Genomic DNA, 57,671 nt, shown 5'->3' with positions numbered 1-57,671 from the left:
AAGATTCCAAACACACCTAATCCATCTGTCCCAATAGGAAAATCTGATGCAGATAATTTAGAAATTAGAAAATGGGGAGATCTTACAAGCTTTAACTTTGATACTAAGGCACATTGGGATATAGGAACAAAACTTAATATCTTGGATTTTGACAGAGCAGGAAAGATAACAGGCTCTAGATTTACTGTTTATAAAGCTCAAGGAGCAAGGCTTGAAAGGGCAATAATAAATTACTTCTTAAATACTCATGTTGACATAGCTGGCTACACAGAAGTCTTACCTCCTTTTATGGTAAACAGAAAAAGCATGACTGGAACAGGTCAATTGCCAAAATTTGAAGAGGATGCCTTTAAGGTAACTAATACTGATTACTTCTTAATACCTACAGCTGAAGTGCCAGTAACTAATCTATACAGTGATGAAATATTAAATGGTGAAGAACTTCCATTGAAACATGCAGCTTATAGTGCCTGCTTTAGATCAGAGGCTGGATCTGCAGGTAGAGATACAAGAGGCCTTATAAGGCAGCATCAATTTAATAAAGTAGAATTAGTTAAATTCACAAAACCAGAAGACTCCTATGAAGAACTTGAAAAGCTTACTAAGGATGCTGAAAGAGTTTTACAGGGGTTAGGACTTCCATACAGAGTAGTTAGGCTTTGCAGCGGAGACTTAGGCTTCTCCTCAGCATGTACCTATGATATAGAAGTTTGGATGCCAAGCTACAATAGATATGTAGAAATATCCAGCTGCAGCAACTTTGAGGATTTCCAAGCAAGGCGTGCAAATATAAGATATAGAGAAACCATTAAGGATAAGCCTCAATATGTTCATACCTTAAATGGTTCTGGAGTGGCTATAGGAAGAACAGTAGCAGCCATTTTAGAAAATTATCAAAATGAGGATGGAACTGTAACAATTCCAGAGGCCCTTAGACCTTATATGGGCGGCAAAGAAATTATAAAATAGTGAGGCATGGGGACGTTTCTCATGGCAATTTAGGTGGCAAAAGTAGGTTTCTTTTGCCACTTAATTTAAATAAGTACAGTTTATTTAGTTTAAAGTTTATATAAAATACTAGATTATACTTTGTAGTTTATTTCTTAATTAAAACAATAATAAATTTATTAAAAATAAAAATTGTAATATTTAAAATTAAAGCTGTTGACACATTAAAAAAGGTTTGCTATAATAGTCATTGTCGTTAGTTCATGGAAAGATGGTCGAGTTGGTTTAAGGCACCGGTCTTGAAAACCGGCGTACGGGTGACCGTACCTAGGGTTCGAATCCCTATCTTTCCGCCATTTTAATATTTTTGGAGATGTACTCAAGTGGCTGAAGAGGACGGTTTGCTAAACCGTTAGTAGGGGTTTACTCTAGCCCGGGTTCGAATCCCGGCGTCTCCGCCAAAAGCATCTACCAATTAGGTAGATGCTTTTTAATTCATAGACTTAGTAACATTTGATTTTTACTAAGCTATATGCTAATATAATTTTATATCTATGCGATAGTAGCTCAGTTGGATAGAGTAGCTGGCTACGAACCAGTTGGTCGGGGGTTCGAATCCTCTCTGTCGCACCAAAGTGCCTTTAAAGCTAGTAAAATCAATGCTTTAAGGGCATTTTTATTTTCAATAAAAAACAGCTTAAAAGTAACTCAAAATATAAAAACCAGTTTGACAACATCTTAGGACAATAATAGCAAACTCAAAAAACATTTGCAATAGTTATGTAATAAGAGGAAATAATATTCCTCTTTGTTTTATAAGCCTAAACTTCTTAATATTTCATTTTCAACATTATAATATTTAAAATCTTTAGTATTAAAAACTTTTACTGCACTTGCACAAGAAGAATATACTTCTTGCTCCAATGCTCCAAGAGGAATTATTAAATTCTCTTTGCCATTATCTGATTTTATTACTTTATACATAAACTTTAAAATTTCTAAATTTGCTGTTAGATACTCTCTTAAAGCCTTATACTGTATTAATATTATCTTATTGGAGTAATAGAGTAATAATACATCTGTTAAATACTTCTCATTCAATGCCCACCCTTGCTTTACTCCGTTTGTTAGTTCAAGAAATATATTTCCCTTAAAATCTTTTGTCGTTACTTTCTCGTCAATATATAGGCTTGCACCATTTTGATAAAGTATTACATCAACACCTTTAAATTGTAGGTGTCTACTATTATAGTCTTTGTCAAAGTCAACTCTTTCAAAAGTAAAGCCTTGCTCCTTATAGAAATTGTCTAAAATCCTCCTTGTTTTTGAATTTTCTTCAATCCTCTTGCAAGAGTTAAAATCGGAAAATCTGTTTACCATTATAAATCCTTCTTTCATTTTATTAATTTCCTTCCGACCTTTCTTGCCTTTCTTCCTTTCAACCTTGCTTTGTCAATCATTAGATTAACTGCCTTTAAATATTTAGGAGAGGGAGTAGATGTACTCTAACACTCTCTCAAAATAAAACCTTGCTCCAGATTTTTACATACTCCCCCTTTCTTAATCTTTGACAAAGAAAAAACTAGGCTTTATTTGCCTAGTTCATTTTCTCTTTTTTTCTTGCTCTCTCTTTTCAATGTTGCTATTGATATATTAGTCTTTTCAGCAACCTTACTAAAGCTGTATTCATCTAATAAACTCATAGCATAATCAAGTTGTGTTTGCGTAAACTTCTTTGGTCTGCCCTCTGTGAAGCCTTCTTTACTCTTTGCTATTGCTTTTCCTTCTTGAGTTCTCTCAACTATCATATCTCTTTCAAACTCTGCAAAAGAGAAGAATATATTTCTTATTAGCTTACTTGATGGTGTAATATCCATAATCCCTATATTGAGTATATGAACTTTTACACCTTTATTAATTAATTCATTTACTAACTCGCTTCCTTGTGTCATACTCCTAGCAATTCTATCTAGCTTTGTTACTATAAGAGTATCATTACTCTGTAATTTATTTAGAAGCCTATCAAAGTTAGGTCTTTCAATTTTAGTGCCAGTGAAGCTATCACTGTAAATTTCCATTGCTCCATTTTCTTTTAATTGTTGTTCTTGTGCTTCTAAACTGTTTCCATCTTTTGCTTGACATCTTGTCGACACTCTTGCATATCCATACACCATATTAACACCTCATTTTTATATTTTGTTTTGATACTAAGTTTTGATACCGTTATATAGCTTGATTTTACTACATTGATTTTTCGGTGTCAATACTCAAAAGTTATGATACTAACATTTCTTTCGACAATTATTGCTCTAGCATTGAAAACACTTGTATTCATCGTATTTCATAACACTATAACACTTCATCATAAATCATAACAGTGCAATGTCATAAAATATAACAGTGTTTAAAGAGAGAATGTAAAACATCTCAAAAACGCTCTTTTTCTCTTCAAATATGCTCTACACACTCTCAACTATACTTCTACTATATCTCTAGCACTGCTCTAGCTATTCTCTTATATAGTTCTAATATCTCTTAATGCTTCTCTTGTATATCTTGAACATACATCAATACTAATAATTGTTTCCTCTGCAATTTGCTCTAGTTCTTTTTTAAAGCCTTCTAAATTGATGTTAAACTCTTTATTCCTTGCCAATGCTTTATTAACCTTTATAAATGCTTTTTTCATAATCCATTACACTCCTTAATAATTTGAATTATACTGGTGATATACTTTAAATAGCTTTATCCCTCCATTTCCCATAAAAGTTTTACTTCTTGTTCTTTGCTTTTTTCTTCAAACACTGAACTCATATCTATTATCTTTTTATTATTTGGCTGTTGAGTTTCATTTTCAATGTTATCCATATAATCAGTAAATTGTTGCAGTTCTGTATCTGAATGTTTAGCAGATATAATTTCTTTTTCCCTACTTTTTATTTCTGCTATTCCTTTTTCTAACTCATTTTTAATTACACAACTTACAAAGATATTTGCTCTTTCTTTAGGATTTTTACTCTGGTCATTCAATACATTAGGATATTTGCTTATGCAATTCTTTAAGATACTTATAAAGTTATCCTCGCCAACATCTTTAATTTTTGTTAATTGTTTAGGAAATATATTAATATCATTTGCGTTTGCTTCAATAGCTTCTGCAATTCTTGATTTTAAATCATTTTTGTTAAAGCTATTATTGCTTACTTTCAGTGTGTCAATTTCTTTGACAATGCTTGAATTGTCTTTTGATTTTGCTTCTGCTGTTTTAGCCTTATCCTTTAAGGATTGTTTATAATCTTCTGCAATAGTAACTCTTTTAATAGTGTTTATATCATTGCAGTTATTATTGATTTTCTTTCCTTTAATTACTTCAATAAGATTTAGCTTTTGCAATTCATCATTGTATTTTATAATTGTTGGCTTTGATATAAATTCATTTCCTAATAACTCTTTATATCCATTTTGAATAAAAGAATTTGACATTTTGTGTTCTTGAGTTTCATTGTTAAGGCAAGATAGCAAGAAACAAAAGTATTTTAATAGCTTACTTTTCTTGTCTTTTAAGGCTTCAAATTCATTATGATATAAAACAAAGTATGCTTTTGATATTTTTGTTTCATCGATGATATAAACATCATTAGCAACATTTAAAATTAAATCTTTTGCTATTAATCCATTAAGAGCAGTTTTAATTTCATTCTGTTGTTTTCTTGTATTTGCATTAAGATAATAATTTAATATACTGCTAGAGAAAATAAATTCTTCATTCCTTTTTGTTTGAAATGCTCCATAGCAATAGATTAATAGTTCATCATCTGTCAATTGTTTAAAAACGTCCTTATTGATAAAAATATAATTGTTCATTAAAATTCTCCTTTAAAATTAAAATTTAGTATTCATTGAAAAAGAAAAGCAAAAAAATAATAAAACGCCCTTGGGCGTTTCCGTAGTTTTATTATTATAGTTATTAGTTTTATTATTATAGTTATTAGTTTGTGTCAAATTTCAGTACATTTTTTGCACCTTTTTTTTACTACACTAGTAAAAAATTAGTACACTTTTTGACCTATTTTTTTACTACCCTAGTAAAAATAATGGTCATTTTTTGTATCATTTTTTTACTACTAAACGCCTAAAGTTACGCCCTTATTCTTTCTCAATTCATTATATAAAGTTACTTCCTTCATAACTTCCTCTGTAAAAGGAAAATAAAATACATTCTTATTTGTATCCTTTTCACTAGCTTGTATCTTTAGCAGTTTAAAGCCTTTTAACATTAAAAATCCAGCTTGCCTTTGACTAAGGCACAAGTAATATTTTTTTCCCATTTTGTAATTACTCCTTTCTATTTCTAAATTTGCTTCGCTCCTATTCATTACTATTATTGATTAAGAACTTTCTAGGCTTTTCAATGCTTTAAGCCTATACTATTTGACGAGTATATGGGAGAGGGATTAAGATAACTTATAATCTATCCTCATAGGATAAAGAAAAAGAGAGAAATTAAATCCTCTCTTGATTTTCTAACTCTTTAACTTTTGCTCTAATTAGTTCTTCTATTCTTTTTGCTTCTTCTTCTCTTACAAGTGCTTCTGCTTCTTCTCCTATTCTTTCTTGCTCTCTTACTCTCTCTTCCTCTTCTAATTCTCTTCTTAATTCCTCTTCTCTTTCTCTGCAATCTTCTTCATATTCTTTTGTATCAATATATTTTGTTGTATAATCCATTATTCCTTCTGCAATAACTCTAATTGAAGGGTTATCATTATTAAAGTCATAATTTTTAAATACGACTAATTCCTCTCTTGTTTTGTTGTCTATGATTGCTAAATCGTACACCCTTCTATTATAAACTGTATCTTTTGCTCGGTTATAAAAATCACGTTGCTCTCCAGTGTCTAAGTTCTTATAACTTATATCCTCTCTTCTTGTTACTTCTTCCCTCAACTTCTTTGCTGATTTATTAGAAGCATATTTGTTAAAGCCGTATCTTTGTAATATTTTAATTACTTCTGTTAATGTTGTATCACACCCTAGTCCTATATTATATTCAGTATAGGCTAATCCAATAAATGAAAAAGGCTTTTTTTCATTGTCAAATAGCACTATTGCAAACTCTGTTCCAAAATCATATTGCTTTGTGCCATATTCATCAATAATAGTAACTTTATTTTCATCTTTTAAATAGAATAATTGATAATACATATTAAATTCACTCCTTTAATAATTTCATATTTGCTGTTGCTCCTTGCTTGCTCTTTGTTATAGCCTTAAATGTTCTTTAAATGTTCCTTAATGAATTGTAGATAACGTTTAATAATAAAGTCTGATGTTTCTATTAGTCCTCTTTCCCATCTTGATAGAGTGCTTATAGAGCAACCAATATAATCAGCTATTGTTTTTAACTTAATGTTGTACTTTCTTCTCATTAGTGTGCAATAGTCTTTATCATTTAGAATTAAATTCATAATATCATTCTCCTTTCTTGCAATTATTTGCATAGGCAGTATAAAAAAAAGAGAGTAGACGGCTAATATCTACTCTTGAGCCTTTCATAAAATGGTTTATGAAAGAAGCATTTATTTTAAAAACGAGGAGCATTAGTTGCAAATATGTATTGTATATAAAATCGAAATTTTATTACACTGCCCTCATATATATAAATAGAGTTTTAGGGGTAAAATTAACCTATTCTGCACAAAGTTACTTCACTCTTCGACATTCTTTGCATATAGAGTTTAATCCATCTTTTGATGTCTTATTTTTGCTAAAGTAATGTTCATTTGCTAACTTTACTTGTCCACATTTTGGACATTTTTTATAATCACCTTTTGCTTTATTTAAATAAAACCAATCTTCAATATATGCTCTCATATATATAAATAGAAAAGTAAGCAGTTAATCCACCTATTTTGACACACTACTCATATATATAAATAGAGTTTTGGGAGTGAAATTAACCTTTTTTTTCGAAATTACTTTCTCATATATATAAATAGCTTTGCAGAGGAAAAATTAACTTGTTTTCTCCCCTCACTATATAAATAGAAAACTAGGGTTAAAATTAACCTATTTTCCGCACTGATTTAATTTCCTTTTGCAAAAGAAAAAAGCAAGCTGTTTTTGCTTGCTTTATAATGATAAAATTCTAATTTTATTAAGTTTTAAAAGTTATCTCATTTTAATGCTTTTCTTAACTATTACTAAGTTTTCAAGAGGATTATATTTATCCCAGTTCTGTTTTAATTCATTGTTATAGATGTTATAGTATTTCTTTGTCATAGATACATCACTATGACCTAAAGCACTCATAACGTTAAATAGGGGCATATCATTATTAATTGCCATTTTCGTAAAGGTGTGCCTTAGCAAATGAATTGATTTTTTATTAACTCCCTTTCTTTTGTTATATCTTGCTATAGAAGTTTCAAGAGCGTTAGTAGTCAGCTTTGACCCGTACTGATTGCAGAATAAATAATCTTCACTGCTTCCGCTCCTAATAGGCAAATACTCTCTTAATATCTTAATAATACTATTGCTCAAGACTACTATTTGTTGTTTTTTATTTTTTGTGTGTCTTAGATAGATAATCTGGCTATCTAGGTCAACATCTTTAATCTGAATATTAATAACGCTACTTAATCTATTTCCAGTGGCTATAATATAGGCTATTATAGTCCAGTCTCTATACTCTGGAAAACTGCACTTTTTCAAATTAGGCTTTTGCAAGAGAAGTTTTAATTCTTCCTCTGTATATGTTTCTTTTATTGTTTCTACTGCCTTAATTAAGCTGATTTTAAATTCTTCAATATAATTTTCTTTCATTGCAAAATATAAGAAAGTTCTTAAAGCTGATAACCTTGTATTTATGCTTCTGTCATTGTTTCCAGTGTTATTTTTAAGATGTAGTATATAACTTTCTACTGTCTCTTTTGTGATAGAGTTAATTAAGTTTTCATCATCATAGAATTTTGCAAACTCATAATAATTGTCCTCATAGTAAGTTAATGTTTTTTCAGATAAATTTTTAACTCTGCAAGAGTTTAAAAACTCCCTAAAAACTTCCTTCATTGTTTTACATTTGTTTTTCACGTTGATAATTTTAATTCTGTTCATTTTCTTTCTTCCTCCTAACCAGTTTGACTAATTGATGTTGTCAAGTGGCTAGAGTTGGCTCTACAAGCCAGTTTAAATGACTTTTAGGTGTTTTTGTGGCTACGAACCAGTTGGTCGGGGGTTCGAATCCTCTCTGTCGCACCAAGTAAAAGCCTTACAAATCTAGTATTTGTAAGGCTTTTATATTTTTGCGGCTTTAGGTTTTTCTACATTATTAGATGGATTTACGTTTTGTTTGCTATTCTTGGTCGACTTTATTATATATGTTATAAAATCCATAAGGCTCCACGTTTTTTTATTTATAAGCTTTCTACTAAATTGTTCGTTGCCTTAACACAGCTCTGGAAGATTACCTTTCGCTAATGCTTAAGTAAAAGGTGGGGGTACTGCATTCAATTATATTTCTTTACAGTATATAGAATATCCTCCACGAGCCAATTCTACCGTAACACAATATAAAATACCATCTAACTTTATAGTAACCGGAGTACTAGTGTTTACAAAGTCAAATTCTTGTTTGTTATGAATAAAATATTTTTTAATAGTTTTACAGACTACTTGAGAAGATGGATGTGTTAGAGCATCCTCAAGATCGATATAAATAGTTTTTTAAATAGTTTTTTAAAAATTCTTTCAATTCCCAGCACTCTCCTTTATTTTATTATGATTATATAATTTTTATTAAAAAAACATTGAGTAAGGGTATCATATGTGGTGAAATGCAATGTTTTACACCGCAAATAGCATAATAATCACTCTCTTTTATTGACAAAACAAGTGTAAAATTATAAGTGTATATGATTTAACAAGTAAGGGAGAGAATTATAAGGAGAGATTTATTATGAAATTATTCATAAAAAGATTAAGTATAGTATTAGTAATCTATACTGTAATTATCTCTGTAGCCATTTTAAACCCTAATCAAAAAGAATTTAATAAAACATTTAACAATTCATTTGTAACAACTGATTTTAAAACTATGTCGAAAAATTCAACTATTGAAATAAATGCTAAACTATATAAGCGTTTCTCACTTAAACATTTTAATAGTGATAAAATATTAGATGGATATATAACCATAGATAATAAAAAATACGCTTTATTTGGGTATGACCTTGGTACTTCTACAAATAATCTTCTATTTGGAGATGTAAAAGAAAAATCAACAGATATTACACCAATATATATTCTTTATATGTTTGATAACTTAAATTCAATATATTTATCTGGCTTTGATAATAAACAACATATAGCTGCACCTGCAAACACAATAGATGACTTTGAAATTTTACACAGAAAAATAAATAGAAAATAACTTTTAGCTATGAGTAAATTCACCTTGGTTCTAATCCTCTCTGCCGCAACAAAAGAAACCTAGCAACTGCAAGGGCGCTAGGTTTATAGCTTTTTAAGGTAGAACATGTCAAGATTATCTAAAAAATTAGCTCTCCTGGTTTATAGCCATTAGGCAATTCCTCTTCACTTAAAAATTTGAAACTGTCATCACGTAGTATTGGTAAAAATACTTCATATGGTATCCTTGAGAATTCACAAGCATAATTACTTGCTCCGAACCATTTGCCTTCTTTGCTGCTCAAATTTAAATCTCTAGCAAATTTTGTATGGTTTGAACAATCATGAACTGCTAAATTCCACTTTTCTTCATCAGCTATTTTCATGAATTTCAGAGTTAATTCTCTGCTCCAAATAGGAGATATATAGCCTTGTCTTGTAATATACATGTTTTCCCCATAGTAATTGTCTATATTATTTTCATTTAGATGTAATTCTGCACAATTGATAAAATCAAGGTTTGTCTCTAAGATCGCATCCTTTTTCTTAAAAAAAGCTTCGAAAAATTCAGGAGTCATTGGAGTTTCAATACCTACATTTTTAATATATTCTTTCGCTATTTTAATATTTTCTATAACCTTGTCTGAACAATTAGAGGCACCTAGGTTGAAACGTATCTCATCAAGGCCAGCTTCACCTAATGCTTTCAATGTCTCTTCTGTAGCTAAGGTGCCATTTGTATATAGATGTTGATAAATTCCTGCATCTCTGAATTTCTTTATTATGGAATAGTATTTTTCAATTTCCATAAAGGGCTCTAAATAAACGTAGGCAACGCCAGTGGGTTTCTGGTGGACGGAAAGAAGTAAGTCAATATCCTTCTCATAAAATTTTGTGCCTCCAATTTCCCACATACCTTCGCCAACTGGAGGAATATCATCTAGTTCTCCATAATTGTAACAGAACTTACACTCTATGTTACATTTGTTTGTTTTCCTAATTGCACCGAGTCCTGTGCCAAGCAAACAAGAACGGCATCCTTTGGCGAACTTGCTTTCATTTCCCACAAATAAAGTTCTGTTCTCCAAGGTTTTCAAACCTTTAATTTCTAACATTAGCACATCATTTCTATGATCAATGGCTTCCTCAATTTGTGCAAAGGTAGAGTACATAATCTCCTTTTGTTTGGTCATTAACTCCTCTTCCTCTGGTAATATTGAAAAAAACTCAAACCATGCCAAGGCATCTTTCTTTGAAATTTTCATAATGTATCCTCCTAGTATTCCTAATTCTGGATTAAAGCAAACTAAACTTGCTCATTTCCACTTCTATTCTGTTCTTAAAAGTCTATTTGGTACTTTACCATAAAGATTCAATTCAAATCTTTATACTATGCTTTTCACTTATTCTTCTTCAATAGAGATATTAACTCCACATTCTATTCTATATAAATATTGAACTAAAAACAATTCATAATTAACTCCAGATACAAGAATTATATTATTACATTTAGAATATCTCCTTAAGCTATATACTTGGAAGGATTGGAGAAGAAATATAGAATATATATCATATTTTATATTATAAGATTGATAGTATGTTGAAGATATTGCTCAAGAAACATTTTTGCAGTTCTATTTTAAATTTTTTAATTTTCTCTGTAACTTTTCCTAATGTTGGTAGTCTATATATATAGATGAACCAATATAAGGGAAGAAAGGGATATAAATGTTTTTAGATAAGTTAATAAATCACATTAATAATTATATGATTATCAGCAACATAACGCTGTACTTAATGAGTATTTCCATAATTATTATGAGTCTTGTATATATGGCTCATCTATTTTTTAAGAAACAACTCTTTGAATGTAATATGATATATGCAGGTATTGCTGCAAGAATTTTAATGTTCCTTGGGTTTACAATAGAATTTGCTCATCAGATGACAACCTATGATAAATATAGACCAATTTATAATGCTAAGTGGGATGCTGCAATACAATTAGTTCATTTTCTGTTTTGGGGATACATTGCAGTAGTAGGAATATATTCTTTACTTACTATAGGTTTAAAGAAATATAGAGGCTTTATTTATACCTTCGATATATCAATGATGAGCATTCCCTTAGTTTTGGGGCTAATTTTAGGGATATTTGAAGGCCTTTATAGTGGTGGTGTAGAGGCACTACTATTGATACCATTACCTGCAGCTTGTATTTTTTTGTTTTTTCAATGCTATTGGAGAAGAAAACTTACCTATTTTGCTGCTTTCTTCATAACTACTTTAATTACACTTGCTTGTGCCTATAAGTTTAAGTCACTAAAGCTAATGCTGCCTTTTGCAGCTTTCATGCTTATGCTTGGAATTTATGATTTAATTATGGCGGACCTTAAAATAAAGCTATACAGACCATTATTATTAATACTTCCTATCACCTTAATCTTTGCTACTAATCCTTTCTATAATTTATGGACCTTAATAGAAAATGAACAAGCCTATACAGTAAGTAATATTTTTTACAAAGATGTAAAGAATCTTTCAATGGTTGACATGGAAAAAAGAATTAGAGAAGCTCTTGATAATAAAAATGATAAACTGCTTATTAAGAAAGTATCCAATGCCTATATTAGCAAAGATTATGAACTTCAACTTGGAGAATATGACATTAGGGTTTTAGGTGTGGATGGAAGAAACCTAGGAATTATGCGAAAGGATTATAAAAAGGCTGGAAGCGGGAGCATAAGTAGTTTTAATAAAACAGAGCTTATGGGAAAGAGTTTAAAATTTCTAAAACAAATGGGATATAGTTATAATCCTGATATAGTTGATGTAAAGGATGGAATGGAGAATGGTGACTATTTTATAAGCTTTTATCATAAATATCCTGATGGAAAACTGGTTGATACCTTTCCAATGTGTGAATTTATTTGGGATAATGATTCAAAGTTAAAGTATTTAAGTGTAACTGGAGTCTTCAATATTAAAGATTATTCAGAGGTTAAGATCAATGAATCACAGATAAAGGTAATCTTAAATAATTTTTATAAAAAGCTTAACAAAAGTACTCCTAATTACGTCATAACTAGTATAAGAGAAATTTGGAGAAGTGGTGTGGATATAACTTGCGAAAATGGCGACAGCTTCGAAATTGATGCAGCAAGTGGTGAAATAATTAATTATAATAACTCAAAGGCTGATAACAAATATGATAAGACAATGGAAGGCACCATAAAAAATAGAGAAAAGGCTATTAACTATGCAAAAGAAATAACCTCATTTTGGGATAAAGCAGATTTTAAAGAAACACAGCTTGGAAAATCCTACGCCTATGGTCAATACAACTTTATTGGTAAAGTTCCAGGGTTAAAAATAACAATTGAAACACTTGTCAACATCAAGGGTGAAATAGTTAATTTTAGGCAGGATATTGTTCCTGATAATAGTAAATATTCAAATAATGCCTTCAAAATAAATAGCAGAGAAGCTATTAAATTAGTAGAGGAAAGGTTCAATTCTTTAAAAACTTATACAGCGAAAGCTGCATTGATATTAACAACAGATGATTATAATAATACAGAGCTTAAATGGAGAGTTGGAGTAGTGCAATTTATGAGTTCAGAAAAGCTATATTATTTAGTAGATGTAAATACAGGTATGGTAGAGCCTGTAAGTTATTAATGGGTAGGTGAAAAAGATGAGAGTGGGTAAGAGCCAATGTTCAATTTTTAAAGATTTATATGAAGCTTTTCTTCAGGGCGAAATTGAAGATGAGACTAGGACTTGGATGGAGGAGCACGTAAAAGAATGCAGTCACTGTAGTGAATGGTCTAAAAATCACGAGAAAGATGAAAAGGATAAAGTTATTGATACAAGTGTACAAAAGGATATGTTTGATGAGGCAAAAGATGTAATTAAAAAGACAAAGCTAATTGTATCTATTGGAATGGGATTGATAGTATTCATAGCCATTTGGATGTCTGTTTGGATTGGTACTTAGGTGAACTAGATGGAAGCTTTACAAAACATAGAAGAGCTTTATGAAAAGTATAGACCCTATATCTATACTTACTTATTCTATCAAACTGGAATTAAAGAAATTTCAGAGGAGCTTTGTCAGGAGGTTTTTCTTAGAGCCTTCAAGAATTTATCTACTTACAGGGGAGACTGCTCTGTTAAAACTTGGCTTTATACTATAGCCCATAATTTATATGTTACCTGGTACAAGAGGGAGACAAAATATGGTATGACCACTCTGGAAAATATAAATGAATCGGACTTTTTATCCAAAGAGGGTATACCAGAGGATTTTATGGAGAAGAGAGAAAGAAGAGAGAGGGTAAGAAAAGTACTGAATTTGCTTAAGGAAGAGTATCGAAATGCTTTAATTCTATGCGATGTAATGGAATTTTCTTACGCGGAGATTGCAGAGCTTTCTGGGTGGAATTTATCTAAGGTAAAGATAGTTATCTATAGAGCAAGAATTCAGTTTAAGCTCCTCTTTGAAAGTGAAGGTGAGAACATATGAAGTGTTTTCTTATAAGAGACTTGCTTCCTTTTTATGCAGAAGGCAAAGTATCAAACGATACAAAAGAAATAATAGAGAAGCACTTTCAAGAATGTGATGAGTGCCTAGAGCTTTATAACTCTATTTTAAACTGCAGTGAGGAAATAAAGGCTAGTGAAGAATTACTAGTAGATATTAAACCTCAATCTAAAGATAGAGAGTTTTGGAGAAAATATTATGGCGGCTTATATGTAAGAGGTATTTGTTTGTTTTTTGCTATACTTATACTTGTAATAGAAGTAATAAGACTAATTAGATATTTTAGATAGAACTAATTTAGGTATTCAGTATTATCATTTTAGTGAGAATATCTTTAAAGAAGTCTAGAAACCTGAAGAATATCCTTAATTAAAAGTAGGTTTTATAACATATCTTAATTAATTAACCTTAGAAAAAAGTCATACATCATTATAGGTTAAATCCTGTACTTTGATGTATGACTTAATTTGATTTAATTACAAATTAATTTATAAGATTCCTATAAATATTTATGAGCTTTGCTAATTTCAGCATAAGGGTCAGTTTCAAGTACTCCATGCATTTCATATATCATATTGTTAATGTCAATGTAACCATTAGCTGCCTTATGCTCATCTAGAGACTTGTGTATTTTTTTATTGTTATGTTGATGTTTATTTTTACCCATAAATTATCACCTCAATAATAGGATGTGCATTAATGCTAAATATATGAACTTTTATGGTATTTATATTATAATAGAGAGGTAACTTTAAAGAATATTTATGTAAAATATGTTTTGCTCGTAAAAATTTCTATTTGGAGCAGCACTTTAAAAAAAGAAAGCGATAAATCCATGAAAATAACAATTGAAAATAAAGAAGTAAATATTATAGTAATAAGAAAAAATCGTAAAACTATCAGTATCAAAATTTCAAGCCCAACAGAAATTATTATAAATGCTCCGCTTTTTATAAATGATGAAAAAATAAGAGAGGTAATAAATAATAAGGAAGCTTGGATTGCTGAAAAAATAAAATTAATAGAAGCTGAAATGAAGACAGATTTTAGAGAAGGTATATTGTTTTTGGGAAGAAGCTATAGAGTTATAATACATAATGTAAAACACAATTCTTTAAGATTAATATTTGATAAAAGTAATTTTAATGTCTATGTTCCCGAAAAGTTAACTGAAGAAGATAAGTTTTTAAATATTAGAGAGCTATTTATCAAATGGTATGTAGAGAAGGCAAGGGAAATTTTTAAAGAAAGGATAAACTTTTATTCTAATATACTTAAGGTAAGCCCTAATAGAATTGCAATAAAAGATCAAAAGTCCAGATGGGGCAGCTGTTCTTCAAAAGGTAACATAAACTTAAATTATAGGCTTATTATGGCTCCTATGGAAGTAATGGATTATGTGATAGTGCATGAGTTGTGTCATCTCATTCATTTAAACCATTCTAAGGAATTTTGGTCATTAGTAAAAGAAGTATTTCCAAATTATTTAAAATGTAAGGAATGGCTTAAATTAAAGGGAAATAGCTTGAAAATATAAGATTGATCTAAGTCTTATATTTTTGTAGATTGTAGGTGCATCCTTTGGGCATAGTAACAGATGGTTACTACAACAAGTAAAGAAAAACCTCAGGCTTGACCTGAGGATATTTATTATTTTTGAGTAAGTAACTAATTTAAAAGTATGTTATAATTTATGTTTCAACATTATTTTCCACTTATAATAACTTGATCTATAAGGGATACTAAGGCTTGTACACCGTTAGCCTTTAAATGTACACAATCAGATGAAAAGTAATCAGGATGATTTATTGCTAAGGAGTACCAATCAATCAATGTAATATTATTATTTTCCTTAGACTTTTTATTTAAAGCGTCATTTACTACCTTTTCCCATGGGCGCGGTACTCGGGTGTTTATTAAATAAATATGTGCTTTTGAGAAAGAATTAAGCAAAGTATCTATCTGTTTGTCAGTGAAATAACCATTTGTTCCAAGTTCAATAATAACTGCATTATCTGCATTATTAAAAGCAGCATAGGCAGGAGCTAATTCAACTGCTTGATTTAATTGCCTGCCAACCTTAGCATCAATTGTGAGATTAGTATGATTTTTGTTTAAGTCTGCAGCAATATCAAGCATAATAGAATCTCCAATAGCTAGCATTTTATTATAGGTCTTATCCTTTGACATAGAACTTGCTTTACTTTCGTCAATAGAGCTTGTCTTAGAGTTATCTGTAGAACTTGTTGTAGGATTATCAGCAGAGCTTGTCTTGGAATCTTCAATTTCAGAAGTCTGCTTTGAATTATTTATAGCCATTTTCATTGTAGACGATTCACTCTTTCCCGCCTGTACTTTATCCTTCTGAATACTTTTGATACAAGAGGTAAATAAAGCTAGTACTAAAGGTAGTATGATAATAACGGAAATTCTTCTAGCTAAAACTGGTTTTTCAAATTTAAAAATATTAATAGATAAGTACTTCATTAATATATTTTTAAACCCATATTTTCTAATAGGCATTTCGATGAAGCTATATGAAAGCTCAGCAATAATAAATATAATAGCTAGCTGTATAATTACACGCCAGTACACTGGATTTCCTAATTCATATACCGGAGTACTTAAAATAATAATAGGATAATGCCAAAGGTAAATTCCATAGGATCTTTTACCAAGCCAACTTAAGGGTTTTCTTGAAAGTAAGCGGCCTAAATAGCAGCTAGGATGAGAAATACAAGCTATTAGTATAGCTGCATCTATACTAATAAGCAGCATACCTCCTCTATATAGAAACGTTTTATATTCATTAGTGAAAATAACACTGAGAATAAAAACAGTAAGAGTAATAATACTTGCAATATTTATTGTATTTCTTAGTTTAATAGTTGTTTTTTTAGAGGATACTTTGTTAATTGGCCAAATAATTGCCAATAAGCCTCCTATTAGGAGTTCAAAGGCACGAGTATCTGTCCCATAATAGACACGGCTGGGATCCTCTCCAGGCTTATACATTAGGGCCATTAACATTGCGGAACATATAGTTATTATAAAAACAAAACCTGTAAGTTTTGACCGCTTTTTAAAAATCTTTTTACCTGCTAGCAGTACAATGGGCCAGACAATATAAAATTGCTCCTCTATTGCTAAGGACCATAGATTCTTTAAAGGTGAAGGTGAACCAAAGCTGTCGAAATACGAGAGTTTATGAAAAATAAACCACCAATTGCTTATATAAACAAGAGAGGAAGCTGCATCTCCCTTTAGTGTGTTCACTATTTCGGGATGTAATAGTGATGTCCATACAAAAATGATTATTATCATTACGTAAACAGCCGGCAGCAATCTTCGAATACGTTTAATCCAAAATTCACGTAAATTAAAATTATGATTCCGTTCTTGTGATGTCAAAATATTTGAGGTTATAAGATAACCAGATATAACAAAAAATATATCAACACCTAAAAATCCTCCTGCAGCCCAACTGAAACTAAAATGGTAAGCTACTACAGCTAATACTGCAAAGGCTCGAAGCCCATCTAAGCTAGCTATATAACTATGACTTTGCGTATTATCTAACATAAAAATCTCCTTTCATCAATAAAATCTTTAATTTTAAAAAGAAGTTTCAAGCAAATCTATAATAAAATATATAGGATTTTTACAGCCATTCTTAATAATAGACGCTAAAAAGATACTAAAAGTTTTAAAAATATTTATATTTCTACACAAGTTATAAGATATAAAATATAACAAAGACAGCAAAAAATATTTTAATTTTCTGCTGTCTTTATAATTACATCCCAATTTAATATGTATTTGAGATTTTTGTTTAAAATTACCTCAAAATGCATATTACTAAATTAATAATTATAAAGTATTGGGGTGATTATAATGGGATATGATGTGAAATACAGCCTTGAAAATTATATGGCATTAATAAAAGGAGAGATAGGAGAAAAAAGTCCTATTGTTATTAAACATATACTTTTGGGAACAGGCACTCCAGTAGAGGCAATATTAATATATGTTAACGGTCTTGCAGATAAGACAATAATAGACAGAGATGTTTTAAATCCTTTGTTATTATCTATTAATGAGAATTTAAGTGGCAAACCGGATCTAGTTGGCTATTTATCAAAAAAATATATAGCTATGAGTAACACCGATGTTCAAAACAATTTAAATGAAGCAATTATCAATATAAAAAGGGGAAATGCAGTTATATTTATCAATAATGTAAAGGAATTTCTCATTATTGATACTAGAGGAGGCATGTATAGACAAATAACCGACCCCTTTATAGAAAGTGCTTCTAGAGGCCCTAGAGAAAGCTTTGTTGAAAATTTAGAAGCCAATATGAGCATGGTAAGGAGATATATCAAGGACAAGAATTTAGTTTTTGAAAGATTTACCTTAGGTCAGAGGACTCAAACTGATGTTTTAGTTGTTTATCTAAAAGATGTAGCAGATGATAATGTGGTCAATGAAGTAAAAGAAAGGATAAGAGTAATAGACGCTGATCGAACTAATGCAGCAGGAATAATAGAGCAATATACAGAAGACAGCACATATTCCATATTTCCTCAAGTTAACATAACTGAAAGAGTTGATAAGACGTGCTCTCATATATTGGAGGGGAGAGTATGTCTGTTAATTGAAGGTGCACCGAATGTAATGACTGCGCCTGCCATTTTTACAGAGTTTTTTCACGCTGTAGAGGATTATTATGATAGGACAATTGTTGCCAACTTTGTACGTTTAATAAGGTTTTTGGCCATATTTATAATTATTACTGCTAGCCCCTTATATCTAGTATTCATTAAGTTTAATTCTGAACTTATCCCAGTAAATTTTATTTTACCTATCATAGAATCAAGGAGAGGCATCGCCTTAAGTCCACTATTAGAAATAATACTTATGGAAATAGTAATGGAGTTTTTAAGAGAGGGAGGACTTAGATTACCAAGCAAAATTGCGCAAACCTTAAGTGTTGTTGGAGGTATTATTGTTGGTGATACTGCTACAAAGTCAAAGTTTGTAAGTCCAACAACCCTATTTGTTATAGGGATATCCGTAGTGGCGACCTTTGTTATAGTAAATTATGAAATGTCCTTGGCCCTTAGATTTTTGAGATTCCCAATGTTAATTTTAGCAGATTTACTGGGAGTGTTTGGAATTACAATCGGATGGTTTATTTTGTTAGTACATTTGCTTTCCTTAGATAGCTTTGGGGTACCTTATTTAACTGTGAATACAGGATTTCAAGATAAATTTTTAAGAAGTCCACTGTGGAAGATGAATAATAGAGGTGAAGGGATTCCACATAAAGATAATATAAGACAAAAGGATTTTAGGGTTAAATGGAGGAAAAAGAAGAATGAAAAAGGTTGGAGTAAATGATATTACTGCTAATCAATTCATGTATATTTTAATAGGTACTATGATAGGAACGGGTGTGCTTAGTCTTCCGAATTATATGGCGAAGGGTGCAAAGCAAGATGGTTGGGTTTCTGTAGTTATTTCTCTATGGTATCCCTTATATATTGTAATCTTAGGCATATACTTCTCTAAAAAATATCCTAATGAAGATATATTAAAGGTAAACATAAAATATTTTGGAAAAGTTATAGGAAGCCTGCTGTCTCTTTTATTTACTATACAGTTTTTAGTTGGTCTTGTTTCAGTTTCAGCGGGTTTTTCCAATATTTCCAGAGTTTATATAGTAGATTTCTTAACTCCATCCAAGATAATTTCTCTAGTTTTACTTTTAGGGCTATATGGAACATTTCAAGGGCTAAAGGTAGTTGGCAAAATAAGTGAGATATCCTATTATTTTTTAATAGTATTACTTTTCGTACCTTTATTAGTATTAAGAGATGGAAGTTTTTTAAATATTTCTCCTATATTTGGATATGGAATAAAAAACATTTTAAAGACAAGTAATGATGCCATATTTTCTTACTCTGGCATAGAGATAATATTTTTCATATATCCTTATGTTACTGAAAAAAATGAGATAGCCAAAAGAGCTGTTAGAGGAGTCTTAGTCACTACAGCTATATACACTTATATTACCTTTATGACCATATTCTATATGGGACCAGATGTAATATTACAAGAATTTTGGTCTGTTATGGTAGTAAATGAAACTGTCAACCTTCCTTTTATAAACAGCTTTAGATTTATATTTATGTTCTTTTGGTCTTTAATGATATTTAAAACAATTGTAAATCAATATTATAGCTTTAGTTATGGCATAAGTAATTCTATTTTCAAATTTAGAGTTCAAAAGGTATGTTTCTTCATATATCCCTTTTTACTTTTTCTGGCAATAAAGTATGGTAATGAAATAAGCAGAAGGAACTTATTAGAAAAACTTAATCCTTTAATAATATATTTTAATTTAATCTATCTCACTTTATTAGGCATAGTTGTTCATTTTAAGAAGGTGAATAAAAATGAGATTTCATAGATATGTTTTAGTTAGCTTAGTAATCATTGCTTTAATTGCATATTTCCTCAGTGGAGTTTATAGAGTACCGGTAGAAAAGGTTTCTGTTGCCTCAGCCATTGGTTATGATTTGGATGAGACAATAGATGGAATTGTCATTCATAGCGTGCCAATAACCATTTATAATATAGATGAGAAGATGAATAGCTCCACAACTCACGTATCTAAGGGTTTAACTCTTGCACAAACTAGAGAATCAAGACAGACAAGGATAGACAAGAAATTCTTGCTTGGCTTTGAAAGGGTTTATATAGTTAGTGAAACTATGGGTACTCATGGAATAAAAGAAATAGTAGATGTATTGATACATCATCCTCAAGTTAATGACACGTCTTTATTTTGTTTATGCAAAGGAAAAGCTGAGGATATTATGAAAATGAAGATAGAGGGCTATCCAAGTTCTGGAGACTTTATTGAAGGCTTAATAAAGAGTTCTCGAGAATATAATTTTTATTCTAAAAATTATAAACTAATAGATATATCACTGAGGCTTCATGCTGAAGGAAGGAATGTAGTAATTCCATACATTGAAGCTAAGGATGGCAATATTATTATGTCAGGCCTTGCTATTTTTCAAAAGGAAAGATTAGTTAAGGTTATTAATATAAAGGAAACAAAGGAGCTAAATTTATTAAGAGAAAATAATGTGACTGGAATGATTACTACAGAAGACTTTGGAGAGAAATATGTAAACTTTTTTGGAAAAAGTAAAAGAAAGGTACAATGTTTGAGGGAAGGTAACAATTATAGATTTATTATTAACTTAAATATAATAGGCGATGTAACAGCAAATGAAAAATACGAAGATATTATAAATCACCCCGAAATTGAAAAAGAAATAGAAGAAGCACTTGCAAAAAAAATTAAGGGAAAATGTGAGAGGGAATTACAGAAAATAAAAAGTGAGTACAAGATAGATTGCTTGGAGCTTGGAAGAATAGCAGCTGCAAAATATGGAAGAAACACAGGAACTGATTGGGATAAAGTAATAACCAGTTCCCCAATAGAGGTTAATGTAAAAGTGAAAATTGATAAAGTGGGAAGAGCAGATGTTTAAGGTTTTTGCCCTATTTTTTCTCCCATAAGAACGGAGGTTTCAAAACCTAAGCTTGTTTGATTTAATATTTCATCATCAATTTTTATTAAGTTTGGCTCAAAAAATAATATTACTGTAGAGCCGCCAAATTTAAAATATCCTTTTTCTTCCCCCTTTTCTACCCTTTTATTAGGTTCATAGCTTTGAATTATTGAACCAACACAGGTTGCACCAACTTCTATATATAAAATTTCTTTAAAGTTATCAGAATGGAGTATGCTCCATTCTCTTTTATTTTCACAAAATAATTTTTGTACTTTATCTAGAGCTATTGGACTCACGGAGTAATAGGCACCTTTAATTTTAACTTCCTTACTGCATGTTCCTCCGTCTACAAAATGAAAGCGGTGATAATCAGTAGGACATAATCTTAAAATTAAACAGGTTCCACCATCATATTTTAAAGCAGTTTCATCATCTTTTATTAGTTCTTTCAAACTGTAAGTAAAGCCTTTAACTTGAATTAATTTTTCTAAATCTATATTTTCATAGGCTAATAACTTCCCATCTCCAAGGGAAATTAAAGCATTACTATCCATATCAATAGGTCGTGCTTCCTTCTTTAGTTTTCTATAGAAAAAGTCATTAAAGGATGCAAAATCCTCAGTAGCCTTTTCGAAGCTTGAAGGATCTAAGTTAAATCCTCTTATAAAGCTGTTTATTTTTTTTCTGCTGGAATTTCTATCTGCATATAAGCCATAGATACTTGAAAAAAGTTTCTTTTTTACTACCAATTCTAATAGTTTCATTCCAATTGGGGAAGAATATATCCAATTTAAATATTTATCCCCGGCTATCTTTTCAACTTCATAGCTTTTATTTTTTCGATTATAATATTTTATCATAGGTATTCCTCTCCAAAGTCATATACTTAATTTCATTCTATTATTATATAGTATTTTATTTTATCACAAAAAACATTTCTTAACTAGATTGTTTGACAAGTCATAGAAAATTACCTAAAATTAATCTTAACAAACAAAATTAATACTGACTGGTCAATAATATAATAACTAAGTAAAATCAAATTTGGAGTGATTAATTATGATGAGTAAAACCAAAAGAGATATATTTGAAGCTGCTATTAGAATATTTTCTATAAGCGGCTATGATAGTGCTACCATGGATGATATTGCTCAAGATGCTGGGGTGGCTAAGGGTACTCTCTACTATCATTTTAAAAGTAAAGAAGAGTTATTTAAATATATTATTACAGAAGGAATGGAGTTAATAAGTGAAGAATTAAATGAAGCTGCCTTAAAAGAAAGCAGCTCCTTGGATAAATTGAAGTCAATTTGCAATCTTCAATTAAAAATGATTTCAGAGAAAAGAGATTTTTTTAAAGTTGTTATGAGTCAGCTGTGGGGGCAAGAAGTAAGGCAGCTAGAACTTAGAGATTTTATAAAGAAATATATAAGCAAAATAGAAATATTTTTAAAGCAGGCTATGGAAGATGGTGTTATTAAAAAAGAGGACTCTAGTTTTATGGCCTATACCTTCTTTGGAACACTTTGTTCAACAGCAGTCTATGAATTAATTAATGACGGTAAAAGCAATATCGATGTTATTACTGAAAAGGTTATGGGTTATATACTTCATGGAATACAATCTTAAATTTATAGTTAATTAATTATATTAGGCTAAGATGATTTGTTAAAAGTTACAAGCTTTAATTATTTTATATAAGTTTTCAAATAGAAGATGCAATAGGCCATATGGCCTATTATCTTCTATTTTTTTATTATCTAATAATTTTACAAAACCTATTGACATATATAAAAAAATGAGATATAACTATAACTGACCAGTCGGTATATACTGGACAGTCAGTATAAAATGAAGGGATGATACTATGAATTTCATTAGAATCGCAAAAAGAGATATTGTTAGTATTTTTAAAAACAGATTCTTAAGAGTATCTGTAATCGCAATAATTATAGTACCTCTTTTATACAGCTTACTTTATCTCTATGCATTTTGGGATCCTTATAGCAAATTAGCTGATCTGCCTGTAGCAGTAGTTAATCTCGATAAGGGGAGTACCTTAGATGGAAAGGATGTAAACTATGGAAAAGACTTAGTTGATAACCTTAAAGATAACAAGAGTGTAGGCTGGAAATTTGTATCTAAAGAAGATGGTGAAGCAGGCGTTAAGGGAAGCAAATATTATGCAATGTTTGTAATTCCTGAAAACTTCTCAAAAAATGTGCTCAGCGCCAAAGATGGTACACCAAAACAATCAGAAATTTCCTACGTTGCAAATGAGAAAAGAAACTTTCTTGCGGCTCAAGTTAACAGCAAGGTAGTAGTAGAAATTAAATCTGAGCTAACCAAAAATATAGTTAATGAATACACAAAAGCAGCCTTTGATAATCTTTATGAGGTAAAGGATGGCATGCAAAAAGCAGCTGATGGCAGCAAAGATTTATATGATGGTACATCGCAGCTTAATGAGAAGGTTCCTCACCTTACAAATGGTGTAAGTAAGCTGTACAAGGGCTCAAGTGATTTAAGCAGCGGATTAAATCAGCTTGGAAATGGAACAAATACTTTAGCCTCAAGCTTAGCAGCAGCAAAGGATGGTGCAGCATCACTTGATACGGGAGCTAATCAATTGCAAGCTGGTTTATATCAGGTTGGTGCAGGCTTAACTCAATTAAATTCAGCTGTAAGTAAAGATACTAGAGAAAATATTAGCTTGTCTACTGGAGTAAAGTCTTTATATGATGGAATAACAAATAGTGATCCTACTAAAGGCCTTAGTTCAGCTGTAGCTCTTTTAAATACCAAGGTAAATACAAGCTCTGATCCATTTCATCCAAGCTTAGTAAATGGAATGAGTGGAGCTTATACAGCTTATAACAGTCAAATAGTAACTATGGTTAAACAGGCTCAAGTGCTTGCAGCTAATGGTGATGCAGCAAATGCAAACAAAATACTATTAGGTCTTGTTCAAACTATGAGTACAAGTGCAAATCCTTCAGCACCTAATTACATTTCTATTAATAAGGCACCTACGTTTTTTGATGCAATGTATTCCTTAAATGATGGGATTACAAACTCTGATCCAACGAAGGGTTTGGGAGCAGCAATAGGCGTATTGAACACAAAGGTAAATGTGGGAACAGATGCTATGCATCCAAGTTTAGTTGCTGGAGTAACGGCAATTAATAATGGAGTCAACGTTGGCAGCAGTACCAGCCCAAGCTTAGTAAGTGCCGTAGCTCAATTAGATAATGCTGTAAATGTAGGTTCAAAAGATCAGCCAAGCGTGCTTACAGGAATAAATCAAATAAAAAATGGCACAGCTCAGCTAATGTCAGGAATGACCGCAGCAGCAGCTGGTGCAAATGAGCTTTCAATTGGTGCAAAACAATTAAATGAGGGAGGAACTCAATTAAGAGATGGACTAAGTACTTTAAATAGTAATATTCCGGAGCTTAATAATGGAGTTTCTAAGCTTTACGATGGCTCAAAGGAATTAAAGGATAAGTTAAAGGATGGCTCTGATAAGATAAATAAGAATCTTATAAATAGCAGCAATACAATGGCAGAGTTTGTGTCACAGCCTTTAACAATTAAAGAAAGTCCAATAGATCCAGTTAAAAATTATGGAACTGGCTTTGCTCCATATTTCATCCCGTTATCTTTATGGGTTGGAGCTCTACTGATGTTCTTTGTTATTACTGACAAAGTAGATGATGATATAAATGCAAGTCCAGCCTCTATAGTATTAGGAAAATATTTATCCTACGGATATATTGGAATTATACAAGCGGTTCTTGCAAGTGCAATAGTTATAGTGCTTGGCCTAAGACCTAATAATGTACCGCTGTATTTCTTATTTAATATTATATTATCACTTGTATTTATTGCTATAATGCAAAGTTTAATATTCCTTTTAGGAATGGCTGGAAGACTGCTATCTATAGTTTTATTAATACTTCAGTTAACAGCTTGCGCTGGTACTTTCCCATTGGAAATTGTACCAAAATTCTTCAAGGTTATTAATCCATACATGCCATTTACCTATGCGGTATCTGGCTTAAGGGAAGTCATTGCTGGACTTAATTACGCTGTATTTACTAAGGATGTTTCGGTGCTTTTAGGCGTAATGGTAGCATTCTTGTTAATTTCAGTATTATTTAAAGGTCATGCTGATAAAGCACAAGAAAAGTTCAGAGAGGCAAATCAAGATATTAATATGGCATAAAATAAAAAATGACTGGGGTTGTTTAAAAATATATTTTAGACAACTCCAGTCATACTCAATTTATTTATTGCTTAAAATTTATATTGTGTAAAATATATAGGATTAATATAGGTTAATATATTTCCAATATATAGTTAATACTATTGACAATAAAAAAAAGATGTAATAGAATATGAGGGTAAATTAATAATCTGTGTGTATAGCTCAGCAGGATAGAGCGACGGTTTCCTAAACCGCAGGCCGGGGGTTCGAATCCCTTTACGCACACCAAAAAAGTGAGATGCATAAGTAGTATCTCACTTTTTTACATACCATTTTATTTGCAAATTGTTTAAAAGTAATTAACAGTTAATATTTAGTATCGTAATAAATTTGTAACAGATTACAGTTAATATATAAATGTAGCAGTTAAACAATTAAAGTTACCCCATCCTGTAGCAGTAGGTTTTTATTAAAACCTACTGCTATTTTATTTTGATATTTAGTAAGAAGATAAATAAGAATTTACATTTTCTTAATGTAAAATAACAATAATAGTGTTATAGTAATCTTGAGGTGATAATATTGGAAAATTCATTAAGTTTAGAAGAGTTCAAATTACTTGCACTTCAATATCAAAGAAATAAGAAAAGAGATAGGGAAAAATACAAGAAAAAAGCTGATGAGGACTTATATTGTTATCTAACAAAAAGGTCATTACAAATAAAAAAACGATGTGGATATTTTTGATAAACAAATGAGCCTATATGGCTCTTTTACTATTTAGTGTCATAATATTGAATTTATATTTCAAAGTCATTATGTTATACTAATTAGAATATATAAGTTTAGAGACTATTTAAGATATTAGAAGTAGAGGTAATTATTATGTCGCTGACAACAAAAAAGGCTCTTGAAGCCTCTTTAAAAAATCTTCTTTTGCAAAAACCTCTAGATAAAGTTACGGTTTCTGATATAGCAGCAGATTGTGGGATCAATCGCATGACTTTCTATTATCATTTTAAGGATATATATGACTTAATAGAGTGGGTTTGCGTGGAGAATGCAGCCAAAGTCATTGGTGGTAAAAAAACATATGACACTTGGCAGCAAGGTTTTTTACAAATTTTCAATGCTGTGCTCCAAAACAAAGCTTTTATTATAAATGTTTATCATTCTATGAGCCGTGAGCAAGTTGAAATCTATTTATATAAGCTCACATATGATCTTATGATAGGTGTTGTAGAGGAGCAATCTGCAGAGATGAGCGTACGGGAGGAAGATAAAAAATTTATAGCCGATTTCTATAAGTTTGCCTTTGTGGGAATAATGCTGGAATGGATACGAAACGGAATGAAAGAGGACCCTGTGTCCATTATTGATCGCCTGAGTGTATTGATACAAGGAGATATCATAAAGGCCCTAAATAAGTACCGTATAGACAAAAATTAATCAAAAGTGCTTATTTGATTAAAGTTTTTACAAATTTGCCCCTATGATGAAAGTTTCATCATAGGGGCAAATTTGTTTATTGTGGCCGCACTAAAGCAGCAGTATTCTATATTCAGAAACTAAAAATAATTTAATGGAGGTAAGGGTATGTATTATTCAAGTGGTAATTATGAAGCATTCGCACGTCCACTAAAGCCAGAAGGTGTTGATCAAAAGTCTGCCTACTTAATAGGATCTGGTTTAGCAGCACTGTCTGCGGCATGTTTTTTAGTTCGTGATGGGCAGATGAAAGGTGAGCACATTCATGTACTTGAGAAGGACCCCATTCCTGGAGGATCCTGTGACGGCTATCAATACGCCGACCGCGGTTTTGTAATGCGAGGCGGCCGAGAAATGGATAATCATTTTGAGTGCATGTGGGATATAATGCGTTCCATACCATCAATTGAAACAGAAGGAATCAGTGTTTTAGATGAGTATTATTGGCTCAATAAGGCAGATCCAAACTATTCACTCTGTCGTGCCACAGTAAAGCAAGGAGTGGATGCACATACAGATGGAAAATTTGGATTGTCTGATAAGGCTTCAATGGAAATTATGCATCTCTTTATGATGCCTAATGAAAAACTGTACGATGTCCGTATTGACCAAATCTTCAGTGAAGAAGTGCTGAACTCCAACTTCTGGATGTATTGGCGAACTATGTTTGCCTTTGAAAACTGGCATTCTGCATTGGAAATGAAGCTGTATCTGCAGCGTTTCGTACACCATGTAGGTGGTTTACCTGATTTCAAGGCACTCCGATTCACAAAATATAATCAGTATGAGTCACTAATCTTACCTATGGTAAAATACCTTAAGGATCATGGAGTTCAATTTCACTACGATACTAAAGTTGTCAATGTTGAATTTGATATACAACCGGATAAAAAGATAGCTAAGCGTATCATATGTCTCCACCAGGGTGAAGAAAATAACATTGATCTTACTGAGGATGATCTTGTGTTCATAACCAATGGAGGATGTACTGAGAATTCTTCTTTAGGTAATCAGAATCAACAGGCTCAGATGGATACAGAAATCAAGGACGGCAGCGGCTGGGATATGTGGTGCAAGATTGCTATGCAAGATCCATCTTTCGGACGTCCTGACAAGTTCTGTACTGCACCCGAGAAAACAAATTGGATGTCTGCTACAGTAACTACTTTGGATCAGCGTATTGTTCCTTATATCAAGAAAATCTGCAAGCGTGATCCTTTCAGCGGTAAGGTGGTTACAGGCGGTATCGTAACAGCAATGGACTCTAACTGGCTTCTAAGCTGGACCTTCAACCGTCAGCCTCAATTCCGTGCACAGCCAAAGGATCAGCTTGTAGGGTGGATATATGGTCTGTTTAGTGACAAGCCTGGTAACTTCGTTAAGAAGACCATGCTTGAATGCACAGGTAAGGAAATCTGCATGGAATGGCTGTATCATTTAGGTGTTCCAGTAGATCAGATTGAAGAACTTGCAGAAAACAGTGCCAACACAGTTCCCTGCATGATGCCTTATATCACAGCCTTTTTCATGCCTCGAAGAGAGGGCGATCGTCCGAAGGTTGTACCAGAAGGAAGCGTGAACTTTGCCTTTATTGGTCAATTCGCTGAGACCCTTCGAGATACTATTTTCACTACCGAGTATTCTGTTCGTACCGGTATGGAGGCAGTTTATACCCTGCTTAATGTTGATCGTGGAGTGCCTGAGGTTTGGGGCAGCGTATACGATGTGCGCTCACTTTTAGATGCCACAGTTAAGCTTTCTGATGGAAAGAAGCTTACAGATAAGGAGCTTCCCTTCAAAGCAAAAATTGCACTAAAGGAAGCTCTGAAAAAAGTAAAAGGTACTGAGATTGAAAAGCTTCTGAAAGACTATAAGGTTATTTAATGAGACCGTAAGGAAATAATGTATTATCTATAAAAAAGGGGTTATTGCAAAATTACCGTAGTTAGATTATATTTTGCAAAAACCTCTTTTTTAATTACTGTAAAGGGTATGTTACAATTCAACTTTTGAAGAGATTATTAACTATGCTATTTTTGAAAATTACTATTATATGCAAGAGTATTTGCTGCCAATTTACCACTATATAAGGCACCTTGCATCCAAGCATGTGTTGCAGAGGCATGCTCTCCTGCAAAAAATACTTTATTATCAAATTCAGGTTTTAAAATATCATGTAAGAAAATAGATTTCTGTCCTGGCATTGTCATTGAAAAGGCTCCTCTAAACCACTGTTCATTATTCCAATTTATAGTCCTATATTTTTCAACTATATGATCTAGATACCCCTTTGGAAGACCATGGACCTCTTCAATTTGATCTTTTATAATTTCCTTTCTGCGTTCCTTATTTGCATTTTCAAGTCTTACGGCATCTAAATTTAAATTGTAGGAGGCCACTATTACACCTGGCTCTTTAGATAAATATTTATTTGCTTCATCATATAAAGCATGATCAGAAGGATAAATTACATTTTGAATTGGTAAATCAGTATTAGAAACTCCACCATTAATTCTTCCATAATCAGTATCCTCTTCCCAAAATCTTTTATTACATAAAAGCAGCGTTCTTTGGGAATTTACATAATTAAATTCTCTAATGGCCTGCATCTTTCTATTACTAAACAGAGGCTTGATATCTACTAGTCTTAAGGTGGAAAAGGGAATGGCACAGATTATATAATCAAAGGATTCTATTAAATCCTGAGAAATTTGTCTAGTTCTATACTTAATAATAACTTTATTTTTATCTTGCCTATAAATTCCTTTAACATAGTGGCCTGATTTAATTATAACCTTTCCTAATAAGTGATTTGGTATATCTTCATATTCTGAAGGATGCGCAGAGGTTAATGACTTGTAAAAGGATAAAGGAAGATTTGAATTTCCACCGTCAACTCTGTATAGGGTTGAAAAATCAAGCGGGTACATTTCTGACAATAATTCTGCATGGCTGATATAAAGAAATGACCCTGTAAGTGAGTCAACACTAGAAATTAAATTTATTGCATCTTCACTTAAACCCAGCATTTCAAAAACTTGACGAAAGCTCATTTTAATAAGCTCTGAATAGGGGACAGAGTATTTAGGAAGTATTTTTAAAATTTCTTTTCTTATATTTTCAGGAAGTCTATTTAGTGGTTCATTAATGGCATAATTATATAAAGTAGGCCAGGAAATATTTTTTTCTCTCTCAGTCAAGTTATACTTTGGATAAAGCTTTTCAGTAACATTTTTTCCTGCTGAGTCATTTCTAATTCTTGTATTATGAACATAGACAAAGGCATTTGGATTATCCTGTATAAAGGGCATTGTATTAAGCTTAAATTTATTTATATAATGCCAGGTAGTCTCATGGGCTACTGGAATTCTTATGGGTCCTAGTTCTCCGTAATACTTTTTTTCCTTATCAAAATAGTGGGTATAAACTCTTCCACCGATTCTATCAGTTAATGCATCAAAAATAGTAATATCTGCGCCAAGTTTTCTAAGTTCAAAGGCACTTGAAAGTCCTGCAAGACCTCCTCCTATAATTCCTATTTTTACTCCTTTTAGTTTACCTGGCGGGCAATAATTTAAAATATCCTTAGGAGGGCTTAATAGCCCTATTATGTTATTAAAGTCCTCTGACCTTCCTGCTTTTTTTAAAGAGTTCTTTAACATTTCATGTCTCTCTAAATTAGTTGGATTAATTGGAACAGGTTGAATGCCATTAACAGCCATAAAACAGAAAACTCCTAATAATTATTACTAACATATTTATAATATTTAAATTTAAAAATTATGACTAATAACTATGTTCTGGAGGTTTTAAATGATCAATTATAAGATATATTTCAATGTAATCTTGAAATAATAAGGTGGTTATGCAAGAATAGGAATTATATTTAAACTTTGTTATGGTGGTATTTAATATGAAAGAATTTTTTATGGATGAAGCATTAGAAGAGGCTAGAAAAGCTCTATATATTAAAGAAGTTCCAGTGGGCGCTGTTATAGTTAGGAATAATGAAATAGTGGCAAGAGCACATAATCTTAAAGAAACATTAAAGGACCCCACAGCACATGCGGAAATATTGGCAATAAAAAGAGCTTGTGAGTCTCTTAATAAGTGGCGACTTACAAGCTGTGAAATGTACGTTACCTTAGAACCCTGTGCTATGTGTGCCTCTGCCATAGCCCAAGCTAGAGTAAATAGGCTCTATATCGGTACCTTTGATCCCACAGCAGGGGCCTGTGGATCCGTAATAAATGTATTAGAAAATCCAAATTTGAATTATAATATTCAATTAGACTGGATGTATAACACAGAGTGCAGCAAGCTGCTTAAGGAATTTTTTATGGCTAAGAGATAATAAAGCAAATTCCTACTGTTTCATGACAAAAGACGAGCCACGAAAAACCTCCCCGTGGCTCATAATTATTTTATTCAACCGATTCTAGTTTTCCTAGAACTATTTCCTTCATTGCAGTAATTTTCTCTTCTGCTGCTTTTTCCGTATCAGCCTTAGAGTATAGGTAAAGCTTAATTTTTGGTTCAGTGCCCGAAGGCCTTACAGAATACCAAGAGCCATCTGCCAGTACGAATTTTAAAACATTTGAAGCTGGAATATCAACTTCTAATTCGTCGCCAGTAACAAGGCTTATATTTTTACCTATTTTATAGTCAGTATATTCTACAACACTTGTATCCTTTATTTCAGTAGGATACTCAATTCTATAAACCTCCATCATTCTGCCTATTCTTCTGCTGCCCTCAATTCCCTCTAAAACTAATGAAATTTGAGCCTCCCTATAGTATCCCAATTCTTCATAGGTTTCTTCTAAAACATCGATAAGGCTCTTACCATGCTTCTTATAATAAGCAGCTGCTTCAACAAGCATCATAGAAGATATAACTCCATCCTTATCCTTTACGAAATCGCCAGTAACATAGCCAATACTTTCCTCATAGCCAAACACGAAGCTGTGATTTCCTGTACTTTCAAGTTCATTTGCCTTGCCGCAGATATTTTTAAAGCCTGTTAAGGATTCGTAGGTAGTAATGCCATATTTCTCAGCTATAGCTTTACCTAAATTGCCAGTAACTATTGATTTAACTATAAAACCATTAGAAGGCAATTTACTTAGTTCCTTTCTAGCTTCCACAATATATTTAACCAGCATTGCTCCTGTTTGATTACCATTAAAGGAAACATATTTTCCTTCCTTATTTCTTACCATTATCGCAAGTCTATCACAATCTGGGTCAGTTGCAATTAAGAGCTCAGCTCCAAGCTCTTGACCTAATTTTTCTGCATACTGGAAGGCCCTAGTATCCTCTGGGTTAGGAAATGGTGCTGTAGTAAAATTAGGATCTGGGTTCTCTTGTTCGGGAACTACAGATATGTTTGTAAAGCCCCTCTCCTTTAATACTCTTCTTACTAAAATATTACCAGTTCCATTTAGAGGAGTATAAACAACCTTAATATCCTTATCAATATTTTCTCTTAGTGCAAGAGACTTAACCTTAGAAACATATATATCATCAAGTTCTTTTCCTACAATATTTAAAAGACCTGCAGCTAGAGCCTCTTTTTCATCCATAACCTTGATATCTTCAAAGTTTTTAATATTTAATATCTTTTCAGTAATAGCGTCAGCTAAGTCCTGACCTATTTGTGCACCATCCTCCCAATACACCTTGTAGCCATTGTATTCTTTTGGGTTATGGCTTGCAGTAACAACAATTCCTGAAGCTGCATTTAGATGTCTTACAGTAAAGGATAAAAGTGGTGTTGGCCTAAGGCTTTCAAAAAGATAGGACTTTATATCATTTGCAGCTAATACTAGTGCAGCTCTTAAGGCAAATTCCTTTGAGAAATGCCTGCAGTCATATGCAATTGCAACGCCTCTGTCCATGTACTGCTTACCCTTATCTTTAATGTAGTCTGCTAGTCCTTGGGTTGCTCTGGAAATTATGTAGATATTCATTCGATTAGTCCCTGCTCCTAGTTTTCCTCTTAGTCCAGCAGTACCAAATTCCAAGTCTCTATAAAATCTATCTTCTATTTCTTTTTCATCTTTTTCAATGGATGTGAGTTCAGCTCTTGTTGCTTCATCAAAGTATGTATTTGATACCCAATTGTTATAGGCTTCCCTATAGTCCATATAGACATCTCCCTTTCTTATATAAAGTACTTTTTACTAAAGAATATATCTTTTGATAATTATTCTAATTATATAATTATATTACTTTTTTAGTGTTTATGTAAACCTGCAGTGTAAAATAATACTAATTATCTTTAGAATATATTATTTCACATATGCCTTATAGATATTTATAGAATATGAAAAATTGATTTATACATATATTTTTAGTATAATTGTAATGTAAATCATGTGGAGAGATGTCCGAGTGGTCTATGGTACCTGCCTCGAAAACAGGCGAACGGGTCATACCGTTCCGTGGGTTCAAATCCCACTCTCTCCGCCAAGTTTAAAGGCTCTAGCTGTTTGTGCTAGAGCCTTTTTTCTATAACCTGCTGCCGTTAAGGCTTGGCTTTGATTTTTTAATTTGTATTAAGCCATTGCTTTTGTGCATGCGTCCATCTTGAATAAAGCAGCCTTGTTATTATTTTTCTGGGAACTATATTCCCTAAAACACCTAAAATACTGTTTAGTAAACCAGGCACATATAATGCCTTATTAGATAATGAGCGTGAAATTGTATTATGAACAACCTTTTCCAAGGGGTTTGTAGTGATATCACCATAAAAGCCCTGTGCTGCAATTCCACTTATTGCTTCCTTTGTGGTTGCCATACCTCCCGGGCATAGTGACATTACAGAAACATTATCCGATTTTAATTCCTCTCTCAATGCATATGAAAAGTCAAGAAGGAACCGCTTCGAAGCTGCATAAGTGGCTTTAAGCGGCATAGGATACAAGGATGCAAGACTTGATACGAATATAATATAAAATCGATTTTTGTTAGTTCTTTTTTCAAGTACCCTATGAGTAATCCTCAAGGTAGCTTCAAGGTTTAATTTTAATATCTTGAGAACAGAATTTATGTCCCGCTGCATAAATCCACCCTCATAATCTACTCCTGCAATATTGAGAAGCATATGAAATTGAAGCTTTTCTTTCTGGGCAAATAACATAAACTCATCTACGCTGTTGTCTGAGGTGAGATCACAGCTCTTTATAGTTACAGAAGTATTATATTTTCTTTCAATACCAGATTTAATTGCATTTAAACCACTTTCATTTATATCGGTCAATATGAGGTTGTATCCTCGTTTTGCGCACTCATTTGCAAAGGCTCTGCCAAGTCCGCCAGCTGCACCAGTAATCAATACATTCATTTATATCACCCCAAATAATTGATATTGCAAAGTTTTTCCGAGAGTACAAATAATCTGTCAGAGTTTTCCTTGTTAACCTGTTTACTATACGTATGAGGCTTTAAAAATCTGAAATAGAGTTCACGAGGAGGTGTTTCTTCCATACAAAGCATTAGATAGGTTTTAGCAGCTTCCATAGAATCCACACCATGTTTTTTTCTCATACTCCATATAAAATTAACAAGCCAACCGGTATTTTTGTTGCCGATGTTTGTGCTTACAAGTCCGGGATCGACACCATAAGCTGCAATACCTTTATTTCGATACCTCTCATTTAAAGTATAGGCGGTAAGCATGTTGCATAGTTTCGACTGTTTATAAGCTAAAAGTGGATTATAACCCATTTCAAACATTAAGTCCTTCCAACGCATTTTCATCATTTTATGAGAATCGCTGGAGGTGAATAATATGCGTCCTTTCCCTAAAAGTAAGTTGGAAAACAGCTCATAAGTCAGCAAGAAACCTGCAAGATGATTAAGCGCAAACTGCTGCTCATAGCCTTCATTTGAAGTCATATACCAGCTTCTTACGCAGCCTGCATTATTAATAATGGCAAAAAGTTTATCATTGCAATTCTCATGCAAATATTTTTTAATGTCCTCTCCTATTCTTATTACTTCCTGCTGCTGTATCATATCACCGTAAAAAAAGATAATATCTGCATTTGAAAATTTAACATTTAGATCTTTATAAGCCTTCTCGCAATTTTCCTTACTGTGACCGACTCCAATTACTTTAAATCCATTTTGGAGCAGCAATTCACAGGTTGAAAAGCCTATACCTGAAGTTGCGCCGGTTACCACAATATTTTTCTTGCTATACTGCATAATTAAACCATCTCCAAGCATGCCAGAATTCGAATCTTCCTGAACATAAAACCATTGAGATAAAGCCAATAACAAATAGCACACCAAATACCGCCAAAGAAACAATAATTACTTTACGAAGTTTGTACTTAAAGTTGTTTTTAAATAGTGGAAAAACGGAATAGGGTATATTCCTTTTGCCTGATAGTACATTCTTTTGCCACCTAAGCCAAGCAGTTCCAAGTTTAACAGCAAGCATATAGCAATTGATTGTTAAGACAGCACTGATGACACCAAGGGCGATGCTGGCTATACCCGTTATAGCTCCTGGCAAATAAGGAATATATGGAATAACCGCTGTTCCGGTAATAAATCCTGGTGCAACAACCAAACAAATTCCTAAAGATACAAAAGCAATAGTCAAAACAACCAATACAAGGTCCCATACAAAAATAATAGCGAAAAATGATACAATCCATATATCCGCGAAGCCAATACCAATTGTCAGCAGTATATTATTACCTTGTTTCCCGGTGGTAGTATCGGTATTGCTTTCATATTGCATAGCAACATCTTCAGGTTTTCCTAATTTTGAAACTATCTCTTCTTCACTGAGTCCATCTGCCATCTTTCTTAAAAAGTGCTCATTATATTGTTCGATAATATCGTCTATTTCATCAACGTTAATTCTTTCAAGATCTTTTGATAGTATATCTAAAAATCTTTGCTTATTCATGATATGATTCCCCCTCTAATAATTTTTCAACAGTCTTCATAAAGGATAGCCATTGCTGTTTTTCATTTGTAAGGTATTCTTTTCCGCTTTCTGTAATAGTGTAGTATTTCCTCGGCGGACCACCACTCTCTTCAGAAAGATAAGTAGTTACAAGTCCATCGCTTTTTAGCTTTCTTAATAGAGGGTATACAGAGCCGTCAGCAATGTCTATGTGCCTTGAAAGATATTCGGATAGATCGTATCCATACCAGTCCTCTTTGGAGAGCATTGACAACACAAGAAGATCCAGCACTCCTTTTTTATATTGATTATTCATTTTACTTAGCACCTCCTATCACACTAGTGATATCTCTATACTATTGAATATAATTCAATAGTATAGGTTTGTCAATAGTGTTGTGCAAATATTTGTTAATACCAAAATCATTTACAGTAAGATTCATTTCTTAAAATTCATTTCTCTCCACTAAAATCAAAGTCTTCGGTAAATTATGCTGGAGCATTAAGAAAAACTAAACGAAAATGGATAATAAAAAAGGTTTAGAATATTGAATTGTAAACCGTATAATAAATGGCGTAGAACTTTTGAAATGGTTAAAATTACAATTAAGATTAAAAACCATCTCTAGAAATGAAATAATAGTACGATAATTTAATTAAAGAGTATATTTACTAACATTAAAGTGTAAGAGGTGAAATTGAATGCCAAGTCACAAAAAATCAATATCAGTTAGTAATCTAAAAGTGGGAATGATAGCTGCTGCTGATATATATGAAGGAAACAATAAGTTACTAGCAAAAGATCAACCTGTTACTGAACTAGTAATAACTGAGCTTAAACAGTCTTATGTAATAAATAGAATTGAAGTATATATAGAAAGTGATTTGCCTGAAAAGAAATTAAATAATACTATTTCATTTAATTTGAAAACCATTGATGAACTAGAGAATATTTTAAATAGTTTCTCTGTTGATTTGGAGAAAACATTAGATAGTATATCAGACGTGAAGCAAACTGATATAGATGAGCTGAGAGTTTTTACGAAAAACATCCGAGATAAATTTACCGCAACAGATGCAGTTCTTAAAAATATTGCTTTTAACAGAAGCACAGAGCAAAGTTTTTATAGACATAGTATGAATGTGGCTGCTATTAGCTTTATACTTGGAAAGTGGTTAGGGGTTACCGGGAAGGATCTGAATTTTTTAATTTATTCTGCGGTGCTGCATGACTTTGGTATAACAAAACTAGATAAAGATATTGTAGAAAAAGGCAGTAAGCTAGATGCAAATGAATATAAGATATTTAAGACACATCCTATTATTGGTTATGAATTTATTAAAAAGTTCTCGTATTTGGATCCCTCTGTGGGCTATGGAATATTGATGCATCATGAACGAATGGATGGATCTGGATATCCATTGGGACTTAAGGGGGATAAAATAAGCAAATTCTCAAAAATAATTGCCATTGCAGATTTATTTGATGAAATTAGTTCAGGAAGTTACTCCGAAGACATTAAAGGCCCTTTTGATGCGCTTAATATCATTAGGCAAGAAAGTTTTAAAAGGCTAGACTTAAGCTATTGCAACATGTTCTTAAATCATATGATAAATTTCTACATTGGAGAAGAGGTAATTTTAAGCGATAAACGTAAATGTAAGGTTGTTAAAGTGAATATGGATGATCTGCTAAATCCTATATTGCTTGAGGGTAATGTTTTGCTTGATTTAAGTAAAGAAAAGGACATATATGTAGAAAGATTTGCTAGATAAGCTAGGAAGAATAGTGACTGAAATCAAATTCCACTCTCTCCGCCAAAATGAAAGACCCTAGCAAAAAAGTGCTAGGGCCTTTCTATTAGATTTTTATTTATTATAACTGTGCCTTTGGATTAAATTCTGATATCTTAGGTAATATTATTAGTTTCAAGTTTTTCCTCTGAAGTCTGGATATTTAATTGAGACTTGCCTAAATAACTATCAATGTAGGAAGCTGGTGCCTTCAAGAATTTAAAGTATTCTTCCGAATTCTTTCTTATATTTTCACCAATGCCTTTTAGTCTGTTTTCAATTTCTGTTTCCTGCTTAGAAAGGTTATTGAGCTTGCTTTCATGTATTTTTTGCAGATTTTGAATTTGTTTTTCGCCGTCTGATAAACCCCAAAGCATAAGTTGAAGCATCTGTTTCCTAAGTTTTTCTTCCAGCTTTTGCATCTCCTTTTCATGCTCCTTAATCATCTCTTTCCTACGCTCTTTTAGGTTCTCTAACCTAGCTGAATATTTTATATAATCCTTAATAAGCCTCTCTGAGTTGATTTCATACCCCATTCTTACTTCTCTATACGCATTCATCCTAATAAAATAGTTATTATCTTGCTGTTTTGCCTTTTCAAATGCATTCACTAATGTTTGAGAGGCGTTAGAGGCCTTTAGACTGCTTAAAGCAGTATTCATTAATTCCAACCTTCTATTGGGATCATTATAGTTAGTATCGTAATATGCAGCTCTATCAGTTTTATAATAAGCACTCAAAGTATTCCTAAGTGCTGTAAAATCTTTATAGCTTAGCTTATCAATATTTTGAGTTTCAGAAAACTTGTCTTGAAGGAATTGTTCAAGTTCATCTCTTGTACCGCTAGTATTATTTTTATAAAAAATTTTTGATGCGGAAAGCATATTGTAAATATTTTTCTTAAATTCATCTTTATTAATAATTTTTTCGCCTCTTATGCCCATGTCAGTTCCCTGAGAGGTGTATATTTGCTCTGCGTTGTATGCCAGATTAAAAAACGATGAAATATTTTTTGATAGGGCTTCAGCTAGATTTTCAGCATAATCATCAAATGAAGAGTCCAGAATTTTAGTTAGACTTTCTATTTGATTATCATCAAGCTCTGGATTTGCTTTTATGCTATTTAAAATATTTCCATATTGTGATGTATACTCTGAAATAGATGAATTGTCCTCTAAATCTAGCCAATCATTTTTACTAAATATATTCTTTATTTCATCTAGGATTGATAATACTGGTTTGGAATAATTTAAGCTAAGTTCAATAGTATCAGAGTTTGCTGGCACTACATCATTAGAGCCAGTCTCCATAACTGTATTCCCACCGTTATATGCATTAGCAATTAGAGCTGTTGAGTTTACGGAATTAATATTATTAATGTACATATCCTTACACCTCAAATCATTAATATAACTATTTTCTCTATACTTATGGCTTATATCGAAATATTCCTCTATATTAAAATTATAGTTAATAAAGGGAAGAAGCAGCTTCCAAAAATAGTTTGATTCAAAAAAATTAAGCCTTACTAATATATCGGAAAATAATTGTATAACTTTACATATAATGATTGAATTACCATGATTTTCAATAATTTTATATAACATGTGAGCTTGGAAACTAGCGCTCTTAAGCATCCACAGATCAAACCCTGGACTCTCTGCCCAAATAAATAACACCCATATGTCTTATTACTTTTATTCAGATAAGTAATAAGTATATGGATGCTATTAATAATTAATATACTCCAATTCTATTTCTACCCTTTTGCTTTGCTGCATATAGGGCTTTATCAGCAAAGGCTGTTATATGCTTTACTGTTAGTTCTTCATTTGGAATCATGGTGCAAAGTCCAATAGTCAGTGTTACATGAGATGCAGCCTTAGAATATTTATGTTCTATATTTAACTCATCAATTAAATTTTTTATTTTTTCTGCTATATTAAGGGCAGCTTCAGTAGAGATGTTTTTAAAAACTGTTGCAAATTCATCTCCACCATATCTAGCTGAAAAACCATTAAATTCATTTGAAGCTGCTTGTAAGGCTTTTGCAATCTGTTTTAAGCAGTAATCTCCTGCAAGATGGCCATAATTATCATTATATTCCTTAAAGCTATCTACATCAATTAGTATTATGGTATAAGGCTCACTATTTATTTTAGCAATATTCCAATCTATTTCTGCTTGTTCATCAAAATATCGTCTGTTAGGTATTTCAGTTAAACCATCTAAGTTTGATAAAACAAGTAATCTCTCATTTAATTTCTCAAGATCATTTGATTTTTGAGCATTTCTAATAGCAATTGCAATATAGGAGGCAAGTGCTTTTAAAGTATCCAGGTTGTATTGTGAATAAGCATTTTTAGTGATGCTTTGCACTGTTATTACCCCTAATACATTGTTTTCAAAAATCAACGGGCAATACATTAAGGACTGCATTTTTGCGCCAGGAGTTATTTTTCTATCTTCCATATATAACTTATACTCATTTTCCACGTCATTAATAAGTATTTCCTTGCGGTTTATTATACACCAGGAGGCCCAGCCGCTTTTATTAGCAATGCTATTTGAGAATACAGGATATCTTTTAGAGTTTTCAATAAATAAACTATATTCAATAGTTCCAGTTTCTTTATCATATAATGCTATTCCAAAGGTATATGCAGGCATCAAATTATTTATGCTTATATATACTAATTGTAAGATCTTTTCAAAATTTAGCGTAGATGTAATATCTTGTCCAATTTGGCTTATAGTTTTCATGTTATTATAGAATTCCAGCAATTCAGAAGTCTTTTTTTCTAAAGCTTCTGTTTTTTCCTTTAGTTCTACATTTTTAAGTCTGTAAATTTCCTTTTCTTGAAGAGACTGTTCCATTTTAAACTGAAGAGTAATATTTTTTAATTTATGTTCAACACTTTCATCCATTACTTTTTTCTCATGATCGTGAAACTTTTTATAATAATAAAGTGCCTTGTCATATTGACCTATTTTTTCATGGATTTCAGCTAAATAAGAATTTATTTTTGAGATCATTTCTTTAGAGTTAATTTCATAAGCTAAGCTTAAAGCCTTGCCAAGATATTCAACAGCCTCATCAAAATTATTATTTTTTATTAATAAATCGTGGAGATCTATCATTACGGTAATCATAAAGAAACGTTCATTAGTCTCTTTGCTTATTTCTAAGCTCTTTAAAAATAAATTTAAGGATTCTATTGAATTATCTTGCTTAAGGTTTATTTTACCTAGCTGATGCAGACAAGCAGCTTCAATCATTCTATCTTTAACCGTACGTGAAAGCTGCATGCTTCTTTCAGTAAAATCCTTAGCAGTTTGGTAATCATTTAAATAGTAATACACTTCTCCGATGTTCTGTAGTACAATACATTTAACATTTTCAGCACTGATTAAATTACAAATTTCCAGGCTTTGTAGATAGTATTTTAAAGCTTCTTGGTAATTTTTTAAATCCTTATAGATTTCTCCAACATTATTTAATACCTTGCATTCACTATTCTTATAATTAAATTGATGTATGATTTCTAGTGATTTTATGTAGTATTCAAGTGCGGAGTTATAATTTGAGAGGTCTATATTAACATTACCTAAGACATTTAATATATCTGCTTCATATTCCTTTAAGTTATCTTCTTTTGTAATCTGAAGTGCATCCATTAAAAAGCTATTTGCTTCTTCTGAATTTCCAAATATATATGAAGCCTTTCCTTTAATAAATAAACTTTTAGCAGCACCTTTTTTATACTGTATTCGTTTTGAAAGATTAAAGGCTTCATCAGATAACTGGATAGATTTTATGGGAGTATGTCTTATTACTTCTTCAGCTGAAATATTTAATTTATCTATCTTTTCTATAAGAGGATAATCAGCAAATACTTCCTTATAATTTCCTAACTCATAATTTTCCATAAAATATCTCCTATCGCGCAAATATGCTATTTAAATGCTCTAAGATGAATATGGCTTATATTATTTATTCAAGAATCATTTAATTTACTTATATATAATATTATCAAATTTACCTTTTTTCTACAATGATAAATGTTTAATTTTAAAGCATTTTATAAACTTGACTATGATTTATGTGTACTATAAAATAGAGACATTAAAAGGAAAGAAGGCAATGATGTGAAGGATAAGATACTAACCATGTTAAAAGAGGATACGAACTCCTTTATTTCTGGTGAAAAAATAAGTGAAGAATTAGGGGTTACCAGAGCAGCTGTTTGGAAAAATATTAATAAGCTTAAAGATGAAGGTTATGTTATTGGTTCCATATCAAAAAATGGATATAAATTGGTTTCTTCTCCTGATCTATTAACAAGTCATGAAGTAAGTGATTTTCTTAATACAAAATATATAGGAAGAAATATTATTCATTTTGATTCCATTGATTCTACAAATACAAAGGCTAAGGAAGTAGCTTCTAGTGGTGCTGAAGCTGGTACTATAGTAATAGGTGAAGAGCAGAAAGGCGGCAGAGGACGTTTTGATAGAAAATGGTGTTCGCCAAAATATAAAGGTATATGGATGTCTGTTATTTTAAGACCTAATATTGACCCAATAAATGCATCTACTATTACACTTATTGGTGCTGCAGCCGTTTATAGGGCGCTGAAGGATTTTAATATAAAAACCGAAATAAAATGGCCAAATGATATTATTTTAAATAACAAGAAGATCTGCGGCATTTTAACTGAGATGAGCAGTGAATTAAATCAAATAAATTATATAGTTATAGGTATTGGGGTTAATGTAAATATTTCTATTGAAGAGTTTCCAAAGGATATACAAGAAAAAGCTACTTCTTTAAAAATAGAAGCAGGGAAAAGCCTTTCAAGGCAAAGACTAACTGCAGCAATACTAAATCATTTTGAAAAGCTCTATGAGGAATTTATTTTAGAAAACAATTTAAGTTCTACCATAGATATTTGCAGAAAAAACTCTTATCTCATAGGAAAAACAATTGAATTATATAACAGGGGGCAATTAATATCAGCTAAAGCAGTAGACTTAAGTGATGAAGGACTTCTTGTAATTGAAAACAAAGATGGAAAAACTGAAAAGGTTATTTCTGGTGAAGTGACTTTGCATAGCTGGCATGGGGATATTTCTTCTACTACCTAAGAAGCAAATGTGGAAAAGGAATGTTTCTTACTTCATGAAGCAAGCTAAAAATAATAATTAAGAAGTGAATAATGATGAAAACATATTAAAAGTCCTCAAAGGACTTTTTTTTATAAACAATTTCCATTGTAAAATGGTGGTATAATATTAATATCTCTAAATATATTGTGTTAGAGGAGAGTGGTATAATGAAGGTGATTTTTGATTTTTTAATTCATAAATTTGTAAAGGATTATAAAAATGTTAATTCCGATAAAACCCGAGAAGCTTATGGCGCTTTAGGAGGAGTGGTTGGAATAATTATTAATACTACTATTCTTACTGCAGAGCTTGTTATCGGTCTTTTATTAAATAGCATGGCTATTACTGCTGATGCCTTTCATAATCTTACAGATGCATTATCGTCTTTAGTTACAATAATCAGTTTCAAATTTGCAAACAAGCCAGCTGACGATAAGCATCCTTTTGGTTATGGGAGAATTGAATATCTTACTGCGCTGCTTTTTTCAGTAGCTATTCTCGTAGTGGGCTATGAGTTCCTTAGAAGTTCAGTACTGCGTATTTTACATCCAGTAAATGTACCTTTTAATTTTATAAGCTTTATTTGCATGCTTTTGGCTCTTCCGCTTCAAATTACACTTAATAGATTTACTGCTTATTTAGGTAAAATAATAAATTCTTCTGCTTTAAAGGCGTCTGCTTTAGAATCCTTTACTGATATACTAGTACTATCTATGGTTACTTTTTCTTTATTGGTAACTAGATTTACTTCATTTCCTATAGATGGATATGTTGCTTTTGTAGTATCACTGTTTATTCTTCATTCTGGAGTTGAACTCTTAAGAGATACGATAGGAACTTTGCTTGGAAAAGCACCAAGTGAGGAATTTGTAGAGGAGCTAATAAAAAGTTTAAAAGAATATCCCTATATACTTGGAGTTCATGACTTAGTCATACACAATTACGGTCCGGGAAGATATATGGCGTCACTGCACGCTGAAGTTCCTTATGATGTATCAATAATGGACATACATGATGTTATTGATAAAGCTGAAAAGGAAGTAGGTGATAAATATAATATATATTTATCCATCCATATGGATCCTGTTAAGATAGATTGCCCAGAGGTAAACTTATTAAAGGATGAGGTACAGGAAAGGCTTAGTAAAATTAATGGTGTATTATCTATACATGACTTTAGAGTTGTTGGTAAAGGAGAGGAAAAAACCTTAATTTTTGATGCAGTAATTAACAAGTCCTATGCATTAGAAGAACAAAAAAAATTGATAGAAGGTCAAATACAAGAAGCTATTAATACTATATCTCCCAAGTATAGAGGTATTGTTACTCTTGATAGAGAATTTCACTAGGATTAGACTATATTTCTTATAGTTTTGAAGTTTTTCATATAATTTTGTATTTCAATTATAAAAATTATTTATTAATCTGATTCCAGCATAGATGCTGGAGTCTTTTTTTATTTAGAGATTAAATTATCACATAAAATAGTATAAATCTTTTATTTAAAAAATAAAATTAAATAGTACAGTGTTGTTTATTACAAGGAGCATGACATTAATAATGTCATGTACAGAATAAGGAATACAAGGAGGTCAGTGTGAAGGTCAAAATAGATATAATTTCAGGATTTTTAGGTGCAGGAAAAACCACACTCATTAAAAAACTAATAAGTGAAGAACTGTATAAAGAAAAAATAGCAATTATTGAAAATGAATTCGGGGAAGTTGGTATAGATGGGAGTATTTTAAGAGACACGAATACAAAGATAAAGGAAATAAATGCAGGTTGTATTTGCTGCAGCATAACTGGAGATTTTAAGAAGGCTCTTTTAGAGGTTTTGGGAAAATACAAATTAGATAGAATTATTATAGAACCCTCAGGAGTTGCAAAGCTATCAGAAATAATAAACATATGTAACAGCGAGGAGTTAAGAAAATTCACAGAAGTAAATATGATAATTACTGTAGTGGATATTTTAAAATTTAATATGTATTTAGATAATTTTGGGGAGTTTTATAAAAATCAAATAGTAAATGCCAAAACCATAATGTTAAGTAGAAGTCAAAGAGTAGGCCTTGAGAAATTAGTTGCAGTTAAGGAAGCACTGGACGCTTTAAACAAGGTAGCTTTTGTTGTTACTACTCCCTGGGATAATTTATCTGCAAAAAGAATTATAGAAATAAGTGAGGACTATGAAAGAGAAAGTATCCATAAGGAAGTAAATTTATTAAAAAAAGTTAATTTAAATGCTTCTTATAAAACAACTAAAGGAGAAAGCGTAAGTTTTGAAAGCATAGGATTTGAAACAGCTAAAAAGTTCAGCTCATCTAAAATAAAAAGCATATTGGACAAGATAAATAAAGATAACCTTTATGGAAGTGTTTTAAGAGCAAAAGGAATAGTAGAGCTTGAAAAAGGTGAATGGATCCAATTTGATTATGTACCAGAGGAATTTAATCTAAAAAAAGCTGAAGCAGACTTTACAAGCAGAGTATGTATTATTGGAGTGCATTTAAATAAAGCCGCGCTTAAAAAGTTGTTTATATGAATATTAAGACAGAAATTGAAATAGTAACGGGTTTTTTAGGCTCTGGTAAGACAACCTTTATAAATGCACTATTAGAAAATTCACTTGTATCAGGAGAAATAGTCATAATAATTCAAGGTGAAATTGGTAATACGGAAATTAAAATAATTGAAAAGCCTAAGTCAAAGCTTATTGTAAGGAAATTAGTCACTTCTAAAAATCTAACTGCAGCATTTCTTAAACAAATGATAGACTTTTATAAGCCCCACAGAATTATTATCGAATATAATGGAACAAGGCTTTTAGAGGAAATTTTAACTGTACTTGAAGATGGAGCTATAAAAGAAAGCTTAAGAGAGCCTATAATTTATAATCTTTTGGAAGCTTCAACTTTCTTTGCCTATTATAATAATATGAAGGAACTTATAGAGCCCTTTATTATAAACAGCAATTTAATAGTAATTAACAATTGTAATAACATAACTCTTAAAGAAAAAAATCGGGCTTTAAAAAAACTAAAGGAGTTAAATCCCAAGGCTATCATTTTAAAGAATGGAAGCCTGCAGGAATTAAATGAAGTACTTAAAAGGTCAGATATTATAGATAGGGGATTAATAAAAAAAGTTATTATTAAGATAAAAAATAGACAGGCGAACAAGGTTGTTAGGAGTAGATAAAATTGAATACAGAGCTATTACAAAATTTTTCTGTGATCTTTATAAGTATAATACTAGAAGCTCTTCCGTTTGTATTGTTAGGAGTTATAATTTCAGCTCTAATTCAGGTTTTTGTATCTGAAAGTATCATAGCGAAACTATTGCCTAAAAATAAATTTATAGGTATTCTCATTGCATCACTAACAGGATTTGTTTTTCCTATTTGTGAATGTGCAGTTATTCCTATTGGAAGAAGATTAATAAAAAAGGGAGTCCCAATAAACATGGCTGTGGCTTTCATGCTCTCGGTGCCAATTGTTAACCCAGTTGTCCTCTTATCCACATACTATGCCTTTCATGGAAGACCTTATGTAGTGCTTATAAGAGGACTGGGAGGCTTTATTATCGCGTTTACTATTGGAGCTATAATGGGAGCTATAGAAAATTTAAACTGTTTAAAGCCTTCTTATTCTGACTACGAAGATGTCTGTTCCTGCGGCTATAATCATAATTATAAAAAGAAAACTTCAAGGTTTATTGAGATTCTTAATCATGTAAGCGCTGAACTCTATGATATAGGTAAGTTTCTTATAATTGGAGCTTTTGTTTCAGCTGCTTTTCAAGTAGTTGTACCTAGAGAACAGATTTCAAGTTTAGGCCAGAATTCTACATATTCTATAATTGTTATGCTGCTCTTTGCATTTTTAATTTCGCTATGCTCTGAGGCTGATGCTTTTATTGGAAGCACCTTCCTAGGACAATTTACCTTAGGAAGCATAATTGGATTCTTACTTTTAGGGCCTATGATAGACATTAAAAACACTTTAATGCTAAATTACTCTTTTAAGAAAGGTTTTATTGTAAAGCAGCTTATTTTAATATTCTCATTTTGTTTCGCTGCAGCCTATATTATAAATGTGTTTTTTAAATTATAATTGCATGTTTGAATACGAAGAGAGTAGGTGAGACTTTATTTGTTAATATAAAGGGGATAAAAAATGAAAAGATTTAATATTAATGAATTTATATGGTTTATAATTTTGCTCCTATTTACCTTTTACATCTGTTATTTACTTTCATCTACCAAGATTACAATGTTTGTCCATCCTAAGCTTGCTAAGTATTCAGCATTTTCTTTAGTAGTCTTTGGAGAACTTACTATACTGCAAATCTTCAATGTATTTACAGTTAAAACAAGAATTAAATTCAAGAAAGGCTATGTACTTTTTATTTTAGTTTTAATTATAGGAATATTTATTGCACCAAGAGGCTTAAATTCTGAAATAGCAGAGAAAAAAGGTATTACTTTTGTAAGTTCAAGCAGAACTGAGAATATAGGAAGTCATACTCATACCAAGGATGATGTGATAAATGGAAATGTAATTAGTTTTAATGATGGAAACTACATTCATTATTTTGAAGATTTAAGTGAAAATCTTGAAAAACATCTTGGAAAGGATATAATAATTAGTGGTTATATAACAAAAGAAGATAAGCTTAATAAGGATGAATTTATTATTACTAGACTATTAGTAAACTGCTGCGCTGCTGATTCTCAGGTTATTGGTATCCTGTGTAAAACTAATGATAATAAGGTTTTAAGTAATGATACATGGGTAAGGGTAGAAGGAGTAGTAAGCTTTAAGGAAAATGAGAATAGCAAGATTAATGGAAAGCTTCCATTAATTATTGCACAGAAGGTTACGAGTATAATTAGGCCCGGAAATCCATATATATATGAATAAATTAGCTAACCTTACGAAATATAAAGTTTTGCATAAATAAAAAAGATATACTTGCGTATATCTTTTGGTGGAGGAAGATGGATTCGAACCATCGAAGTCACTGACAACAGATTTACAGTCTGCCCCCTTTGGCCGCTCGGGAATTCCTCCAAAAGTGGAGCTGGCAATAGGAATCGAACCTACAACCTGCTGATTACAAGTCAGCTGCTCTACCGTTGAGCCATGCCAGCATATTAAGTTACATGGTGGGCACAACAGGGCTCGAACCTGTGACCCTCTGCTTGTAAGGCAGATGCTCTCCCAGCTGAGCTATGCGCCCATGCAATTTATTTATCTAACCGACGAATTTTATTATACATAGAATATAATATCTTATCAAATGGTATTATAGACTAAATTTTTAAATTAAACCATATTATCTTCGTTTTAGTATGTTTTCCTTTGATTTTGATATAAAGTCAGTTTAAACTTGAGATTACAACTATATTATGAGTCTTTACATAAATCTTATACAAAAATTAAGTAATAATGCTAAAGGTTCCATTAATAAATATATAAAAATATATTGAAATAAATAAAAATACATAGTATAATCTAACTTGTCGTTAGGTTTAACACTTAATGATTACAAATAAACAATTTAGTTTCATGAGTATATGGAGAGATGTCCGAGTGGTTTAAGGAGCACGCCTGGAAAGCGTGTGTAGGGGAAACTCTACCGGGGGTTCGAATCCCCCTTTCTCCGCCAGTTGAACTTTCCGTGCTAGATGGGGAACTAGCGGTGCCCTGTAACCTGCAATCCGCTACAGCAGGGTTGAATTCCTCGCTTAGGCTCTAGCGTGTAAGGTCTGGTCTATAAAAGTGGCGTTGAGAATCGGGTCCTACGCAACGAAAACTCATGAACCCCGTCAGGTCCGGAAGGAAGCAGCGGTAAGTGAATATTTTCGTGTGCCGTAGGGAAACCTGGTTTGAGCTAACTGTATAGCTACCGCTTATATGCTATCAGTCGAGGCGAGGTGCACGGTTTAAAATAATTGAAACTAGATTAAAGGATGCTTAAGGCATCTTTTTTATTTTTTTGATTATATTGTGTTAAAGGATATTACATTAAGGTATAATATAAGTAGCAAAGAGGTGAGAAAATGGCATATACCGCTTTATATAGAGAATGGAGACCTAAAAATTTCAATGATGTAGTAGGTCAGAAAAATATAACTACAACTCTAAAAAATCAGATTATAAATAATAGAATAGCCCATGCCTATCTTTTATGTGGTACAAGGGGAACAGGAAAAACCTCTACTGCTAAGATTATGGCAAAGGCGGTAAATTGTTTGGATTTACAAGAGGGAGAGCCCTGTAATAAGTGTGAAATGTGCAAAAGTATAAATTCGGGGCTTGCAATAGATGTTGTTGAATTAGATGCTGCTTCACATAATGGAGTGGGAAATATTAGAGATATTATAGATGAAGTACAGTATCCTCCAAGGGAAGCAAAATATAAGGTATATATAATGGATGAAGTTCATATGCTTTCTGATGGCGCCGTTAATGCCTTTCTTAAAACCCTAGAGGAGCCGCCAAGCAGAACAATTTTTATTTTGGCTACAACAGATCCTCAAAAACTTCCTATAACTATACTTTCAAGATGTCAAAGGTTTGACTTTACGAGAATAAGAAGCGAAGATATTTACGGGCTGCTTAGAAAGATAGTTAAGGAACAAGGGGTTTTTGCTGATGATAAAAGCTTAAATCTTATTGCCAGAATGTCCGATGGAGCTATGAGAGATGCATTAAGTATACTAGATCAGGCAATTTCTATGGGAAATGGCAAAGTAGAATATGATGAAATAGTAAATATGCTTGGACTTGTTACAAATGAAAATTTACTAAAGCTTACAGATGCAGTAATAGACAAAGATGTGGAAAAGTCCATGAAAATTGTTGATGATATAGTTTTTAGCGGCAAGGATATCTACAACTTTATTAAAGAAATGATTAGCCATACGAGAAATTTAATGATGGCTAAAATAAGTAAGAATCCAGAAGAAATTTTGGATATGTCAGTTGAGAATATAGAGAGTTTAAGGCAGCAGGCTCAAAAAATAAGAGTAGAAGAGCTTATGAGAAATATAAGGATTCTGCAGGAAGCAGAAGAACAGTCAAAATGGAGTAAGCAAAGCAGAATATTTTTAGAGCTTGCTATTATAAAGTTATGTAAAATTGAATATGATACTTCTAAGGAGGTTCTTCTTTCTAGAATTAATAAGCTTGAAGAAATATTAAAAAGCGGTAAAATTGTAGCTGCTACAAGTGATGTACAACCGGTTAAAGTTGTTAAAAAATCTCCTGCCTTAGATGTAAAAAAGACAGAAGTTAATAAAATAGAAGAATTTGAAGAAAAAAATACTGCCTCCGCCTTAACCTTAGACACTGTTAGAAAATCTTGGAGAGATATATTAGAAATGGTAAAGGTTAGAAGTACTGCTGCAAATTCTGCTCTACTTGGTACAGGTGAAGTAGTTAATTGTAAAGATGGAATAATAGATGTTAAATTTGATAAGCAGTATGCATTTAGCAAACAGAGATTAGAAAGAGAGGATATTAAAAAGGTAATTGAGGATGTGGTTTCTTCAGTATTAAAAGAAAAGGTGAGAATAAAATATACTGTAGAGGAAAAAGAGATAGTAAAATCACCTGAAGACATATTAAAAGAAACTTTTGGTGAGGAAGTTGTAGAAATAATTGACCAATAAGTATATAATGTTAATTATGTATATTAATTTAATTAAATAATAAATAATGTATTTTTAGGAGGTATAGTATGCCAAAAGGTGGTTTCCCTGGCTTTGGCGGCGGGGCTAACATGAATAATCTAATGAAGCAAGCACAAAAATTCCAGCAGCAAATGGAAGATATGCAAAAGAATCTTGAAAGCAAAACCTATGAAGAAAAAGCTGGAGGCGGTGCTGTAACTGTAATAGTAAATGGAAAAAAACAACTTGTAGATATTAAAATAGATCCAGAAGTATTAGATCCAGACGATGTAGAAATGTTACAGGATTTAATAATGACTGCTTGTAATGCTGCTCTTAGAAAGGCTGAAGAAGATACAGCAAATCAAATGGGAAAATTAACAGGCGGACTTAATATACCAGGAATGTTTTAATAATTTTAGAAACAATAAGATAATTAATCTATTTTTTTGATAGCTGATTAAAACTACCAGAATTAACAAGTAATAAGCAATGAAGAATAAAGAATGAAGAATTAAAAAATACAGCTAAAGGGTTAAATCAATTCTTGGCGGTATTTTGTACTTAATTTTTCATTCTTAATTTATTTAAAAGTGAAAACGGAGGTAAATCTCCTAAATGGGCATTTACGAGCAATTATCGAGTGGGAGCGAGAGAGCTTAATTGCTCAGTGTGACCACCAAAGGAGGCAAAAGCCATAAATTGGCTTTTGCGGGTAATTTGTGAGCGGAGCGAATGGGTTAAATTACCCTGTGTGACCACTAAAAGGAGGAAAAGATTATGGATTTTTATCCAGTAGCTATAGAAAAACTTATAGAAGAGTTTGGGAGACTCCCAGGCATAGGCTATAAAACTGCACAAAGACTTACTCTCCATATACTAAACCTACCTCAGGATGAGGTTCGTGGCTTTGCAGAGGCATTAGTTAAGGCAAGAGGTACAATTAAGTACTGCTCAGTATGCGGTAATTTTACAGATAGTGATCCCTGTGCTATTTGCGGTAATCCAAGCAGGGATAAGAGCACAGTATGCGTAGTAGAGCAGCCAAAGGATATTATGTCCATGGAAAGGGTAAAGGAGTATAATGGGGTATATCATGTGCTCCATGGTACAATTTCCCCTATGGCAGGAAGAGGCCCTGAGCAAATAAAATTAAGAGAGCTTATATCGAGACTTAACGGAGATATTAAGGAGGTTATTGTAGCTACAAACCCCAATATTGAAGGAGAAGCTACAGCAATGTTTATATCTAAAATTATAAAACCTCTAGGAGTTAAGGTTACAAGAATAGCCCATGGAATACCGGTAGGCGGAGATTTAGATTATGCAGATGAGATTACCCTATCCAAGGCTTTAGAAGGAAGAAGAGAGATTTAAGTTATTTAATTATTACGCACACAAACCTTACTAACATAATAAAAAATTTGCTAATAAGGCTATTAGCAGATAGACAAAATGAAATTGCTATATATATTAGAAAGGTGAATGAAATGCTTAAGGCAATGATTGTAGATGATATGGACTTAGCAAGAAAAGAATTTAAAATGCTAAAAATTTGGGGAGAAGATACAGGTTTTAAAATTACAGAGGAAGCTAGGGATGGGCAGGAAGCTATAACAAAGCTTACTGAAAATCCTGTAGATTTAATTATAACTGATATAAGGATGCCTAAGGTTAATGGTATAGAATTATTAAAAATAAATAAAGAAATGAATCTATGTCCATGCGTAGTGTTAATGAGTGAAAATTGTGAATTTAAGTATTGTAAACAAGCTGTTTCCCTTGGAGCTTTTGACTACTTGGTAAAACCAGTAGATGAACTTGAACTTAAAATAACTTTAGCTCGTGCTGCACAATTTATAAGAGATAAGAAAAGACAAGAGGAAAGGTTAAAGAGAATAGATGCTTTTATAAAAATAGCTGATGAGACCCAAATTGCTGAATATATAAGAAACGGTGATATGAGAGCTATCTTATTTATTTCAACGGTTATAGACAAAATTGCTGTAATCTTTAACTATAATATAGATAAAATTGCTATGGTGTTAAAAAGTATAATGCTGGAGATAATAAATATAACAGTTACCAATTATGAATGGTTTGATAATTTTGTTGATATGAAATCCATAATAAATACAAGTGTATTTAGAAGTATGGAACTTAAGCCAATAAAGGATGCTTTAGTAACAATGGTGGAAGCTATAATTATAATCGTAAACAGTCTTGAATTCAGTAATAAGGTCAATGACAAAATAAGAAGTATATGCAGATATGTTCTTAATAATGTTGATAAAGAAGTTTCTCTCACTATTATTTCTGAAAAATTATATATGAATAAAAGCCATATAAGTGAAAGCTTTAAAAAAACAACAGATATAACTTTAATTGAATATATGACAATGGTAAAAATGGAGAGAGCTAAAAAGCTTATTATGAGTGGAAATTTTAAGATTTTCGACATTAGCAGTAAGCTTGGATATAAAGATGCAGAATATTTCAGTAAAGTATTTAAAAAACACACAGGCTTAACACCTAAGGAATTTAAGCAATGCAGGAATAGTAATTAGAATTATGTGACAATTCCCGATAAAATTCGTGGTTAAAACCAAATATATTACATATATTAATTTAAGATAAATACGACTAATGTATATAGGTTGTTTTTATCTTTTTTTATTTATCCGGTGCTAAAGCTTATGACAAGAAAAGACTTTTCTTGGTACTTTAAGTTTAACAATTCTATGTAAAAATATATGTAATTTTAAGGGGATGGGGTAAAATATGAACAATTTAAAAGTAAGGCAAAAATTAATTATTTTTTCAGTCATAATGTGCATTCAGATTGGGGCTATGTGTGTTACTGGATATTATTATACTTCAGCTGAAAATAAGGCTATGGCATCAATGTATACAGATAACTTATTGACTGTTCAATGGCTAAATGATAATAGAAATCAAGTTAGTGCAATGGAAGCTGATTCTTATTACATAATCCTAAATACAGAAAATAAAGATAAACAAAATGAAAAGCTAAAAGATATTGAAACTAGAATGAAAACATTCTTGGAAAATTGGGATAATTACAAAAATAATAATCCTGATAAATATGAAAAAGATAGAATTTCTATTATTGAAAGTAATTTTGATAAATTTACAAAGGTAAGAGATGAAGCTATTAAATTAGCCATGGAAGGAAAACAGAAGGAAGCCTTAGATAAGTTAGGCTCTGTTAATCAAGATGAAGTGACTTTTCAGCAAAGTTTGAAGGAAGTAGCAGATTATAATGCTAAAATGGCTGATGATATAAATCTTCAAAATCATAATGATTTTCTTATTGAAATAAAGATTTTAATGGGGGTATTCATATTATCCATAGGTGTAGGTATATTTCTAACCTTTGTTATTTCTAAATCTATTTCATATCCACTAATTTTAGCAATAAAGCATTTGCAACTTATAGCAGCAGGCGATTTTACTATGGATGCACCGGAAAAATTTAAAAAGAGAAAAGATGAAATAGGAGATATTGCAAATACAATAGTTACTATGCAAAATTCATTAAAAAATTTAGTTGATAATATAAGGCAGGAGTCCAATTCAGTAAAATTAGCAGTAGATAATATTTCTGAAAATATAAGTATTTTAAATAGCAATATAGAAGAAGTATCTGCTACAACAGAGGAATTATCTGCAGGAATGGAAGAAACAGCAGCTTCGGCTGAGGAGATGAATGCAACGGCTGAGGATATAGAAAAAACAGTTCAGGTTATTGCACAAAAAGCCCAAGAGGGAGCTGTAGAAGCTCAAGCAATAAATAAAAGAGCCCTAGATACTAAAAGTAATGTAGTAAAAGCTCAAGAAAAAGCAATGAATATATTTTCTAAAACTAAAGATAAATTGCAAATTGCAATGGAAAATGCAAAAGTAGTGGAACAAATCAATGTTTTATCAGAGGCTATTATGCAGATATCTTCACAAACTAATCTTTTAGCATTAAATGCAGCAATAGAGGCAGCAAGAGCTGGAGAAGCAGGAAGGGGATTTGCAGTGGTGGCAGATGAAATAAGAAAGCTTGCAGAGGAATCTAAGAATACAGTAATGGAAATACAAAGCATAACTAATAAGGTTAATGACTCTGTAAATGATTTATCAGTAAGTTCCGAGGAATTATTAAGCTTTGTATCGGAAGATGTACAAAATGATTATAATACACTGTTAAATGTAGCAGGTGAATATAGTGAAGATGCTGAGTTTGTAAGCAACCTTGTACTTGAGTTTAATTCCATTACAGAGGAACTTTTTGCTTCACTGCAAGAAGTAATTAAAATAGTAGAACAGGTGTCGACAGCTTCAAATGAAGGTGCAGAAGGAACTACAAATATTGCCCAAAAGGTAATTCATATAACAGAAAGATCCAGTGAAATTATTGAAAAGGTAAAGAGTTCTAAAAATAGCGCAGAACAGTTAAATGAAGCAGTTTCTAAATTTAAAACAAGTGATATAAGAAATAGTATTGAATTGGTATAATTAGAGTTTAATGTTATATTGTATTGTTGAAAAACAAAAAAGGTACACTCTTTTTAAGATAAAAGGTAGCAGCATTGATAGTATAAATTATTGCTGCTGCTTTTATTTTATCTTTAAATAATTGAGGAAATAAGTAGTAACATTTAGAAAGTTGGTGGTATAATTAAACATATATGTAATAATATGCTGAATGTGAATTTATAAGGAGGCATGTATGGCTAAGCTTATAAAGAAAAAGGGGTGTCTATTAGTTATAATAGCATTAGTAGTAGTCTTAACAGGTTGCAATTCTCATTACAAAAAAGTTACAAGTGAAAAATACTCAAGTAATATAAGCACCAAGCAATGGATAGAAGATATAGACTATTTATCTAAAAATTTACCTAAAGTTCATAAAAGCCTATATCACAGCATAAAAAAAGAGGATTTTAACAAAGAGATACAGAGTCTAAAGAACGATGTTCCAAAGCTTAAGGATTACGAGATTAAGTGCAGATTATCTCAAATAGTGGCATCTATTGGAGATGCACATACATCTTTGAATTTGGGTTTTAATAATAGTAATACCTATCCTTTGGTACTTCGCTGGTACAATGAAGATTTAAGGATAGTTGCTGCAGATAAAGAGCATAAAGATATTTTAGGTAAAAAACTTGTTAGTATTAATAGTGTTGCTATAGATGAAATAATTAAAAAAGTAAATTCACTAATATCTCATGAAAATGATCAATGGCTAAAGGTAATGAACGTGCAATATGTTTTAATGCCCGATGTGTTAAAATTACTAGGTGTAACTTCAGATGAAAAGTTGGAATTTACACTCAAAGATGATGATAATAAAATAAGTAAAATTGAACTATTCCCTAAAACTTTAACAACGGATAATACCATAAGGGTTATAGATGATATGCCTGTTAAACCTTTAATGCTGCAGTATAATGTGAATGATTTAACTGAAAGATTGTATTGGTATAAGTATATAGCTGAAGACAAAATATTATATTTTCAATATAATCAATGTATAGATAAAGATGTAGCACAAAGGTATGGATATAAAGATTATAAGAATTACCCGGTTTTTCAGAAATTTACTGAGGGACTTTTAAATGAAATTACTGATAAAAATATAGATAAATTCGTTGTAGATTTAAGAAATAATACCGGAGGAGATTCAAGGTTAATGACTGAATTTGTGAATAAGATAGCTGGCATAGATAAACTAAAGGGTAAAATTTACGTAATAATAGGCAGAGAAACCTTTTCATCTGGATTAATGGCAGCGGTGGATTTAATGAATAATACAAAGGCAGCATTTTATGGTGAACCTTCGGGAGGAAATGTGAATGGATTTGGTGATATAAAAAATCTAGTATTACCAAATTCTAAGCTTCAACTATCATATTCAACTAAGTATTTTAGTCTGTCTGATAAATTTAATGAGAACTTTATACCAGATGTAATGGTGGAACAGAATTTTAATGATTATAAGCAGGGTATAGATGATGTATATGAAGCCATAAAAAGTAGAAGGTAATTACTATATAAAATAGCAATTAATTTATTTAATACAAAAGGGCGTATCTCTAAGAGATACTCAATAATTACGTATAATTTTCCATATTTGTGGCAATTATTTTATTATAAAAGATTGTCCGAATGGGAGGTTATTATGAATAAGAAAGCTATAATTGATTATTTATCTAGAAATATTGAATATACAGAAGAACATAAAAGGCTTATTGAAGCTATTGAAGAGGCAAGAGAAGAAATGGAAAGGGCTAGTCAATATTTTGAGATGGTCAGTTCACCTATGCTCGTTGATCATGCCATTCACATGGAAGATGCAGCAAAAGCAAAATTTATATATCTATTAAGTAAGGCAAGGGCAGCTGGCGTTAAGATTGATACAAATATTATCCTTACAGAAATAAACTACTATTAAAGTTTAATTAATATTTTCTTAAATTACAGAATATAATAAAATAAATTAAAATGCATACTAAGGCAAATAGAGGGGGGAATTTTCATGGAATATATGGGCTATTTTTTATTAGCCATAATAGGCTTGTTTTTAATTGTTAAAATATTTTCCTGGCCAATAAAAATATTTATAAAACTAATTACAAATGCAGTTCTAGGAGTAATACTTCTAGCTTTAACTAATTTTATTGGTGGTTATTTTCACTTTGCCATAGGTATAAATTGGGCAACCGCTCTAATAGCAGGCTTTTTCGGAGTTCCAGGAGTTATTTTTTTAATAATTTTTAAGTTGTTTTTGTAAAATAGGGTGATAAAAATAAAAGGGGCTGTTGCACAACTAACTAAATAGTTAGCTGCGCAGCAGCTCCCTTTTTGCTTAGAAAGTTAAAATGCGG

At 31.6% G+C, this 57,671-nt stretch carries 51 protein-coding genes, 9 tRNA genes and 1 other RNA gene (1 of these 61 running past the window's edge); 37 read left to right on the top strand and 24 right to left on the bottom strand.

Going from position 1 to position 57,671, the window contains the following annotated elements; translation table 11 throughout:
• From serS to ACJDUG_RS15690, 4 genes are all read left to right on the top strand, one after another.
• Positions 1-969: the 3' portion of a serine--tRNA ligase gene (gene serS, locus ACJDUG_RS15705; RefSeq protein WP_406770812.1), read on the top strand. The gene continues 309 nt to the left of window position 1, outside the view; 969 of the gene's 1,278 nt are visible here — the last part of the coding sequence; its start codon lies beyond the left edge, outside the window; it ends in the stop codon at positions 967-969.
• Between the two features lie 244 nt (positions 970-1,213).
• Positions 1,214-1,304, top strand: a tRNA-Ser gene (locus tag ACJDUG_RS15700).
• Between the two features lie 13 nt (positions 1,305-1,317).
• Positions 1,318-1,409 (top strand) — tRNA-Ser (locus tag ACJDUG_RS15695).
• Positions 1,410-1,504: 95 nt separating this feature from the next.
• Positions 1,505-1,581: transfer RNA gene (locus ACJDUG_RS15690), tRNA-Arg, on the top strand.
• 180 nt (positions 1,582-1,761) lie between these two features.
• On the opposite strand, the gene ACJDUG_RS15685 is transcribed toward ACJDUG_RS15690, so the two are convergent.
• The 9 genes from ACJDUG_RS15685 to ACJDUG_RS15645 form a co-directional block, all read right to left on the bottom strand.
• Complete coding sequence (locus ACJDUG_RS15685) at positions 1,762-2,346, bottom strand: hypothetical protein (RefSeq protein WP_406770811.1); 585 nt, start codon at positions 2,344-2,346, stop codon at positions 1,762-1,764.
• A 191-nt stretch (positions 2,347-2,537) separates the two neighbouring features.
• Positions 2,538-3,122 carry a recombinase family protein gene (locus ACJDUG_RS15680; RefSeq protein ID WP_406770810.1) on the bottom strand — a complete coding sequence of 195 codons (585 nt, stop codon included), beginning with the start codon at positions 3,120-3,122 and terminating at the stop codon, positions 2,538-2,540.
• Between the two features lie 341 nt (positions 3,123-3,463).
• On the bottom strand, positions 3,464-3,637 hold the full coding sequence (locus ACJDUG_RS15675) for a hypothetical protein (protein WP_406770809.1): 174 nt from the start codon (positions 3,635-3,637) through the stop codon (positions 3,464-3,466).
• A 56-nt stretch (positions 3,638-3,693) separates the two neighbouring features.
• Complete coding sequence (locus tag ACJDUG_RS15670) at positions 3,694-4,812, bottom strand: hypothetical protein (protein WP_406770808.1); 1,119 nt, start codon at positions 4,810-4,812, stop codon at positions 3,694-3,696.
• A gap of 260 nt (positions 4,813-5,072) precedes the next feature.
• On the bottom strand, positions 5,073-5,276 hold the full coding sequence (locus ACJDUG_RS15665) for a DUF5659 domain-containing protein (protein ID WP_406770807.1): 204 nt from the start codon (positions 5,274-5,276) through the stop codon (positions 5,073-5,075).
• Between the two features lie 175 nt (positions 5,277-5,451).
• Positions 5,452-6,150, bottom strand: a complete 699-nt coding sequence (locus tag ACJDUG_RS15660) for a hypothetical protein (RefSeq protein ID WP_406770806.1) — start codon at positions 6,148-6,150, stop codon at positions 5,452-5,454.
• 65 nt (positions 6,151-6,215) lie between these two features.
• Entirely contained in the window at positions 6,216-6,413 is a 198-nt protein-coding gene (locus ACJDUG_RS15655) for a helix-turn-helix domain-containing protein (protein ID WP_406770805.1), read from the bottom strand.
• A gap of 703 nt (positions 6,414-7,116) precedes the next feature.
• A complete protein-coding gene (locus tag ACJDUG_RS15650; protein WP_406770804.1) occupies positions 7,117-8,061 on the bottom strand; it encodes a tyrosine-type recombinase/integrase in 945 nt (314 codons plus the stop codon).
• A gap of 396 nt (positions 8,062-8,457) precedes the next feature.
• A complete protein-coding gene (locus ACJDUG_RS15645; protein ID WP_406770820.1) occupies positions 8,458-8,658 on the bottom strand; it encodes a DUF4318 domain-containing protein in 201 nt (66 codons plus the stop codon).
• Positions 8,659-8,902: 244 nt separating this feature from the next.
• On the opposite strand from ACJDUG_RS15645, the gene ACJDUG_RS15640 reads away from it, so the two are divergent.
• The gene (locus ACJDUG_RS15640) at positions 8,903-9,376 is read left to right on the top strand and encodes a hypothetical protein (RefSeq protein WP_406770803.1); all 474 of its coding nucleotides are present in this window, start codon (positions 8,903-8,905) and stop codon (positions 9,374-9,376) included.
• Between the two features lie 118 nt (positions 9,377-9,494).
• On the opposite strand, the gene ACJDUG_RS15635 is transcribed toward ACJDUG_RS15640, so the two are convergent.
• On the bottom strand, positions 9,495-10,619 hold the full coding sequence (locus ACJDUG_RS15635; protein ID WP_406770802.1) for a radical SAM protein: 1,125 nt from the start codon (positions 10,617-10,619) through the stop codon (positions 9,495-9,497).
• A 553-nt stretch (positions 10,620-11,172) separates the two neighbouring features.
• Between ACJDUG_RS15635 and ACJDUG_RS15630 the strand changes: the two genes are divergently transcribed.
• The 4 genes from ACJDUG_RS15630 to ACJDUG_RS15615 are packed head-to-tail and all read left to right on the top strand — an operon-like array spanning position 11,173 to position 14,190.
• Positions 11,173-13,035, top strand: coding sequence for a hypothetical protein (locus ACJDUG_RS15630; protein ID WP_406770801.1), 1,863 nt, complete (start codon positions 11,173-11,175; stop codon positions 13,033-13,035).
• 16 nt (positions 13,036-13,051) lie between these two features.
• Entirely contained in the window at positions 13,052-13,354 is a 303-nt protein-coding gene (locus ACJDUG_RS15625; protein ID WP_406770800.1) for a zf-HC2 domain-containing protein, read from the top strand.
• A 9-nt stretch (positions 13,355-13,363) separates the two neighbouring features.
• Entirely contained in the window at positions 13,364-13,882 is a 519-nt protein-coding gene (locus ACJDUG_RS15620; RefSeq protein WP_406770799.1) for an RNA polymerase sigma factor, read from the top strand.
• Positions 13,879-14,190 (top strand): zf-HC2 domain-containing protein, encoded by a 312-nt coding sequence (locus ACJDUG_RS15615; RefSeq protein WP_406770798.1) that lies wholly within the window; start codon positions 13,879-13,881, stop codon positions 14,188-14,190. The genes ACJDUG_RS15620 and ACJDUG_RS15615 overlap by 4 nt, the downstream gene beginning before the upstream one ends.
• Before the next feature lie 209 nt (positions 14,191-14,399).
• Here ACJDUG_RS15615 and ACJDUG_RS15610 read toward each other — a convergent pair whose 3' ends face one another.
• Complete coding sequence (locus ACJDUG_RS15610; protein ID WP_406770797.1) at positions 14,400-14,567, bottom strand: hypothetical protein; 168 nt, start codon at positions 14,565-14,567, stop codon at positions 14,400-14,402.
• 168 nt (positions 14,568-14,735) lie between these two features.
• Here ACJDUG_RS15610 and ACJDUG_RS15605 point away from each other — a divergent pair, with 168 nt between their 5' ends.
• Positions 14,736-15,437, top strand: a complete 702-nt coding sequence (locus tag ACJDUG_RS15605; RefSeq protein WP_406770796.1) for a M48 family metallopeptidase — start codon at positions 14,736-14,738, stop codon at positions 15,435-15,437.
• Positions 15,438-15,604: 167 nt separating this feature from the next.
• On the opposite strand, the gene ACJDUG_RS15600 is transcribed toward ACJDUG_RS15605, so the two are convergent.
• Positions 15,605-17,482 (bottom strand): acyltransferase family protein, encoded by a 1,878-nt coding sequence (locus ACJDUG_RS15600; RefSeq protein WP_406770795.1) that lies wholly within the window; start codon positions 17,480-17,482, stop codon positions 15,605-15,607.
• A gap of 312 nt (positions 17,483-17,794) precedes the next feature.
• Here ACJDUG_RS15600 and ACJDUG_RS15595 point away from each other — a divergent pair, with 312 nt between their 5' ends.
• From ACJDUG_RS15595 to ACJDUG_RS15585, 3 genes are read left to right on the top strand one after another with little or no spacing between them, the layout of a single operon-like run.
• Positions 17,795-19,303: a spore germination protein gene (locus ACJDUG_RS15595; RefSeq protein ID WP_406770794.1), complete on the top strand. Its 1,509-nt coding sequence runs from the start codon at positions 17,795-17,797 to the stop codon at positions 19,301-19,303.
• Complete coding sequence (locus ACJDUG_RS15590) at positions 19,281-20,375, top strand: GerAB/ArcD/ProY family transporter (RefSeq protein ID WP_406770793.1); 1,095 nt, start codon at positions 19,281-19,283, stop codon at positions 20,373-20,375. Before ACJDUG_RS15595 ends, ACJDUG_RS15590 begins: the two co-directional genes overlap by 23 nt.
• Positions 20,362-21,471 (top strand): Ger(x)C family spore germination protein, encoded by a 1,110-nt coding sequence (locus ACJDUG_RS15585; RefSeq protein WP_406770792.1) that lies wholly within the window; start codon positions 20,362-20,364, stop codon positions 21,469-21,471. The genes ACJDUG_RS15590 and ACJDUG_RS15585 overlap by 14 nt, the downstream gene beginning before the upstream one ends.
• Here the strand turns inward: ACJDUG_RS15585 and ACJDUG_RS15580 are convergent.
• On the bottom strand, positions 21,468-22,355 hold the full coding sequence (locus ACJDUG_RS15580) for a phosphatidylserine decarboxylase (RefSeq protein WP_406770791.1): 888 nt from the start codon (positions 22,353-22,355) through the stop codon (positions 21,468-21,470). The genes ACJDUG_RS15585 and ACJDUG_RS15580 overlap by 4 nt on opposite strands.
• A 202-nt stretch (positions 22,356-22,557) precedes the next feature.
• Here ACJDUG_RS15580 and ACJDUG_RS15575 point away from each other — a divergent pair, with 202 nt between their 5' ends.
• From ACJDUG_RS15575 to ACJDUG_RS15555, 5 genes are all read left to right on the top strand, one after another.
• Complete coding sequence (locus ACJDUG_RS15575) at positions 22,558-23,124, top strand: TetR/AcrR family transcriptional regulator (protein WP_406770819.1); 567 nt, start codon at positions 22,558-22,560, stop codon at positions 23,122-23,124.
• Between the two features lie 238 nt (positions 23,125-23,362).
• The gene (locus ACJDUG_RS15570; RefSeq protein WP_406770790.1) at positions 23,363-25,723 is read left to right on the top strand and encodes a YhgE/Pip family protein; all 2,361 of its coding nucleotides are present in this window, start codon (positions 23,363-23,365) and stop codon (positions 25,721-25,723) included.
• Positions 25,724-25,916: 193 nt separating this feature from the next.
• Positions 25,917-25,993: transfer RNA gene (locus ACJDUG_RS15565), tRNA-Arg, on the top strand.
• Between the two features lie 597 nt (positions 25,994-26,590).
• Positions 26,591-27,154 carry a TetR/AcrR family transcriptional regulator gene (locus tag ACJDUG_RS15560; RefSeq protein WP_406770789.1) on the top strand — a complete coding sequence of 188 codons (564 nt, stop codon included), beginning with the start codon at positions 26,591-26,593 and terminating at the stop codon, positions 27,152-27,154.
• 147 nt (positions 27,155-27,301) lie between these two features.
• A complete protein-coding gene (locus ACJDUG_RS15555; protein ID WP_406770788.1) occupies positions 27,302-29,077 on the top strand; it encodes an oleate hydratase in 1,776 nt (591 codons plus the stop codon).
• A gap of 146 nt (positions 29,078-29,223) precedes the next feature.
• Here the strand turns inward: ACJDUG_RS15555 and ACJDUG_RS15550 are convergent, their stop codons facing one another.
• The gene (locus ACJDUG_RS15550) at positions 29,224-30,915 is read right to left on the bottom strand and encodes a flavin monoamine oxidase family protein (protein ID WP_406770787.1); all 1,692 of its coding nucleotides are present in this window, start codon (positions 30,913-30,915) and stop codon (positions 29,224-29,226) included.
• A gap of 191 nt (positions 30,916-31,106) precedes the next feature.
• On the opposite strand from ACJDUG_RS15550, the gene ACJDUG_RS15545 reads away from it, so the two are divergent.
• Positions 31,107-31,547 carry a nucleoside deaminase gene (locus ACJDUG_RS15545; protein ID WP_406770786.1) on the top strand — a complete coding sequence of 147 codons (441 nt, stop codon included), beginning with the start codon at positions 31,107-31,109 and terminating at the stop codon, positions 31,545-31,547.
• Between the two features lie 70 nt (positions 31,548-31,617).
• On the opposite strand, the gene ACJDUG_RS15540 is transcribed toward ACJDUG_RS15545, so the two are convergent.
• Positions 31,618-33,342 (bottom strand): phospho-sugar mutase, encoded by a 1,725-nt coding sequence (locus tag ACJDUG_RS15540; RefSeq protein WP_406770785.1) that lies wholly within the window; start codon positions 33,340-33,342, stop codon positions 31,618-31,620.
• Between the two features lie 233 nt (positions 33,343-33,575).
• Here ACJDUG_RS15540 and ACJDUG_RS15535 point away from each other — a divergent pair.
• Positions 33,576-33,667, top strand: a tRNA-Ser gene (locus ACJDUG_RS15535).
• A 76-nt stretch (positions 33,668-33,743) separates the two neighbouring features.
• Here the strand turns inward: ACJDUG_RS15535 and ACJDUG_RS15530 are convergent.
• The 4 genes from ACJDUG_RS15530 to ACJDUG_RS15515 are packed head-to-tail and all read right to left on the bottom strand — an operon-like array spanning position 33,744 to position 36,438.
• Positions 33,744-34,541, bottom strand: a complete 798-nt coding sequence (locus tag ACJDUG_RS15530) for an SDR family NAD(P)-dependent oxidoreductase (protein ID WP_406770784.1) — start codon at positions 34,539-34,541, stop codon at positions 33,744-33,746.
• A 5-nt stretch (positions 34,542-34,546) separates the two neighbouring features.
• Positions 34,547-35,407 carry an SDR family NAD(P)-dependent oxidoreductase gene (locus tag ACJDUG_RS15525; protein WP_406770783.1) on the bottom strand — a complete coding sequence of 287 codons (861 nt, stop codon included), beginning with the start codon at positions 35,405-35,407 and terminating at the stop codon, positions 34,547-34,549.
• On the bottom strand, positions 35,397-36,122 hold the full coding sequence (locus ACJDUG_RS15520; protein ID WP_406770782.1) for a DUF1700 domain-containing protein: 726 nt from the start codon (positions 36,120-36,122) through the stop codon (positions 35,397-35,399). Before ACJDUG_RS15520 ends, ACJDUG_RS15525 begins: the two co-directional genes overlap by 11 nt.
• Entirely contained in the window at positions 36,115-36,438 is a 324-nt protein-coding gene (locus ACJDUG_RS15515) for a PadR family transcriptional regulator (protein WP_406770781.1), read from the bottom strand. Before ACJDUG_RS15515 ends, ACJDUG_RS15520 begins: the two co-directional genes overlap by 8 nt.
• 386 nt (positions 36,439-36,824) lie before the next feature.
• On the opposite strand from ACJDUG_RS15515, the gene ACJDUG_RS15510 reads away from it, so the two are divergent.
• On the top strand, positions 36,825-37,898 hold the full coding sequence (locus tag ACJDUG_RS15510; protein WP_406770780.1) for an HD-GYP domain-containing protein: 1,074 nt from the start codon (positions 36,825-36,827) through the stop codon (positions 37,896-37,898).
• Positions 37,899-38,032: 134 nt separating this feature from the next.
• On the opposite strand, the gene ACJDUG_RS15505 is transcribed toward ACJDUG_RS15510, so the two are convergent.
• On the bottom strand, positions 38,033-39,523 hold the full coding sequence (locus ACJDUG_RS15505) for a hypothetical protein (protein WP_406770779.1): 1,491 nt from the start codon (positions 39,521-39,523) through the stop codon (positions 38,033-38,035).
• A gap of 130 nt (positions 39,524-39,653) precedes the next feature.
• Positions 39,654-41,846: a diguanylate cyclase domain-containing protein gene (locus tag ACJDUG_RS15500; RefSeq protein ID WP_406770778.1), complete on the bottom strand. Its 2,193-nt coding sequence runs from the start codon at positions 41,844-41,846 to the stop codon at positions 39,654-39,656.
• A gap of 219 nt (positions 41,847-42,065) precedes the next feature.
• Between ACJDUG_RS15500 and ACJDUG_RS15495 the strand changes: the two genes are divergently transcribed.
• The 6 genes from ACJDUG_RS15495 to ACJDUG_RS15470 all read left to right on the top strand — a co-directional run bounded on the left by ACJDUG_RS15495 (position 42,066) and on the right by ACJDUG_RS15470 (position 48,013).
• Entirely contained in the window at positions 42,066-43,064 is a 999-nt protein-coding gene (locus tag ACJDUG_RS15495) for a biotin--[acetyl-CoA-carboxylase] ligase (RefSeq protein WP_406770777.1), read from the top strand.
• Positions 43,065-43,252: 188 nt separating this feature from the next.
• Positions 43,253-44,434 carry a cation diffusion facilitator family transporter gene (locus ACJDUG_RS15490; RefSeq protein ID WP_406770776.1) on the top strand — a complete coding sequence of 394 codons (1,182 nt, stop codon included), beginning with the start codon at positions 43,253-43,255 and terminating at the stop codon, positions 44,432-44,434.
• Between the two features lie 248 nt (positions 44,435-44,682).
• On the top strand, positions 44,683-45,633 hold the full coding sequence (locus ACJDUG_RS15485) for a CobW family GTP-binding protein (protein WP_406770775.1): 951 nt from the start codon (positions 44,683-44,685) through the stop codon (positions 45,631-45,633).
• On the top strand, positions 45,630-46,289 hold the full coding sequence (locus ACJDUG_RS15480; RefSeq protein ID WP_406770774.1) for a GTP-binding protein: 660 nt from the start codon (positions 45,630-45,632) through the stop codon (positions 46,287-46,289). Before ACJDUG_RS15485 ends, ACJDUG_RS15480 begins: the two co-directional genes overlap by 4 nt.
• A gap of 2 nt (positions 46,290-46,291) precedes the next feature.
• On the top strand, positions 46,292-47,203 hold the full coding sequence (locus ACJDUG_RS15475; RefSeq protein ID WP_406770773.1) for a permease: 912 nt from the start codon (positions 46,292-46,294) through the stop codon (positions 47,201-47,203).
• A gap of 63 nt (positions 47,204-47,266) precedes the next feature.
• Complete coding sequence (locus ACJDUG_RS15470) at positions 47,267-48,013, top strand: TIGR03943 family putative permease subunit (protein WP_406770772.1); 747 nt, start codon at positions 47,267-47,269, stop codon at positions 48,011-48,013.
• 65 nt (positions 48,014-48,078) lie between these two features.
• On the opposite strand, the gene ACJDUG_RS15465 is transcribed toward ACJDUG_RS15470, so the two are convergent.
• The 3 genes from ACJDUG_RS15465 to ACJDUG_RS15455 form a co-directional block, all read right to left on the bottom strand.
• A tRNA-Tyr gene (locus tag ACJDUG_RS15465) sits at positions 48,079-48,163 on the bottom strand.
• 5 nt (positions 48,164-48,168) lie between these two features.
• Positions 48,169-48,243: transfer RNA gene (locus ACJDUG_RS15460), tRNA-Thr, on the bottom strand.
• A 13-nt stretch (positions 48,244-48,256) separates the two neighbouring features.
• Positions 48,257-48,332, bottom strand: a tRNA-Val gene (locus ACJDUG_RS15455).
• A gap of 339 nt (positions 48,333-48,671) precedes the next feature.
• Between ACJDUG_RS15455 and ACJDUG_RS15450 the strand changes: the two genes are divergently transcribed.
• From ACJDUG_RS15450 to ACJDUG_RS15405, 10 genes are all read left to right on the top strand, one after another.
• A tRNA-Ser gene (locus ACJDUG_RS15450) sits at positions 48,672-48,761 on the top strand.
• Positions 48,762-48,771: 10 nt separating this feature from the next.
• An RNA gene (ffs, locus tag ACJDUG_RS15445) (signal recognition particle sRNA large type) lies at positions 48,772-49,037 on the top strand.
• Between the two features lie 118 nt (positions 49,038-49,155).
• Entirely contained in the window at positions 49,156-50,769 is a 1,614-nt protein-coding gene (gene dnaX / locus ACJDUG_RS15440) for a DNA polymerase III subunit gamma/tau (protein WP_406770771.1), read from the top strand.
• 68 nt (positions 50,770-50,837) lie between these two features.
• The gene (locus ACJDUG_RS15435) at positions 50,838-51,182 is read left to right on the top strand and encodes a YbaB/EbfC family nucleoid-associated protein (RefSeq protein ID WP_406770770.1); all 345 of its coding nucleotides are present in this window, start codon (positions 50,838-50,840) and stop codon (positions 51,180-51,182) included.
• A gap of 367 nt (positions 51,183-51,549) precedes the next feature.
• Entirely contained in the window at positions 51,550-52,146 is a 597-nt protein-coding gene (recR, locus tag ACJDUG_RS15430) for a recombination mediator RecR (protein ID WP_406770769.1), read from the top strand.
• A 47-nt stretch (positions 52,147-52,193) separates the two neighbouring features.
• Positions 52,194-53,336, top strand: a complete 1,143-nt coding sequence (locus ACJDUG_RS15425; protein ID WP_406770768.1) for a response regulator transcription factor — start codon at positions 52,194-52,196, stop codon at positions 53,334-53,336.
• Positions 53,337-53,550: 214 nt separating this feature from the next.
• Complete coding sequence (locus ACJDUG_RS15420; RefSeq protein WP_406770767.1) at positions 53,551-55,296, top strand: methyl-accepting chemotaxis protein; 1,746 nt, start codon at positions 53,551-53,553, stop codon at positions 55,294-55,296.
• A gap of 214 nt (positions 55,297-55,510) precedes the next feature.
• A complete protein-coding gene (locus ACJDUG_RS15415) occupies positions 55,511-56,830 on the top strand; it encodes a hypothetical protein (RefSeq protein ID WP_406770766.1) in 1,320 nt (439 codons plus the stop codon).
• Positions 56,831-56,965: 135 nt separating this feature from the next.
• Positions 56,966-57,238 carry a DUF2508 family protein gene (locus tag ACJDUG_RS15410; protein WP_406770765.1) on the top strand — a complete coding sequence of 91 codons (273 nt, stop codon included), beginning with the start codon at positions 56,966-56,968 and terminating at the stop codon, positions 57,236-57,238.
• A gap of 84 nt (positions 57,239-57,322) precedes the next feature.
• Positions 57,323-57,577 carry a pro-sigmaK processing inhibitor BofA family protein gene (locus tag ACJDUG_RS15405; protein ID WP_406770764.1) on the top strand — a complete coding sequence of 85 codons (255 nt, stop codon included), beginning with the start codon at positions 57,323-57,325 and terminating at the stop codon, positions 57,575-57,577.
• Positions 57,578-57,671: the final 94 nt, after the last annotated feature.

Origin of the sequence: Candidatus Clostridium stratigraminis (assembly GCF_045310675.1) — a bacterium.
Lineage (GTDB): Bacteria > Bacillota > Clostridia > Clostridiales > Clostridiaceae > Clostridium_AT > Clostridium_AT stratigraminis.
Note: the sequence above shows the minus strand (reverse complement) of the source record. Positions and strands in the feature narration are given on the sequence as shown.

Bases quoted from the DNA above. Each gene is read 5' to 3' on its own strand.
- ACJDUG_RS15685 (WP_406770811.1), bottom strand. From the start codon at position 2,346: ATGAAAGAAGGATTTATAATGGTAAACAGATTTTCCGATTTTAACTCT.
- ACJDUG_RS15680 (WP_406770810.1), bottom strand. From the start codon at position 3,122: ATGGTGTATGGATATGCAAGAGTGTCGACAAGATGTCAAGCAAAAGAT.
- ACJDUG_RS15675 (WP_406770809.1), bottom strand. From the start codon at position 3,637: ATGAAAAAAGCATTTATAAAGGTTAATAAAGCATTGGCAAGGAATAAA.
- ACJDUG_RS15670 (WP_406770808.1), bottom strand. From the start codon at position 4,812: ATGAACAATTATATTTTTATCAATAAGGACGTTTTTAAACAATTGACA.
- ACJDUG_RS15665 (WP_406770807.1), bottom strand. From the start codon at position 5,276: ATGGGAAAAAAATATTACTTGTGCCTTAGTCAAAGGCAAGCTGGATTT.
- ACJDUG_RS15660 (WP_406770806.1), bottom strand. From the start codon at position 6,150: ATGTATTATCAATTATTCTATTTAAAAGATGAAAATAAAGTTACTATT.
- ACJDUG_RS15655 (WP_406770805.1), bottom strand. From the start codon at position 6,413: ATGAATTTAATTCTAAATGATAAAGACTATTGCACACTAATGAGAAGA.
- ACJDUG_RS15650 (WP_406770804.1), bottom strand. From the start codon at position 8,061: ATGAACAGAATTAAAATTATCAACGTGAAAAACAAATGTAAAACAATG.
- ACJDUG_RS15640 (WP_406770803.1), top strand. From the start codon at position 8,903: ATGAAATTATTCATAAAAAGATTAAGTATAGTATTAGTAATCTATACT.
- ACJDUG_RS15635 (WP_406770802.1), bottom strand. From the start codon at position 10,619: ATGAAAATTTCAAAGAAAGATGCCTTGGCATGGTTTGAGTTTTTTTCA.
- ACJDUG_RS15630 (WP_406770801.1), top strand. From the start codon at position 11,173: ATGAGTCTTGTATATATGGCTCATCTATTTTTTAAGAAACAACTCTTT.
- ACJDUG_RS15625 (WP_406770800.1), top strand. From the start codon at position 13,052: ATGAGAGTGGGTAAGAGCCAATGTTCAATTTTTAAAGATTTATATGAA.
- ACJDUG_RS15620 (WP_406770799.1), top strand. From the start codon at position 13,364: ATGGAAGCTTTACAAAACATAGAAGAGCTTTATGAAAAGTATAGACCC.
- ACJDUG_RS15615 (WP_406770798.1), top strand. From the start codon at position 13,879: ATGAAGTGTTTTCTTATAAGAGACTTGCTTCCTTTTTATGCAGAAGGC.
- ACJDUG_RS15610 (WP_406770797.1), bottom strand. From the start codon at position 14,567: ATGGGTAAAAATAAACATCAACATAACAATAAAAAAATACACAAGTCT.
- ACJDUG_RS15605 (WP_406770796.1), top strand. From the start codon at position 14,736: ATGAAAATAACAATTGAAAATAAAGAAGTAAATATTATAGTAATAAGA.
- ACJDUG_RS15600 (WP_406770795.1), bottom strand. From the start codon at position 17,482: ATGTTAGATAATACGCAAAGTCATAGTTATATAGCTAGCTTAGATGGG.
- ACJDUG_RS15595 (WP_406770794.1), top strand. From the start codon at position 17,795: ATGGGATATGATGTGAAATACAGCCTTGAAAATTATATGGCATTAATA.
- ACJDUG_RS15590 (WP_406770793.1), top strand. From the start codon at position 19,281: ATGAAAAAGGTTGGAGTAAATGATATTACTGCTAATCAATTCATGTAT.
- ACJDUG_RS15585 (WP_406770792.1), top strand. From the start codon at position 20,362: ATGAGATTTCATAGATATGTTTTAGTTAGCTTAGTAATCATTGCTTTA.
- ACJDUG_RS15580 (WP_406770791.1), bottom strand. From the start codon at position 22,355: ATGATAAAATATTATAATCGAAAAAATAAAAGCTATGAAGTTGAAAAG.
- ACJDUG_RS15575 (WP_406770819.1), top strand. From the start codon at position 22,558: ATGAGTAAAACCAAAAGAGATATATTTGAAGCTGCTATTAGAATATTT.
- ACJDUG_RS15570 (WP_406770790.1), top strand. From the start codon at position 23,363: ATGAATTTCATTAGAATCGCAAAAAGAGATATTGTTAGTATTTTTAAA.
- ACJDUG_RS15560 (WP_406770789.1), top strand. From the start codon at position 26,591: ATGTCGCTGACAACAAAAAAGGCTCTTGAAGCCTCTTTAAAAAATCTT.
- ACJDUG_RS15555 (WP_406770788.1), top strand. From the start codon at position 27,302: ATGTATTATTCAAGTGGTAATTATGAAGCATTCGCACGTCCACTAAAG.
- ACJDUG_RS15550 (WP_406770787.1), bottom strand. From the start codon at position 30,915: ATGGCTGTTAATGGCATTCAACCTGTTCCAATTAATCCAACTAATTTA.
- ACJDUG_RS15545 (WP_406770786.1), top strand. From the start codon at position 31,107: ATGAAAGAATTTTTTATGGATGAAGCATTAGAAGAGGCTAGAAAAGCT.
- ACJDUG_RS15540 (WP_406770785.1), bottom strand. From the start codon at position 33,342: ATGGACTATAGGGAAGCCTATAACAATTGGGTATCAAATACATACTTT.
- ACJDUG_RS15530 (WP_406770784.1), bottom strand. From the start codon at position 34,541: ATGAATGTATTGATTACTGGTGCAGCTGGCGGACTTGGCAGAGCCTTT.
- ACJDUG_RS15525 (WP_406770783.1), bottom strand. From the start codon at position 35,407: ATGCAGTATAGCAAGAAAAATATTGTGGTAACCGGCGCAACTTCAGGT.
- ACJDUG_RS15520 (WP_406770782.1), bottom strand. From the start codon at position 36,122: ATGAATAAGCAAAGATTTTTAGATATACTATCAAAAGATCTTGAAAGA.
- ACJDUG_RS15515 (WP_406770781.1), bottom strand. From the start codon at position 36,438: ATGAATAATCAATATAAAAAAGGAGTGCTGGATCTTCTTGTGTTGTCA.
- ACJDUG_RS15510 (WP_406770780.1), top strand. From the start codon at position 36,825: ATGCCAAGTCACAAAAAATCAATATCAGTTAGTAATCTAAAAGTGGGA.
- ACJDUG_RS15505 (WP_406770779.1), bottom strand. From the start codon at position 39,523: ATGTTATATAAAATTATTGAAAATCATGGTAATTCAATCATTATATGT.
- ACJDUG_RS15500 (WP_406770778.1), bottom strand. From the start codon at position 41,846: ATGGAAAATTATGAGTTAGGAAATTATAAGGAAGTATTTGCTGATTAT.
- ACJDUG_RS15490 (WP_406770776.1), top strand. From the start codon at position 43,253: ATGAAGGTGATTTTTGATTTTTTAATTCATAAATTTGTAAAGGATTAT.
- ACJDUG_RS15480 (WP_406770774.1), top strand. From the start codon at position 45,630: ATGAATATTAAGACAGAAATTGAAATAGTAACGGGTTTTTTAGGCTCT.
- ACJDUG_RS15470 (WP_406770772.1), top strand. From the start codon at position 47,267: ATGAAAAGATTTAATATTAATGAATTTATATGGTTTATAATTTTGCTC.
- dnaX (WP_406770771.1), top strand. From the start codon at position 49,156: ATGGCATATACCGCTTTATATAGAGAATGGAGACCTAAAAATTTCAAT.
- ACJDUG_RS15435 (WP_406770770.1), top strand. From the start codon at position 50,838: ATGCCAAAAGGTGGTTTCCCTGGCTTTGGCGGCGGGGCTAACATGAAT.
- recR (WP_406770769.1), top strand. From the start codon at position 51,550: ATGGATTTTTATCCAGTAGCTATAGAAAAACTTATAGAAGAGTTTGGG.
- ACJDUG_RS15420 (WP_406770767.1), top strand. From the start codon at position 53,551: ATGAACAATTTAAAAGTAAGGCAAAAATTAATTATTTTTTCAGTCATA.
- ACJDUG_RS15415 (WP_406770766.1), top strand. From the start codon at position 55,511: ATGGCTAAGCTTATAAAGAAAAAGGGGTGTCTATTAGTTATAATAGCA.
- ACJDUG_RS15410 (WP_406770765.1), top strand. From the start codon at position 56,966: ATGAATAAGAAAGCTATAATTGATTATTTATCTAGAAATATTGAATAT.
- ACJDUG_RS15405 (WP_406770764.1), top strand. From the start codon at position 57,323: ATGGAATATATGGGCTATTTTTTATTAGCCATAATAGGCTTGTTTTTA.